This window comes from Virgibacillus sp. AGTR (assembly GCF_016919725.2).
GTDB classification, from domain to species: Bacteria; Bacillota; Bacilli; order Bacillales; family Amphibacillaceae; genus Virgibacillus; species Virgibacillus salarius.
The window spans coordinates 1-56047 of record NZ_JAJERH010000012.1; the positions used below are offsets into that span (position 1 = coordinate 1).

70 protein-coding genes and 2 other annotated features (1 of these 72 cut by a window edge) are annotated in these 56047 nt (G+C 39.1%); of the genes, 66 read left to right on the forward strand and 4 right to left on the reverse strand.

Annotated elements, in window-relative coordinates:
- The first annotated feature begins 416 nt into the window (after positions 1-416).
- From JUJ52_RS07075 to JUJ52_RS07400, 66 genes are all read left to right on the forward strand, one after another.
- On the forward strand, positions 417-1064 hold the full coding sequence (locus JUJ52_RS07075; protein WP_371414009.1) for an MgtC/SapB family protein: 648 nt from the start codon (positions 417-419) through the stop codon (positions 1062-1064).
- A gap of 224 nt (positions 1065-1288) precedes the next feature.
- Complete coding sequence (locus JUJ52_RS07080; RefSeq protein WP_026680206.1) at positions 1289-1756, forward strand: CtsR family transcriptional regulator; 468 nt, start codon at positions 1289-1291, stop codon at positions 1754-1756.
- A gap of 12 nt (positions 1757-1768) precedes the next feature.
- Positions 1769-2317 carry a protein-arginine kinase activator protein McsA gene (gene mcsA, locus JUJ52_RS07085; RefSeq protein WP_026680207.1) on the forward strand — a complete coding sequence of 183 codons (549 nt, stop codon included), beginning with the start codon at positions 1769-1771 and terminating at the stop codon, positions 2315-2317.
- Complete coding sequence (gene mcsB / locus JUJ52_RS07090) at positions 2314-3378, forward strand: protein-arginine kinase McsB (RefSeq protein WP_121604285.1); 1065 nt, start codon at positions 2314-2316, stop codon at positions 3376-3378. The genes mcsA and mcsB overlap by 4 nt, the downstream gene beginning before the upstream one ends.
- Before the next feature lie 18 nt (positions 3379-3396).
- On the forward strand, positions 3397-5823 hold the full coding sequence (gene clpC, locus JUJ52_RS07095) for an ATP-dependent protease ATP-binding subunit ClpC (protein ID WP_026680209.1): 2427 nt from the start codon (positions 3397-3399) through the stop codon (positions 5821-5823).
- Positions 5824-6291: 468 nt separating this feature from the next.
- The gene (radA, locus tag JUJ52_RS07100) at positions 6292-7668 is read left to right on the forward strand and encodes a DNA repair protein RadA (RefSeq protein WP_205389406.1); all 1377 of its coding nucleotides are present in this window, start codon (positions 6292-6294) and stop codon (positions 7666-7668) included.
- A gap of 386 nt (positions 7669-8054) precedes the next feature.
- Positions 8055-9152 (forward strand): PIN/TRAM domain-containing protein, encoded by a 1098-nt coding sequence (locus JUJ52_RS07105; RefSeq protein ID WP_026680211.1) that lies wholly within the window; start codon positions 8055-8057, stop codon positions 9150-9152.
- Positions 9153-9296: 144 nt separating this feature from the next.
- Positions 9297-10766, forward strand: a complete 1470-nt coding sequence (gene gltX / locus JUJ52_RS07110; protein ID WP_121604286.1) for a glutamate--tRNA ligase — start codon at positions 9297-9299, stop codon at positions 10764-10766.
- A 42-nt stretch (positions 10767-10808) separates the two neighbouring features.
- Positions 10809-11023, forward strand: a binding site (T-box leader).
- Positions 11024-11328: 305 nt separating this feature from the next.
- The gene (gene cysE / locus JUJ52_RS07115) at positions 11329-11970 is read left to right on the forward strand and encodes a serine O-acetyltransferase (RefSeq protein WP_034678611.1); all 642 of its coding nucleotides are present in this window, start codon (positions 11329-11331) and stop codon (positions 11968-11970) included.
- Between the two features lies 1 nt (position 11971).
- Positions 11972-13372: a cysteine--tRNA ligase gene (gene cysS / locus JUJ52_RS07120; RefSeq protein ID WP_026680214.1), complete on the forward strand. Its 1401-nt coding sequence runs from the start codon at positions 11972-11974 to the stop codon at positions 13370-13372.
- Positions 13373-13374: 2 nt separating this feature from the next.
- A complete protein-coding gene (locus JUJ52_RS07125; RefSeq protein WP_026680215.1) occupies positions 13375-13788 on the forward strand; it encodes a Mini-ribonuclease 3 in 414 nt (137 codons plus the stop codon).
- Complete coding sequence (gene rlmB, locus JUJ52_RS07130) at positions 13773-14516, forward strand: 23S rRNA (guanosine(2251)-2'-O)-methyltransferase RlmB (protein WP_166530053.1); 744 nt, start codon at positions 13773-13775, stop codon at positions 14514-14516. The genes JUJ52_RS07125 and rlmB overlap by 16 nt, the downstream gene beginning before the upstream one ends.
- A gap of 2 nt (positions 14517-14518) precedes the next feature.
- The gene (locus tag JUJ52_RS07135; RefSeq protein WP_026680217.1) at positions 14519-15028 is read left to right on the forward strand and encodes an NYN domain-containing protein; all 510 of its coding nucleotides are present in this window, start codon (positions 14519-14521) and stop codon (positions 15026-15028) included.
- A gap of 111 nt (positions 15029-15139) precedes the next feature.
- Positions 15140-15790, forward strand: a complete 651-nt coding sequence (gene sigH / locus JUJ52_RS07140) for an RNA polymerase sporulation sigma factor SigH (RefSeq protein WP_318279744.1) — start codon at positions 15140-15142, stop codon at positions 15788-15790.
- 69 nt (positions 15791-15859) lie between these two features.
- On the forward strand, positions 15860-16009 hold the full coding sequence (gene rpmG, locus JUJ52_RS07145) for a 50S ribosomal protein L33 (RefSeq protein WP_080668626.1): 150 nt from the start codon (positions 15860-15862) through the stop codon (positions 16007-16009).
- 104 nt (positions 16010-16113) lie between these two features.
- Complete coding sequence (gene secE / locus JUJ52_RS07150; RefSeq protein WP_026680219.1) at positions 16114-16281, forward strand: preprotein translocase subunit SecE; 168 nt, start codon at positions 16114-16116, stop codon at positions 16279-16281.
- 227 nt (positions 16282-16508) lie between these two features.
- Positions 16509-17045, forward strand: a complete 537-nt coding sequence (gene nusG, locus JUJ52_RS07155) for a transcription termination/antitermination protein NusG (protein ID WP_026680220.1) — start codon at positions 16509-16511, stop codon at positions 17043-17045.
- Positions 17046-17208: 163 nt separating this feature from the next.
- Complete coding sequence (gene rplK / locus JUJ52_RS07160) at positions 17209-17634, forward strand: 50S ribosomal protein L11 (protein WP_026680221.1); 426 nt, start codon at positions 17209-17211, stop codon at positions 17632-17634.
- Positions 17635-17902: 268 nt separating this feature from the next.
- The gene (rplA, locus tag JUJ52_RS07165; protein WP_026680222.1) at positions 17903-18601 is read left to right on the forward strand and encodes a 50S ribosomal protein L1; all 699 of its coding nucleotides are present in this window, start codon (positions 17903-17905) and stop codon (positions 18599-18601) included.
- A gap of 47 nt (positions 18602-18648) precedes the next feature.
- Positions 18649-18796, forward strand: a sequence feature (ribosomal protein L10 leader region).
- 51 nt (positions 18797-18847) lie between these two features.
- Entirely contained in the window at positions 18848-19348 is a 501-nt protein-coding gene (gene rplJ, locus JUJ52_RS07170; RefSeq protein ID WP_026680223.1) for a 50S ribosomal protein L10, read from the forward strand.
- 56 nt (positions 19349-19404) lie between these two features.
- Entirely contained in the window at positions 19405-19770 is a 366-nt protein-coding gene (gene rplL / locus JUJ52_RS07175) for a 50S ribosomal protein L7/L12 (RefSeq protein ID WP_026680224.1), read from the forward strand.
- 144 nt (positions 19771-19914) lie between these two features.
- Positions 19915-20517, forward strand: coding sequence for a class I SAM-dependent methyltransferase (locus tag JUJ52_RS07180; RefSeq protein WP_026680225.1), 603 nt, complete (start codon positions 19915-19917; stop codon positions 20515-20517).
- A gap of 402 nt (positions 20518-20919) precedes the next feature.
- Positions 20920-24456, forward strand: a complete 3537-nt coding sequence (gene rpoB, locus JUJ52_RS07185) for a DNA-directed RNA polymerase subunit beta (protein WP_026680226.1) — start codon at positions 20920-20922, stop codon at positions 24454-24456.
- Positions 24457-24561: 105 nt separating this feature from the next.
- Positions 24562-28170 (forward strand): DNA-directed RNA polymerase subunit beta', encoded by a 3609-nt coding sequence (gene rpoC / locus JUJ52_RS07190; protein WP_026680227.1) that lies wholly within the window; start codon positions 24562-24564, stop codon positions 28168-28170.
- Positions 28171-28360: 190 nt separating this feature from the next.
- Complete coding sequence (locus tag JUJ52_RS07195; protein ID WP_026680228.1) at positions 28361-28615, forward strand: 50S ribosomal protein L7ae-like protein; 255 nt, start codon at positions 28361-28363, stop codon at positions 28613-28615.
- Positions 28616-28744: 129 nt separating this feature from the next.
- A complete protein-coding gene (gene rpsL / locus JUJ52_RS07200) occupies positions 28745-29158 on the forward strand; it encodes a 30S ribosomal protein S12 (RefSeq protein WP_026680229.1) in 414 nt (137 codons plus the stop codon).
- A gap of 44 nt (positions 29159-29202) precedes the next feature.
- Positions 29203-29673 carry a 30S ribosomal protein S7 gene (gene rpsG, locus JUJ52_RS07205; RefSeq protein ID WP_026680230.1) on the forward strand — a complete coding sequence of 157 codons (471 nt, stop codon included), beginning with the start codon at positions 29203-29205 and terminating at the stop codon, positions 29671-29673.
- Between the two features lie 36 nt (positions 29674-29709).
- Positions 29710-31788 carry an elongation factor G gene (fusA, locus tag JUJ52_RS07210; protein ID WP_026680231.1) on the forward strand — a complete coding sequence of 693 codons (2079 nt, stop codon included), beginning with the start codon at positions 29710-29712 and terminating at the stop codon, positions 31786-31788.
- A gap of 125 nt (positions 31789-31913) precedes the next feature.
- On the forward strand, positions 31914-33104 hold the full coding sequence (gene tuf / locus JUJ52_RS07215) for an elongation factor Tu (protein ID WP_026680232.1): 1191 nt from the start codon (positions 31914-31916) through the stop codon (positions 33102-33104).
- A 405-nt stretch (positions 33105-33509) separates the two neighbouring features.
- Positions 33510-33818, forward strand: coding sequence for a 30S ribosomal protein S10 (gene rpsJ / locus JUJ52_RS07220; RefSeq protein ID WP_021292712.1), 309 nt, complete (start codon positions 33510-33512; stop codon positions 33816-33818).
- A gap of 28 nt (positions 33819-33846) precedes the next feature.
- Positions 33847-34476 (forward strand): 50S ribosomal protein L3, encoded by a 630-nt coding sequence (rplC, locus tag JUJ52_RS07225; RefSeq protein ID WP_026680233.1) that lies wholly within the window; start codon positions 33847-33849, stop codon positions 34474-34476.
- 26 nt (positions 34477-34502) lie between these two features.
- A complete protein-coding gene (gene rplD, locus JUJ52_RS07230; RefSeq protein ID WP_026680234.1) occupies positions 34503-35126 on the forward strand; it encodes a 50S ribosomal protein L4 in 624 nt (207 codons plus the stop codon).
- The gene (rplW, locus tag JUJ52_RS07235; RefSeq protein ID WP_026680235.1) at positions 35126-35413 is read left to right on the forward strand and encodes a 50S ribosomal protein L23; all 288 of its coding nucleotides are present in this window, start codon (positions 35126-35128) and stop codon (positions 35411-35413) included. The genes rplD and rplW overlap by 1 nt, the downstream gene beginning before the upstream one ends.
- Before the next feature lie 31 nt (positions 35414-35444).
- Positions 35445-36275 (forward strand): 50S ribosomal protein L2, encoded by an 831-nt coding sequence (gene rplB, locus JUJ52_RS07240; protein ID WP_026680236.1) that lies wholly within the window; start codon positions 35445-35447, stop codon positions 36273-36275.
- A gap of 57 nt (positions 36276-36332) precedes the next feature.
- On the forward strand, positions 36333-36611 hold the full coding sequence (gene rpsS / locus JUJ52_RS07245) for a 30S ribosomal protein S19 (protein ID WP_026680237.1): 279 nt from the start codon (positions 36333-36335) through the stop codon (positions 36609-36611).
- A gap of 18 nt (positions 36612-36629) precedes the next feature.
- Positions 36630-36971 carry a 50S ribosomal protein L22 gene (gene rplV / locus JUJ52_RS07250; protein ID WP_026680238.1) on the forward strand — a complete coding sequence of 114 codons (342 nt, stop codon included), beginning with the start codon at positions 36630-36632 and terminating at the stop codon, positions 36969-36971.
- A 3-nt stretch (positions 36972-36974) separates the two neighbouring features.
- Positions 36975-37616, forward strand: a complete 642-nt coding sequence (gene rpsC, locus JUJ52_RS07255) for a 30S ribosomal protein S3 (protein ID WP_026680239.1) — start codon at positions 36975-36977, stop codon at positions 37614-37616.
- Between the two features lie 18 nt (positions 37617-37634).
- Complete coding sequence (gene rplP / locus JUJ52_RS07260) at positions 37635-38069, forward strand: 50S ribosomal protein L16 (protein ID WP_026680240.1); 435 nt, start codon at positions 37635-37637, stop codon at positions 38067-38069.
- Positions 38059-38259, forward strand: a complete 201-nt coding sequence (rpmC, locus tag JUJ52_RS07265) for a 50S ribosomal protein L29 (RefSeq protein ID WP_026680241.1) — start codon at positions 38059-38061, stop codon at positions 38257-38259. The genes rplP and rpmC overlap by 11 nt, the downstream gene beginning before the upstream one ends.
- 27 nt (positions 38260-38286) lie before the next feature.
- Complete coding sequence (gene rpsQ, locus JUJ52_RS07270) at positions 38287-38550, forward strand: 30S ribosomal protein S17 (protein ID WP_121604289.1); 264 nt, start codon at positions 38287-38289, stop codon at positions 38548-38550.
- A 41-nt stretch (positions 38551-38591) separates the two neighbouring features.
- A complete protein-coding gene (gene rplN, locus JUJ52_RS07275) occupies positions 38592-38960 on the forward strand; it encodes a 50S ribosomal protein L14 (RefSeq protein ID WP_026680243.1) in 369 nt (122 codons plus the stop codon).
- A gap of 35 nt (positions 38961-38995) precedes the next feature.
- A complete protein-coding gene (gene rplX / locus JUJ52_RS07280; protein ID WP_026680244.1) occupies positions 38996-39307 on the forward strand; it encodes a 50S ribosomal protein L24 in 312 nt (103 codons plus the stop codon).
- 24 nt (positions 39308-39331) lie between these two features.
- Positions 39332-39871, forward strand: coding sequence for a 50S ribosomal protein L5 (gene rplE, locus JUJ52_RS07285; protein WP_026680245.1), 540 nt, complete (start codon positions 39332-39334; stop codon positions 39869-39871).
- A gap of 30 nt (positions 39872-39901) precedes the next feature.
- A complete protein-coding gene (locus JUJ52_RS07290) occupies positions 39902-40087 on the forward strand; it encodes a type Z 30S ribosomal protein S14 (RefSeq protein WP_019375521.1) in 186 nt (61 codons plus the stop codon).
- Between the two features lie 29 nt (positions 40088-40116).
- On the forward strand, positions 40117-40515 hold the full coding sequence (rpsH, locus tag JUJ52_RS07295) for a 30S ribosomal protein S8 (protein ID WP_026680246.1): 399 nt from the start codon (positions 40117-40119) through the stop codon (positions 40513-40515).
- A 31-nt stretch (positions 40516-40546) separates the two neighbouring features.
- The gene (gene rplF, locus JUJ52_RS07300; protein ID WP_026680247.1) at positions 40547-41083 is read left to right on the forward strand and encodes a 50S ribosomal protein L6; all 537 of its coding nucleotides are present in this window, start codon (positions 40547-40549) and stop codon (positions 41081-41083) included.
- A 32-nt stretch (positions 41084-41115) separates the two neighbouring features.
- A complete protein-coding gene (gene rplR / locus JUJ52_RS07305) occupies positions 41116-41478 on the forward strand; it encodes a 50S ribosomal protein L18 (RefSeq protein ID WP_026680248.1) in 363 nt (120 codons plus the stop codon).
- Between the two features lie 20 nt (positions 41479-41498).
- Positions 41499-42002 (forward strand): 30S ribosomal protein S5, encoded by a 504-nt coding sequence (gene rpsE, locus JUJ52_RS07310; protein ID WP_026680249.1) that lies wholly within the window; start codon positions 41499-41501, stop codon positions 42000-42002.
- 13 nt (positions 42003-42015) lie between these two features.
- Positions 42016-42198, forward strand: a complete 183-nt coding sequence (gene rpmD, locus JUJ52_RS07315; protein ID WP_026680250.1) for a 50S ribosomal protein L30 — start codon at positions 42016-42018, stop codon at positions 42196-42198.
- A 32-nt stretch (positions 42199-42230) separates the two neighbouring features.
- Positions 42231-42671, forward strand: coding sequence for a 50S ribosomal protein L15 (gene rplO / locus JUJ52_RS07320; RefSeq protein WP_026680251.1), 441 nt, complete (start codon positions 42231-42233; stop codon positions 42669-42671).
- Positions 42671-43966, forward strand: coding sequence for a preprotein translocase subunit SecY (gene secY, locus JUJ52_RS07325; RefSeq protein ID WP_026680252.1), 1296 nt, complete (start codon positions 42671-42673; stop codon positions 43964-43966). The genes rplO and secY overlap by 1 nt, the downstream gene beginning before the upstream one ends.
- Positions 43967-43999: 33 nt before the next feature.
- Positions 44000-44644, forward strand: coding sequence for an adenylate kinase (locus JUJ52_RS07330; protein ID WP_026680253.1), 645 nt, complete (start codon positions 44000-44002; stop codon positions 44642-44644).
- 267 nt (positions 44645-44911) lie between these two features.
- Positions 44912-45247 (forward strand): KOW domain-containing RNA-binding protein, encoded by a 336-nt coding sequence (locus JUJ52_RS23835; RefSeq protein WP_026680254.1) that lies wholly within the window; start codon positions 44912-44914, stop codon positions 45245-45247.
- Complete coding sequence (infA, locus tag JUJ52_RS07340; RefSeq protein WP_010095735.1) at positions 45225-45443, forward strand: translation initiation factor IF-1; 219 nt, start codon at positions 45225-45227, stop codon at positions 45441-45443. The genes JUJ52_RS23835 and infA overlap by 23 nt, the downstream gene beginning before the upstream one ends.
- Positions 45444-45472: 29 nt before the next feature.
- A complete protein-coding gene (gene rpmJ, locus JUJ52_RS07345) occupies positions 45473-45586 on the forward strand; it encodes a 50S ribosomal protein L36 (RefSeq protein ID WP_005999442.1) in 114 nt (37 codons plus the stop codon).
- A gap of 23 nt (positions 45587-45609) precedes the next feature.
- Positions 45610-45975: a 30S ribosomal protein S13 gene (gene rpsM / locus JUJ52_RS07350; protein WP_026680255.1), complete on the forward strand. Its 366-nt coding sequence runs from the start codon at positions 45610-45612 to the stop codon at positions 45973-45975.
- A 19-nt stretch (positions 45976-45994) separates the two neighbouring features.
- Positions 45995-46384, forward strand: a complete 390-nt coding sequence (gene rpsK / locus JUJ52_RS07355) for a 30S ribosomal protein S11 (protein ID WP_026680256.1) — start codon at positions 45995-45997, stop codon at positions 46382-46384.
- Between the two features lie 213 nt (positions 46385-46597).
- Entirely contained in the window at positions 46598-47542 is a 945-nt protein-coding gene (locus JUJ52_RS07360; RefSeq protein WP_026680257.1) for a DNA-directed RNA polymerase subunit alpha, read from the forward strand.
- 95 nt (positions 47543-47637) lie between these two features.
- Entirely contained in the window at positions 47638-47991 is a 354-nt protein-coding gene (rplQ, locus tag JUJ52_RS07365; RefSeq protein ID WP_026680258.1) for a 50S ribosomal protein L17, read from the forward strand.
- 211 nt (positions 47992-48202) lie between these two features.
- Complete coding sequence (locus JUJ52_RS07370; RefSeq protein WP_026680259.1) at positions 48203-49042, forward strand: energy-coupling factor ABC transporter ATP-binding protein; 840 nt, start codon at positions 48203-48205, stop codon at positions 49040-49042.
- Positions 49018-49890 (forward strand): energy-coupling factor ABC transporter ATP-binding protein, encoded by an 873-nt coding sequence (locus tag JUJ52_RS07375; protein ID WP_205389407.1) that lies wholly within the window; start codon positions 49018-49020, stop codon positions 49888-49890. Before JUJ52_RS07370 ends, JUJ52_RS07375 begins: the two co-directional genes overlap by 25 nt.
- On the forward strand, positions 49883-50680 hold the full coding sequence (locus tag JUJ52_RS07380; RefSeq protein ID WP_026680261.1) for an energy-coupling factor transporter transmembrane component T family protein: 798 nt from the start codon (positions 49883-49885) through the stop codon (positions 50678-50680). The genes JUJ52_RS07375 and JUJ52_RS07380 overlap by 8 nt, the downstream gene beginning before the upstream one ends.
- A gap of 72 nt (positions 50681-50752) precedes the next feature.
- Positions 50753-51505: a tRNA pseudouridine(38-40) synthase TruA gene (gene truA / locus JUJ52_RS07385; RefSeq protein ID WP_026680262.1), complete on the forward strand. Its 753-nt coding sequence runs from the start codon at positions 50753-50755 to the stop codon at positions 51503-51505.
- Between the two features lie 180 nt (positions 51506-51685).
- The gene (gene rplM, locus JUJ52_RS07390; protein WP_026680263.1) at positions 51686-52123 is read left to right on the forward strand and encodes a 50S ribosomal protein L13; all 438 of its coding nucleotides are present in this window, start codon (positions 51686-51688) and stop codon (positions 52121-52123) included.
- A 19-nt stretch (positions 52124-52142) separates the two neighbouring features.
- The gene (rpsI, locus tag JUJ52_RS07395; RefSeq protein ID WP_026680264.1) at positions 52143-52535 is read left to right on the forward strand and encodes a 30S ribosomal protein S9; all 393 of its coding nucleotides are present in this window, start codon (positions 52143-52145) and stop codon (positions 52533-52535) included.
- 235 nt (positions 52536-52770) lie between these two features.
- Positions 52771-53199, forward strand: coding sequence for a hypothetical protein (locus JUJ52_RS07400; protein ID WP_205389408.1), 429 nt, complete (start codon positions 52771-52773; stop codon positions 53197-53199).
- Positions 53200-53381: 182 nt separating this feature from the next.
- On the opposite strand, the gene JUJ52_RS07405 is transcribed toward JUJ52_RS07400, so the two are convergent.
- The 4 genes from JUJ52_RS07405 to JUJ52_RS07420 all read right to left on the reverse strand — a co-directional run.
- A complete protein-coding gene (locus JUJ52_RS07405; protein ID WP_051388262.1) occupies positions 53382-53678 on the reverse strand; it encodes a hypothetical protein in 297 nt (98 codons plus the stop codon).
- Positions 53679-53739: 61 nt separating this feature from the next.
- On the reverse strand, positions 53740-54012 hold the full coding sequence (locus JUJ52_RS07410; RefSeq protein WP_026680287.1) for a hypothetical protein: 273 nt from the start codon (positions 54010-54012) through the stop codon (positions 53740-53742).
- 518 nt (positions 54013-54530) lie between these two features.
- A complete protein-coding gene (locus tag JUJ52_RS07415) occupies positions 54531-55223 on the reverse strand; it encodes an ABC transporter permease (RefSeq protein WP_166530048.1) in 693 nt (230 codons plus the stop codon).
- Positions 55220-56047 carry the 3' portion of an ATP-binding cassette domain-containing protein gene (locus JUJ52_RS07420; RefSeq protein WP_205389410.1) on the reverse strand. The gene runs 96 nt beyond the window's last position, so 828 of the gene's 924 nt are visible here — the last part of the coding sequence; its start codon lies off the right edge, out of view; it ends in the stop codon at positions 55220-55222. Before JUJ52_RS07420 ends, JUJ52_RS07415 begins: the two co-directional genes overlap by 4 nt.

Consider the following 56047-nt stretch of genomic DNA (forward strand, 5'->3'; position numbering starts at 1 on the left):
GAACAAGAAGGAAGACTGAGTGAATTTTTTTACTCAGTCTTTTTTGTAGTCTAGGAATTAATTAAATTTGATCCTGTGTATAAATATGGGCGTGTTGAGCCGCGTCCACCCGGCTCTAGCACCCAGAAACAAGGTAACTTCACGAATAACCCTAATCTAAGTCATCATCGGCTCGCAAGCTCACCGTGATTTCTTTACCTCCGTTGACTCGCTCCATTTGTTCTTATGTAAAATATTTGGCCAGTAGTATTATGATAAATAGCAAGGTTTAATCATATATATAAGAGAAAAATATAAAAAGATGCCACTATACCTTTTATTTAGATTCATGTAAAATGAAGGGAAAAATGGACAGGGGGGTGCGAAAATTGCAAGCTTTTTTAGACGAATTATTGGGTGATCATTTTTATCTTATTATGTTACGTGTATTAATTGCGTTAGTTCTTTCTGGGTTAATTGGATTTGAAAGAGAAGTAAAGAATCATTCAGCCGGTTTTCGCACACATATCTTAGTTGGGGTCGGAGCCTGTTTAATGATGCTACTTTCCTTATTTGGATTTGAGTCATTTATGGAGTATGATAACGTTCGATTCGATCCTGCGAGAATACCATCCTATGTAATAAGCGGGATAGGTTTTCTGGGAGCAGGAACAATTATTGTTTATGGTGGCGCAATTCGCGGTTTAACAACTGCTGCTTCCATATGGACAGTTGCTGGTATAGGGCTTGTGGTTGGTGCCGGCATGTACGCAGCTGCTGTTTTTACGACATTTATCATTTTACTAAGTTTAATTTTTCTTAATAATTTTGAGCGACTATTTACAAAGGGGGGGACTTCCCACTTAATTGAGATTGTCACCTTACCCGATCTAAAGGTGAATGAGCTTGTTTCAGCGTTGGAAAAATTCGATTTAACCATAAAAAAAGTAGAGATTATTAAAATAGAAAACGACTTGCGAAATATTTTTATTAAAATAGAAAGAAAGCCAGATCTAGATCGAATTTCTTTATTTGAGGAAATTTCTAAAGTAGATCATGTGAAAAATATATCTGAGCTTAAGTAAATGGGGCTGCTAGAAGAACTTTACAACATATAATATGGTGTAAGGTTCTTTTTTTAATAGAAGAAATGATAGAGATCTCGTTCATTCATAGGTTTCGTAATGGTGATTTTTGTCTAGAATAAACATAGAACAAGGTATTTGCATCTTCTCGATTTTGACGTATAATAAAGGTAAAGTCAAAGATAGTCAAAGTCAAAGGATGCAGCTAAAAAGGGGGTGGGCATATGAGTAATATTTCAGATGTGATAGAAAATTATTTAAAACAGATACTTCAGGCTAAAGGAAAAAATGTGATTGAAATTAAACGAAGCGAGATCGCTGATCAATTTCAATGTGTCCCCTCACAGATAAATTATGTGATTAATACGCGCTTTACTGTGGAAAAAGGATATATAGTGGAGAGTAAACGTGGTGGTGGTGGATATATTCGTATTATGCGAGTAATTCATCAAGATAAATCAGAATTAATCAATGAAATAATTGAAATGATTAATCCAACAGTTTCTCAACAAAAATCTGTCGATGTGTTAGAAAGGCTATTGGAAGAAAATCTTATTACAGAACGCGAAGCAAAAATTATGCTGAGTGCTATTGATAGAAATACACTCGCATTTCAATTGCCTTTACGAGATGAAATTCGTGCGCGCATACTTACAACGATGCTGAATACGCTAAAGTATTTGAATAAGTAGGGGGGAATGCAAATGGAATGCCAGGAATGTCATGAACGACCTGCTACACTGCACTTTACACAATTGATTCAGGGACAAAAGATGGAAGTGCATGTATGTAAAGTTTGTGCAAAAGAAAAAGGATATTTGACATATCCAGAAGATGGATATTCATTGCATAATTTACTTTCTGGGCTCTTTAACTTTGATACATCAAATATGGCGGGACCTCAAGGGTCAGCCTATCAGCAAGTAAAAGAGCTACAGTGTCCTAAATGTGAAATGACCTTCTCGGAATTCAAACAAATAGGGAAATTTGGATGTGCGCTTTGCTACGAAACGTTTAATCATCGTCTGGACCCTATTTTCCGACGAGTACATGCTGGTAATACAAAGCATAGCGGAAAAATCCCTAAACGCCAAGGTGGGGATTTGCATAAGAAGAAGCAAGCAGAAGAATTAAAAGTAAAACTAAAAACGCTGGTGGAGAATGAGGAATTTGAAGAGGCTGCTAAAATAAGAGATAAAATTAAAGCGTTAAATCATGCGCAAGATGATTCGGGAGCAGGTGATCATACATGACACTACAGCAATTTATGAATAAGGCTATTAGCCCTTGGATGAGGGAGGAAGGACCAGATAGCGATATTGTACTAAGTAGTCGTATTCGCCTTGCAAGGAACTTTGCAAATATTGCTTATCCAATTCTTGCTGAGCCAAATCAATTAGAAGAAATAAGGAATTTCTTTAAAGAGAAATATGAAAATCAGTCATTTAGCGAGTATAAGAATATTTCCTTTATTTCTATCCGGGACTTATCAGCAGTTGAGAAACGCGTATTAGTAGAAAAACATTTAATCAGCCCATTATTGGCAAAGCACTCAGAGTCAGCTGCAACACTTATTTCTGAGAATGAACAGGTGTCCTTGATGATCAACGAGGAAGATCATATTCGTTTGCAACTGTACTTTCCAGGATTTCAATTATCTAAGGCGTTGCAAAAGGCATTTGAATTTGATGATTGGTTAGAAGAAAAAATTAATTATGCCTTTGATGAAACAAGAGGATACCTTACGAGCTGCCCTACTAATGTAGGTACTGGGATGCGTGCATCTGTCATGATGCATCTACCAGCTCTTGTTTTAACAAAACAAATAAATCGTATGATACCTGCCATTAATCAGTTAGGGCTTGTAGTCCGCGGTATTTATGGAGAAGGTAGTGAAGCGCAAGGTAATATTTTTCAAATATCTAATCAAATTACACTTGGAAAATCAGAAGAAGATATTGTGGAGGATTTACAAAGTGTCGTAAAACAGCTCATAGAGCATGAAAGATATGCTAGAAAACAATTAATGGAGCAATCAAGTGACAAAATGGAGGATAGAATTTATCGTTCCTTTGGTGTTTTGGAATATGCTAGGATCATGGAGTCGAAAGAAGCTGCTAAATGCTTATCTAATGTACGCCTAGGAATTGATTTAGGCCTTGTGAAAAATGTTTCACGAAATATCCTCAATGAATTAATGATACTTACTCAGCCAGGATTCCTACAACAATATGCCAAAAAGACATTGACAGCGAATGAACGTGATATATTACGAGCATCACTTATTCGCCAACGTTTACAATTAGAGAAATAGATAGGAGGAATTTTTTATATGATGTTTGGACGTTTTACAGAAAGAGCACAAAAGGTGTTAGCTTTATCTCAAGAAGAAGCCGTACGATTAGGCCATAATAATATTGGTACAGAACATATCCTCCTTGGACTTGTACGTGAAGGAGAGGGGATTGCGGCAAAAGCATTGCAATCTTTAGGGCTGGAAATTTCAAAAATACAAGAAGAGGTTGAAAAGCTAATTGGTGTTGGCAAACAACCGATGCAGTCAATACATTATACACCCCGTGCCAAAAAGGTTGTGGAGCTATCTCAGGATGAAGCAAGAAAGCTTGGCCACTCCTATGTAGGTACAGAGCATATATTGCTTGGTCTTATTCGTGAAGGAGAAGGTGTTGCTGCTCGTGTATTAAATAATTTAGGTGTTAGCCTAAATAAAGCTAGACAACAAGTGCTACAATTGCTTGGAAGTAATGAATCCCAGGCTAACAGACAGGGGCGCGGTCAACAATCTAATGCAAACACGCCGACGCTTGATTCACTTGCTCGTGATTTAACGGTAAGTGCGAAAGAAGGTAATATTGACCCCGTTATTGGCCGTAGCAAAGAAATTGAGCGCGTTATTCAAGTGTTAAGTCGTAGAACTAAGAATAATCCAGTTTTAATTGGTGAACCAGGTGTAGGTAAGACTGCCGTAGCCGAAGGGCTTGCACAGCAAATTATTAATAACGAAGTGCCAGAGACATTACGAGACAAACGAGTGATGACACTGGATATGGGTACAGTTGTAGCGGGAACAAAATATCGTGGAGAATTTGAAGATCGATTAAAGAAGGTTATGGAAGAGATTCGCCAGGCTGGAAATATTATACTGTTTATTGATGAGTTGCATACATTAATTGGCGCAGGAGGGGCTGAAGGTGCGATTGATGCATCAAATATTCTAAAACCCTCATTAGCCCGTGGGGAGCTTCAGTGTATTGGAGCTACAACGCTTGACGAGTACCGTAAATATATTGAAAAAGATGCAGCGCTAGAACGTAGATTTCAACCTATACAGGTAGATGAACCGACGTTAGAGGAAACCGTCCAAATTTTAAATGGTTTACGTGATCGTTATGAAGCACATCATCGCGTGACGATAACCGATGAAGCGATTGAAGCAGCTGCAAGTCTATCTGATCGTTATATTACAGACCGCTTTTTACCAGATAAAGCTATCGACTTGATTGACGAGGCTGGATCGAAGGTACGCTTACGCTCCTACACGGTACCACCTAATTTAAAGGAACTAGAACAAAAGCTGGAAGAAGTAAGAAAAGAAAAGGATGCGGCTGTACAAAGTCAGGAATTTGAAAAAGCAGCATCGCTTCGTGATTCTGAACAACGACTTCGTGAAGAATTAGAAGAAACAAAGAATGAGTGGAAAGAAAAGCAGGGACAAACCGATTCGGAAGTAACTATAGAAGATATTGCTAGTGTCGTTTCTACATGGACTGGTGTACCGGTTTCTAAATTGACAAAGGATGAAAGCGAACGATTGCTGAATATGGAAGATACGCTTCATAATCGTGTGATTGGTCAAGAAGAAGCTGTGAATGCAATTTCGAAAGCTATCAGAAGAGCTCGTGCAGGCTTAAAAGATCCAAAACGTCCGATAGGTTCTTTTATCTTCTTAGGACCAACAGGTGTAGGGAAAACGGAACTTGCTCGAGCACTAGCCGAAGCAATGTTTGCTGATGAGGATGCTATGATTCGTATTGACATGTCAGAGTATATGGAAAAACATGCTACGTCTCGTTTGGTAGGTTCACCTCCTGGTTATGTTGGCTATGATGAAGGTGGTCAGCTTACAGAAAAGGTTCGTAGAAAGCCATATTCTGTTGTATTACTTGATGAAGTGGAGAAGGCACACCCAGAAGTATTTAATATTCTATTACAAGTACTAGAGGATGGCCGTTTAACTGACTCGAAAGGTCGCGTAGTTGATTTCCGCAACACGGTATTAATTATGACATCTAATGTTGGTGCAAATGAGTTAAAACGTAATAAATATGTCGGCTTTAATTTGGAGGAAAATGGTCAAGATTATAAAGATATGAAATCTAAGGTTACAGAAGAATTGAAAAAGGCATTTCGTCCAGAATTCTTGAACCGTATTGATGAGACCATCGTATTCCATTCATTAGAGAAAAAACATATGAAGAATATTGTAACGTTAATGATTGAACAGTTACAGCAACGGCTTAAAGAACAGGATATTGATTTTTCGTTAACAGATAAAGCGTTAGATAAAATTGCTAATGAAGGTTTTGATCCCGAATACGGAGCACGACCGTTACGCCGTTCGATTCAAAAAAATATCGAAGATCTCTTATCAGAAGAATTACTTAAGGAGACAATCCAAAAAGGTCAAAAAGTGAAAATTGGCCTGAATAATAAAGGTGAATTTATTATTCTTCCATAGACGATGATAAGCAAAAAAGTAGGGAAAGGGGCTATCCAAAAAGTAGCCTGTACCTACATAACTGGAATATACTCGCTTCTTGCATGAAATGGTTCAGCCTCCTATTGTGGGTACAACACTCATGTTAGGTCTGCAAACTGTTTCTCTTTCTGCAGGAGTCTTGTATATTCCAGTTTTCTTTATATAAATAAGTGTGAGACTAATCCTTTTCTTAAACGATTAGATAACATAAATACTGTATAGGTACTCGAGGCCATGCATATTCTTTTGTTTGTGGGGAAAAAGTCACTTAGGAGTATAGCGTAAATGAATAAGGTATTCATGTTTTTTAGTAATAAGGAACGATTCTTATAAGGGAAGCAGGAATTTGTGGCAAGACTATGGAAATTATTGATTAAATTGATAGGAACCTGTAACTTTATCATTGCAATAATCGTATATAATAGATAAGTGAAGGGGTAGAGAAAATTGGCAAAGCGAAAAACGAAATATGTTTGTCAGGAATGTGGCTATGAATCCCCTAAATGGATGGGAAAATGTCCTGGATGTCACAATTGGAATACCTTTGTAGAGGAAGTAGAGATAACTGGAGGTCGACATAAGCAGGCTTTTCAAACAGGTGCTAGATCTACCGTCGGCAAGCCAGAGAAAATCACTTCTATCGAATCAGAAGAGGAACCACGTGTAACAACCTCTATGAAGGAATTTAACCGCGTATTAGGAGGCGGAATCGTACCAGGGTCATTGGTGTTGATTGGTGGCGATCCGGGTATTGGAAAGTCTACATTACTTTTACAGATCTCAGCGCAATTAGCGGATAAGCAATTACCTGTCCTTTATATATCTGGAGAGGAATCTACAAGACAAACGAAGCTACGAGCAGACCGTTTAGGTGTTAAAGCGGATTTACTTTATGTATTAGCGGAAACAAATTTATTAGATATATCCAATCAAGTAGAAGCCATTAAGCCTTCTTTTGTTGTTATTGATTCTATCCAGACGATTTTTCGGGAAGAGGTTTCAAGTGCACCGGGAAGTGTTTCACAGGTTCGCGAATGCACGGCAGAGCTGATGAAGCTGGCAAAATCAAATGGCATTCCTATTTTTATTGTGGGACATGTAACAAAGGAAGGGGCTATAGCTGGTCCCAGGCTGTTAGAGCACATGGTTGATGCGGTTCTTTATTTTGAAGGAGAGCGGCATCATACGTATCGTATTTTACGTGGGGTGAAAAATCGTTTCGGTAGTACGAATGAGATGGGGATATTTGAAATGAAAGAAGAAGGACTAAGGGAAGTAATGAATCCTTCTGAAATCTTCCTAGAAGAGCGCTCACAAGGAGCTGCTGGGTCAACTGTTGTTGCTTCTATGGAAGGAACAAGGCCTGTGCTTGTTGAAATTCAAGCGTTGATTTCACCTTCAGCCTTTGGGAACCCACGGAGGATGGCAACAGGGATTGATCATAATCGTGTTCCGCTGCTTATGGCAGTGCTGGAGAAGCGTGTTGGACTTATGTTACAGAATCAGGACGCCTATATAAAAGTAGCAGGTGGCGTAAAATTGGATGAACCCGCGATTGATTTAGCAATAGCAGTAAGTATTGCATCGAGTTTTCGTGATCAACCAACAAAGCCTGATGATATTTTTGTTGGAGAAGTTGGATTAACGGGAGAGATTAGACGTGTATCTCGTATCGAACAACGAGTTCAAGAAGCGGCAAAGCTAGGTTTTAAGCGCGTTATTTGTCCAAAAAATAATTTGGACGGTTGGACAGTTCCAGATAGTATTGAGGTTATCGGTGTAGAATCCGTTGAACAAGCATTAAATATTGGAGTCAGCAGGTAGTAGATTGTTTTTTAAGTCTTGGAAATAATAAAATTTTCCCTTATGGATAAATAGGCGCATGTTGAGCCGCGTCCAGCTCCAGCGCCCAGAAACGAAGCGACTTCACGAATGACCCTAGGATAAGTCATTATTGGCTCGCAAGCTCACCGTGCTTCCTTTATCTCCGTTGACTCGCTCCAGTCGGTACGTTTCAAATCGGGCGCTTGCACTTTTGCTCCTAAATTCATTGCTATTGGATTACTTATATGATATAATTTTATTTTTATATATTTGAATGTTAATTTTAGCTGTGCTATGATTTAGTTGATATAATAGCTTATTTTATTACTTTTGAAGGATTATTTTTTTCTATCGTAGGCAATAATATAAGGTAGGAGGTGGCAGTGGTGCTGAAAAAAATAGTTCATTTATTTTTTGTTATCATGGGTGGTACCGTTGGGTATTTATATATCCCGGATATTGTAAACTTATTGGATATTACTAATGCAAACTGGGTATCATCACCATATGCAGGAACAATAATCGGTGCAATTATTTTCTTTCTCATTTCATATTGGCTTGGGGATTATATTGTAGGGTTTTTAAAGTGGGTAGAAGAAGCACTTATAAAATTGCCTGTTGGTGATTTGTTTTTTGGAAGTTTAGGGTTAATGGTAGGATTAGTTATTGCTTTTCTAATAAATATACCGTTAACAGATATCAATATTGAACTAGTATCTCAAGTTTTACCGCTATTTATCACAATATTATTGGGGTATTTTGGTTTTCAAGTCGGGTTTAGACGTAGAGATGAATTTGTAAATTTATTAAACATTAATAAAAAAGAACGAGAGAAACGCAAACCGTCTGATACGGAGTATACACAAACGATTCAACCTAAAGCTAAAATACTGGATACAAGTGTCATTATTGATGGTCGTGTAGCGGATATTTGTCAAACGAGTTTTCTTGAAGGGACAATTGTTATTCCGCAATTTGTACTTGGTGAGTTGCAACATATTGCAGACTCTTCTGATGTGTTAAAAAGGAACAGAGGTCGAAGAGGGCTCGATGTATTAAATCGAATTCAAAAAGAATTACCTGTAAAAGTGGAAATTTATGAAGGTGATTTTGAGGATATCCATGAAGTGGATAGCAAGCTTATTAAATTAGCAAAGGTAATTGATGGAATTGTTGTTACCAATGATTTTAATTTAAATAAGGTCTGTGATCTACAAGGTGTTCCTGTCTTAAATATTAATGATCTGGCAAATGCTGTGAAGCCAGTTGTACTACCTGGCGAAGAGCTTGTTGTTCAAGTTATTAAAGATGGTAAAGAACATAACCAAGGAATTGCCTACCTTGACGACGGAACGATGATTGTTGTGGAAGAAGGTAGAGATTATATTGGAAAAACAATTGAAGTTTTAATTACCAGTGTGTTGCAAACATCTGCCGGTAGAATGATATTTGCCAAGCCAAAATTACTTGAAAAAGCACTATAAAAAGGGTATAACTTATAGAGGATAGAAAAAAGTGATAACATGTCATTGTTATCACTTTTGTTATACTATATATATACTATTTTGGTTCAAAAAGATTAGTGATTCAATTTACATTATGTTTGAAGAATAGAAAGGGGCAGAACCATGACAAACCAGGTTCGTGTACGTTATGCACCAAGCCCAACAGGTCATTTGCATATCGGAAACGCACGTACAGCATTATTTAACTATTTATATGCGAAACATTTTAACGGGAAAATGGTTATTCGTATTGAAGACACAGATGATAAACGAAATGTGGCTGGTGGTGAAGAGAGTCAGCTGAAGTTTCTTCAATGGCTAGGTGTCGAATGGGATGAAGGAGCAGATATAGGCGGCGAATACGGTCCCTACCGTCAAATGGAGCGTCTTGATTTATATCAAAAATATGTGGACGAGCTATTAGAAAGAGGCTTGGCTTATAAATGCTATATGACGGAAGAAGAGCTTGAGGCAGAAAGAGAACAGCAACGTGCGAGTGGGCAAGTACCTAAGTATTCGGGTGCGCATCGTGATTTAAGCGAAGAACAAATCACAGCATTTGAAAAAGAAGGACGTCAACCAAGTATTCGTATGAGAGTTCCGGAAAATGAAACATATACATTTAATGACATCGTTAGAGGCGAAATTACGTTTGAATCCAGTGATTTTGGTGATTGGGTTATTGTGAAGAAAAATGGTATACCTACGTATAATTTTGCTGTTGCTATTGATGATCACTTAATGGAAATAACGCATGTACTTCGAGGAGAGGAACATATTTCCAATACGCCGAAGCAAATGATGGTTTACAATGCGTTTGATTGGGACGCACCGCAATTTGGACATATGACGCTTATTTTAAATGAAGAACGGAAAAAGCTGAGCAAGCGAGACCAGCACATTTTGCAATTTATTGAGCAGTACTATAACCTTGGTTATTTACCAGAGGCGCTTTTTAACTTCATTGCTTTATTAGGATGGTCGCCTGTTGGAGAGGAAGAAATTTTTGATAAAGATACATTAATTGATATCTTTGATCCTGAACGATTGTCTACTTCAGCTGCGATTTTTGATCGTCATAAATTAAAATGGATGAATAATGAATATATTAAAGCGGCAGATTTAAAGGATGTCATTGAGCTTGCAATGCCGCATTTGGTGGAAGCTGGGAAATTACCACAGCAAATAAGTGATGAAAAGAAACAGTGGGCTGAACAGGTGATTGCTCTATACAAAGAACAATTAAGATATGGAGCAGAGATTGTAGAGTTAACAGATCTTTTCTTTAATGAGGAATTGTCGCTTGATGAAGGTGCAATGGATGTGCTTCAAGAGGAGCAGGTTCCAGAAGTACTACAAGTATTTACAGATAAGTTAATTCATTTGGATGACTTTACGAAAGATTCTATTAAGGCTCAAATCAAAGCCACGCAAAAGGAAACTGGACATCGTGGCAAAAAGTTGTTTATGCCAATTAGAGTAGCTACAACCGGTCAGACACATGGCCCTGAGCTTCCTATGGCGATTGAATTACTAGGGAAAGCGGCTGTTCTGTCGCGCTTAGATAAGGTGTTAAACAAATTAGAAGCTTAATAATTCACATTCTGCATAAAATGTAATATAGTATTACTACAATATTGAACGATGACAAGGAAAAGTAGGAAACGTGAGGCTTATTCAGAGAGATCCACCTTGGCTGTGAGTGGTTCTAAGATCCGTTTTTGAAGTGCCCCTTTGAGTCCGTTATGGAAATGAGTACATAACGGCGGAACTCTACCGTTATAAGGGTGAAGTTGGAAGGATAATTTTAGCCTTCAAACAGAGTGGAACCGCGCAAAAGCGTCTCTGAGTAATCATACACAGAGGCGTTTTTTTATAGTCTAAGGAAATGATAAAATTTGCCCATGTAGATAAATATGGGCGTGTTTGAGCCACGTCCAGTTCCAGCGCCCAGAAGCTAGGCGACTACAAGAATCACCCTAATCTAAGTCAACATCGGCTCGCAAGCTTACCGTGATTCCTTTATCTCTGTTGACTCGCTGTAGTCGCTACGTTTCTAATTGAGCGTTTGCGCTTTTGTTCTATTATAAAAGCGGTGGATTTGAATATAATCATGGCATATTTTTCTTGGGGTGAGGAGGTTAATGAAGTGGGGATATGGAGACGATTGAAGGAAGATATGGATGTTGTGTTTGAACAAGATCCAGCAGCTCGAACATATATTGAGGTATTTTTAACGTATTCAGGGCTGCATGCTGTTTGGTCTCACCGCATTGCACATGCATTTTATAAGCGAAGAATGTTTTTCATTGCACGTTGCATATCACAAGTGAGCCGATTCTTTACAGGGATTGAAATTCATCCAGGTGCTCGAATTGGCCGTCGTTTATTCATTGATCACGGTATGGGAGTCGTTATTGGGGAAACTTGTGAAATAGGTGATAATGTAACCATTTTTCAAGGTGTAACATTAGGGGGGACTGGTAAAGAAAAAGGAAAACGTCACCCGACTGTAAAAAATAATGCATTAATTGCGACAGGAGCCAAGGTACTTGGCTCAATTACAATAGGAGAGAATGCAAAAGTTGGTGGTGGATCTGTCGTACTTCGTGATGTACCCGATCATTCCACGGTCGTTGGAGTTCCTGGGAAAGTAGTAAAGCAAAATGGTGAAAAAATGAGAAGGGATCTCGATCATCACAAGATGCCTGATCCAGTTGCTAGTCGTTGTGAGCATTTACAAAATGAAATAGATGCATTAAAGGACGAAATTGCTAAATTGAAGGAAGGGAAGTAGAATGACGATTCAGATTTTTAATACACTTACTCGACAGAAAGAAACCTTTATCCCGTTAAAAGAGGGTGCCGTAAGTATCTATGTTTGCGGTCCTACTGTATATAACTACATTCATATCGGAAATGCTAGACCAGCGATTGTTTTTGATACGGTTCGTCGATACTTTGAATACAAAGGGTATAAAGTAGATTATGTTTTAAACTTTACAGACGTTGATGACAAGTTAATTAAGGCTGCGAATGAGTTAGGCCAGGAAGTGCCAGATGTGGCCAGTAAGTTTATTACCGCATATTTAGAAGATGTTGATGCTCTAGGTGTGAAAGAAGCAACCCATAATCCGCGTGTAACAGAAACAATGGATGATATTATCGCGTTTATACAAGTGCTTATAGATAAAGGATTCGCTTATGAGGCGGCGGGAGACGTCTATTTTAAACCGCGTACGTTTGATGGATACGGCAAACTATCTCATCAATCCATTGATGAGTTACGCTCAGGTGCGCGTATTCAAGTGGGAGAGAAGAAACAGGATCCTTTAGATTTTGCGCTATGGAAACATGTGAAGGATGGGGAAATATCTTGGGATTCACCATGGGGTAGAGGTCGTCCGGGGTGGCATATAGAATGCTCTGCAATGGTCAAAAAATATTTAGGTGATACCATTGATATTCATGCTGGCGGGCAGGATCTAGCTTTCCCTCACCATGAGAACGAAATCGCTCAATCAGAGGCTAGGAATGGAAAAACCTTTGCGAACTATTGGATGCACAATGGGTATATTAATATAGACAATGAGAAGATGTCTAAATCATTAGGGAATTTTGTGTTAACAAGAGATTTAATTAATAAGCATGATCCGCAGGTACTTCGTTTCTTTATGTTAAGTGTACATTATCGTCATCCGATTAATTTCACTGAGGAGTTATTGGAAAGTGCCAAGAATAGCCTAGACCGAATTAAAACGGCTTATTTTAATCTGGAACACCGGAAATCATCGAGTGTGAATTTAGTGGACCACCAGGACGAATGGATGCAGAAAATTACGGTGTGGAAACAACAATTTGAGGCTGACATGGATGATGATTTTAATACAGCAAATGCTATTTCTGTATTGTTTGATGTGGCCAAGGATGCTAATGTTTACTTGCAAGCTAAACAAACGTCTAGTGATGTTATTGAAGAATTTCAGGAAACAATCCGATCATTCCTTTATGTATTGGGAATAGAGCTGAAAGTAGAAGAGGATTTACTCGATGAGGACATTGAATCATTGATTGAAGAAAGAAACGAAGCAAGGAAGCATCGTGATTTTGCTCGAGCGGATGAAATTAGAGATATGCTAAAGGATAAAAATATTATTTTAGAAGATACGCCTCAAGGGGTTCGTTGGAAAAGAGGCTAGTTATGAATTTGGATGTTAAACAAATGAAGAGTCTTGCCCTTGCCTATATGGGGGATGCTGTCTACGAAGTGTATATAAGGGAGCATCTCCTGCAGCTTGGGCAGGTGAAACCACAGCAATTACATCAAAAAGCAGTTAATTTTGTGTCAGGAAAGGCTCAAGCAAATGTTGTATTATATTGGCTGGAACAAGATTATTTAACGGAAGAGGAAGTAAAAATTGTCTCCAGAGGTCGTAATGCTAAGTCAGGGTCTATTCCTAAAAATATTAGTGTCCAAACCTATCGATATAGCACAGCTTTTGAGGCATTGATAGGATACCATTATTTACAAAAAAACGACGAGCGGTTGAAGCACCTCATGAGGGAAGCGGTTGAATTTACAGAAAGGAGTGAAAAGCCTTGGAACAAGAAATAATTATTGGGAAAAATCCAGTGATAGAGGCATTGAAGTCCGGACGTTCTGTTAATAAAGTACTTATTTCAGAGCATTTAAACGCTTCTGCACAAGGAAAATTATTTCAACTTGGCAAGTCCGCTGGGACAATCGTACAAAAGGTCCCAAAGGCTAAACTAGATCAATTATCGAATGGAAATCATCAAGGAATAATAGCTTACGTTGCCTCTTATCCTTATGCTACGGTGGACGATTTATTTCTACGTGCAGACCAAAAAGCGGAGGCTGCCTTTTTTATTATCTTAGATGAATTAGAAGATCCGCATAACCTAGGCTCGATATTACGTACTGCTGATGCGGTGGGAGCTCATGGAGTAATTATACCGAAACGGCGTTCTGTAGGTTTAACTGCTACGGTGGCGAAAACGGCTGCGGGAGCAATAGAGCATGTGCCAGTAGCTAGAGTTACCAATATCGCCAGTACCATCGATGAACTAAAGGAGCGTAATGTTTGGGTGGTTGGCACAGAAGCGAATGCTACAGAAGATTATCGTAAGCTTGAGGGTGCATTACCTATCGCCCTTGTAATTGGTAATGAAGGGAAAGGGATGAGCCGTCTTGTGCGAAAAAAATGTGATTGGACGGTAGGTCTTCCCATGATAGGGCAGGTTTCTTCGTTGAATGCTTCTGTGGCTTGTAGTTTATTGCTATATGAGGTTTATCGCAAAAGGTACCCTGTTGGTGAATAGCGATGATTGTTGTGGTAGTTGATGGTTATAATATAATTGGCGCTTGGGAAGAATTGCAAAAATTGAAAGAACATGATATTGGACAAGCACGTGATCGACTTATTGAATTATTGGCTGAATACCAGGCTTATTCGGGATATAGAGTCATTATTGTGTTTGATGCTTATTATGTTCGAGGTATTGCTAATAAAACAAATTTATATAATATAGAGATTATATTTACAAAGGAAAAAGAAACGGCCGACGAATGTATTGAAAAGCTAGTTAAAGAATTAATGAATATCCAGACACAGGTTTATGTTGCAACATCTGATTATGCAGAACAAAGGACGATATTTGGCAGCGGAGCTTTACGTAAATCGGCACGAGAATTATTAATTGAGTCTCAAAATATAGAAAGAGAAATTGAAGAAACAATAGAAACGCACCATAAAAAACAAGCATCGTCTAAAATAAAACTTAATCGAGATGTTCTGGAAAAATTTGAAAGATGGCGCAGGGGAGAAATGTAAAACTCAGATTAAACCGCGCCTGTCTGGGTCTATGCTCTGTTGACTATTGTAAAGCGCTTCCTGTATAATAAGCTTTAAAGTGACTGCGGTGTAGTCAGGGGGTCATACTTGGTGAGTGCCAACCAATTAGATTTTGACAATAAGAGCTTAAGTATGCTGGATGATGAGGGGATTGTAGAGCTTATTCATCGAGGAAATAGCCAAGCGCTTGATTACTTAATACATAAGTACAGAAATTTCGTCCGAGCTAAGGCTCGCACGTATTTCTTAATTGGTGCGGATAAAGAAGATATTATCCAAGAGGGGATGATTGGCCTTTATAAAGCTGTTCGCGATTATGATGGGGACAAGCTATCATCGTTTAAAGCCTTTGCAGAATTGTGTGTGACAAGGCAAATTATAACCGCAATCAAAACTGCTACTCGACAAAAGCATATTCCACTCAACTCCTATGTATCTTTGGACAAGCCAATTTATGATGAAGAAACTGACCGTACATTATTAGATGTCATTGCAGGTTCAAAAGCCATAGATCCACAAGAACTTTTGGTTAATAGAGAGAAATATGGTGATATGGAAATAAAATTATCTGAATTATTGAGCGAATTAGAAAAGAAGGTTCTACATCTGTATTTAGATGGGAGGACATATCAGGAGATATCTGTCGAGCTTAAGCGGCATGTCAAATCTATTGATAATGCACTCCAACGTGTCAAGCGGAAGTTGGAGCAGCTCATGGAAGGTAGCGAGGTATCACAATAGGATGCATTGACACATTTTTGTAACCATGCTAGAGTTAATATAGAAAAATCCCTCAATAGAGGTGATATAATGAATAAAAAAATAACTTTGGCATGTGCAGAATGTTCAAGCAGAAACTATACAACGCATAAAAATGTATCCACTCAGCCTGCGCGGCTAGAAGTGAAAAAATATTGTAAAACTTGTGGCAGACACACGTTGCACCGTGAGACGAAATAGACTCCGATGGAACGATATAGTAAATGGGGTTTTATATAAATTTATGGCTTTACTAATAAATAAACACGAAAAAGCCAAGATTTTCAGGTCTAGGGGGTACGAACATGTTTCGTTTTTTTAAAAACGTTTCAAGAGAAATGAAAAAAGTTAGCTGGCCAAAAGGCAAAGAGTTAACTAGTTATACCATTACTGTAATTACTACAGTAGCGTTTGTAGCGTTGTTTTTCTTTTTAATTGATCTTGGAATCACACAAATTTTGAATTTGCTATAATATACTTGAATATTTATTTTACAAATATGCTATAATGATAAATAATATGAGTCATTTGAAAACCCGGTCAACGTCGGGTTTTTTAAATTGGAAAAGAATTGGTACCTGTTTGTTAGAAAAATTCAACTCAGAGTTGTATTAATAGGGGTGCCCATGCTCCTGTGTCCATATATAAACCTAATTACAAATAAAGGGAGGGAAGGACAAATAAAGTTGTCCTGATAAACATGGAGAAAAATTGGTATGTGGTACATACGTATTCTGGCTATGAGAATAAAGTCAAAATGAACTTAGAGAAGCGAGTTCAATCAATGGGAATGGAAGATAAAATTTTCCGCGTAATTGTACCAGAAGATGAAGAGACGGAAATAAAGAATGGGAAGAAAAAAGTATCCAAAAAGAAGTTTTTCCCTGGTTATGTATTAACTGAAATGATCATGACGGATGATTCGTGGTACGTTGTTAGAAACACACCGGGTGTTACTGGTTTCATAGGATCTAGTGGTGGGGGGACAAAGCCTACCCCGCTTTTACCTGAAGAAGTGGAAAGTGTATTAAAGCGTATGGGTGTTACAGAGGCAGTTGTACAGTTTGAATTCGAATTAAAAGAAAATGTTCGTGTAACGGATGGACCGTTTACAGATTTCACAGGATCTATTGAGCATATCGATATGGATAAGCAGAAGGTGAAGGTTCATGTAAATATGTTTGGTAGGGAGACTCCGGTAGAATTAGATTTCTCTCAAATTGAAAAACTATCGTAGTTCATAGAGAATATTAGACAATACCTTGCATTTTTTTGTTATTCATGCTAAAATTCTTTTGTTATTCATGCATCTATCCTACTGATGGATAGAGCAAATTGGAGTGGGAGGGGACCGACTGGAACCCTATTACCACATCACGGACTTTAAGGAGGTGTGTCTCGTGGCTAAAAAAGTAATTAAGCTTGTAAAATTACAAATCCCAGCTGGTAAAGCAAATCCAGCACCGCCGGTTGGACCAGCATTAGGTCAAGCAGGTGTTAATATCATGGGGTTCTGTAAAGAATTCAACGCACGTACGCAAGATCAAGCGGGTATGATTATCCCTGTTGAAATTACGGTGTTTGAAGACCGTTCATTTACATTTATTACAAAAACTCCACCGGCAGCTGTGCTGTTGAAAAAAGCAGCTGGTATTGAAACTGCGTCAGGTGAGCCTAATCGTAATAAAGTCGCAACATTAAAACGCGACAAAGTAAAAGAAATCGCAGAAACAAAAATGCCTGATTTAAATGCTGCTAATGTAGAAGCAGCGATGCGCATGGTTGAAGGAACTGCGCGCAGCATGGGTATCACAATCGAGGACTAGTAATCGATTCCTTAGACATAGCGTTGCTATGTGCGGGGTATATCGTTTGCGGTGAAGTGTCTTTTGGTTGTGAAGCCAATCGATGCAGATTGGGTTGTTTTACTTGATACGGTATAGGTTGCGGTTGGATTACCTCTCGCAACCTTTTTCGTGAAGATGATAATTCGGTATTTCGAACCAAATTATCCTCTTGAGCTTTATAAAAGCCGACCGTGCTTTTATAAGTGGGAGGTATTACCGTTATAACCACATTTGAGGAGGAAATAAAATGGCTAAAAAAGGAAAAAAACATCAAGAAGCTTTGAAGCTTGTTGATCGTACGAAATCATATGAAGTAGCCGAAGCGATTGCATTAGTTAAAGAAACAGCTAAAGCAAACTTCGACGAAACAGTAGAGGCTGCTTTTCGTTTAGGTGTAGATCCTAAAAAAGCAGATCAACAAATTCGTGGAGCGATGGTGCTTCCACATGGAACTGGTAAAACACAGCGTGTTTTAGTTTTTGCTAAAGGTGACAAAGCTAAAGAAGCAGAAGCTGCTGGCGCTGATTATGTTGGAGAAAGTGATTACATTAACAAAATCAACCAAGGTTGGTTTGAGTTTGATGTCATTGTTGCAACTCCAGATATGATGGCTGAAGTTGGTAAACTTGGACGTGTGTTAGGACCAAAAGGCTTAATGCCGAATCCTAAAACGGGAACAGTTACGTTTGAAGTTGAGAAAGCAGTTCAAGATATTAAAGCTGGTAAAGTAGAATACCGCGTTGATAAATCTGCTAACATTCATGTTCCGATTGGTAAGATTTCTTTCGATAATGAAAAGTTAATTGAAAACTTCAAAGCAATTACAGACACTTTAGTTAAAGCTAAGCCTCAGGCTTCAAAAGGAACGTATATGAAGAATGCTTCTGTGGCCTCTACAATGGGACCTGGAATCCGCGTTGACGTTTCTGGCTTTGTCCGTCGATAATTAATAGTTGACGTTTTTGTCGACATTAGTTATAATGATTCACGTTGATAAAAGAATACGTTGTACCGTAGACAGCAGGGGCATGCATTTGCTTAATCATCCTGCCGAGGTGTTTATAAAAATTGGTAATTAGCGATTGAATTCCAATGTAATAATAAGCTCCCATGTCTACGTGGGAGCTTTTTTTAATGGCTCCGAACAGAGTGGGGTATACGGTATAATGATCATTTTTTAGGAGGTGGAAGAATGTCTAATATTATCGAGCAAAAGAAACAACTTGTTGAAGAAATTAAAGATAAATTTCTAGCGAGCGAAACAGCTGTTGTAGTTGACTATCGTGGGCTTGATGTAGCAGAGGTTACTGAATTACGTAAACAATTACGTGAAGCAGGAATTGAATTCAAGGTTTACAAAAACACGATGACTCGTCGTGCGGTAGAAGCTGCTGAGTTGAATGATCTTAGTGAGACGCTTGTTGGTCCGTCTGCGATCGCATTCAGTAATGATGATGTAGTAGCGCCAGCAAGAATTATCAATGATTTTGCTAAACAACATGAAGCGCTTGAAATCAAAGGTGGAGTAATTCAAGGAAGCGTTGCTTCTCTTGAGCAAATTAAGGAACTTGCAGATCTTCCAAACTACGAAGGTATGGTTTCTATGCTTCTTAGCGTACTTCAAGCACCAATTCGCAACCTTGCATATGCTACAAAAGCAATTGCGGATCAAAAAGAAGAACAAGGCGCATAATCTGTGCTTTAACGGTATAAAAACAAAATTTAATTTTAATTAGGAGGAAATTAATCATGACTAAAGAACAAATCATTGAAGCGGTTAAAGAAATGTCAGTATTAGAACTTAATGATTTAGTTAAAGCAATTGAAGAAGAATTTGGAGTAACAGCTGCAGCACCTGTGGCAGTAGCAGGTGGAGCTGGCGGCGGAGATGCTGCTGAAGAGAAAACTGAATTTGATGTAGTGCTTACAGATGCTGGTGCTTCTAAGATCAAAGTTGTTAAAGCTGTACGCGAAATCACAGGTCTTGGACTAAAAGATGCAAAAGACTTAGTTGATAACGCTCCGAAAGCAGTTAAAGAAGCAGTATCTAAAGAAGATGCTGAAGAAGTTAAAGGTAAGCTAGAAGAAGCAGGCGCAAGTGTAGAGGTTAAGTAATTAATTTCATCAACGGAGCTCGTCGTAACCATTACGGCGGGCTCTCTATATATCATATCATTTAAGCTAAGACTTGAGCAGATGCTTCTACTTCAAGCACCTTGCTATAACTACCTTCAATATTTTAATAAAAGTAGGTGCCATATGACAGAGCATTACTTTTCACCAAAACCCCAAACTAAAAGTTCACCAAAGACATGGAATTATCAATTGAATGGAAAATCCTATACATTTACAAGTGACGTAGGTGTATTTTCTAAAAATGAAGTTGATTTTGGAAGTCGGCTATTAATTGAACAATTTAATGAACCGGTAATTGCGGGGGATTTTTTGGATCTGGGTTGTGGCTATGGACCAATTGGGATCGCAATAGCAGATCGATATAAGGATCGAAAAATTGTAATGGCTGATATAAATGAAAGAGCTGTTGCATTAGCGAAGGAAAATGCTTTAAAAAATGAGGTTACTAATATCGAGTGTGTACAGAGTGATCGGATGTCTGCATTCACAAGTCGTCAATTTGCCGGGATTCTTACTAATCCGCCGATTCGTGCGGGAAAAAAGATTGTACACCAAATGTTTGAAGAAGCACAGCGAGCGCTGTTAAAGCAAGGAGAACTATGGGTGGTTATTCAAAAGAAACAAGGGGCTCCTTCCGCTAAAGAAAAATTAGAAGCTTTATTCCGTGAAGTGGAAGTGGTAGCTAAAAATAAAGGGTACTATATTATGCGGGCAATTAATGTTTGACCCGTATCTTCACTTATGATAAGATAGGAAAATGCTAACATGGCGATTCTTATGTCAAGAGGATATTTCATAACATAATAAGGTATATTTCATAAAAGTTCGGAAACACTGGTAAAATCGGAAAGATTTGGTATATACAATGTGCTTTTCGTTTATTTTTGAAATATGCTTCATGTGGTTTGTTTTGGAATTCTATTGCTGAGAGGATCCAAATAATATACTTGTAATTATCTGTTACAAGTTTGTTAGGCATGTTTTGTACGCTATTCGCACAATCACAGTTAGCCAATATTCGAAAAGCCGAAAAGAAGTAATTGCTTCTGTATTGGTTTTTCTAATTATATTAAATTTGGAGTAGAATTACAATCTACGAAAAAATGTATGATTTAAGGGGTGAAGCAGTTGACAGGACAACTAGTTCAGTATGGACGGCACCGCCAGCGCAGAAGCTATGCACGTATCAGCGAAGTATTAGAGTTGCCGAATTTAATCGAGATCCAAACCGCTTCTTATGATTGGTTTTTAGAAGAGGGTCTCCGAGAAATGTTTCAAGACATTTCGCCGATCGAGGACTTTACAGGCAATCTATCACTGGAATTTGTTGACTACAGTTTAGGCGAGCCTAAATATCCTGTAGGAGAATCAAAGGAAAGAGATGTTACGTATAATGCTCCACTTCGTGTGAAGGTTCGATTAATTAATAATGAAACCGGAGAAGTGAAAGAGCAGGAAGTATTTATGGGTGATTTTCCATTAATGACTGACACTGGAACATTTGTTATTAATGGCGCAGAACGTGTAATCGTTTCTCAGCTTGTGCGATCACCTAGTGTTTACTACAATGAAAAGATTGATAAAAACGGAAAGCGTGGCGTAGCTGCAACTGTCATTCCGAACCGTGGTGCATGGTTGGAGTTTGAAACAGATGCAAAAGATGTTGTCCATGTTCGTATTGATCGTACGCGTAAATTACCGATAACTGTATTGCTACGAGCACTTGGTTTTGGTACAGATCAGGAGATTATCGACTTATTGGGAGACAATGAGTACCTGAAAAATACGCTTGAAAAGGATAACACAGAAACAACGGAAAAGGCGTTGCTAGAAATCTATGAGCGGTTACGTCCTGGAGAACCACCTACTGTTGAAAATGCAAAAAGTTTATTAATCTCTCGCTTTTTTGATCCAAAACGTTACGATCTTGCTCATGTAGGTCGTTACAAGATGAACAAAAAGCTGCATATAAAAAATCGTTTATTTAATCAAGTACTAGCCGAAACAATTGTTGATCAGGAGACTGGCGAAGTACTAGCAGAGAAAGGCGATAAGCTAGAGAGAAAACTACTAAATAAATTAATTCCATACTTGGAACGTGAAGAAGAGAAGCTTGGTGAAAAAACACTTGAGCCTAAAGACGGTGTGCTTGACGACCAAATTTTGCTTCAATCGATTAAAATAGTTGATCCTACTGACCCAAGTGGTGAGAAAGAGCTTAACGTAATTGGAAATGCTGGAATTGAAACAAGTGTTAAAAATATTACGCCTGCGGATATTTTATCAGCAATTAGCTATTTCTTTAACTTGCTTCATCAAGTAGGCGATACAGATGATATTGACCATTTAGGTAACCGTCGTCTTCGTTCTGTTGGAGAGTTATTACAGAATCAGTTCCGAATCGGGTTATCTCGGATGGAGCGTGTTGTGCGTGAACGAATGTCTATTCAAGACACATCAAGTATTACGCCGCAACAGCTGATTAATATTCGTCCTGTGATCGCTTCGATTAAAGAATTTTTTGGAAGCTCACAGTTGTCTCAATTTATGGATCAAACAAACCCATTAGCAGAACTAACACATAAACGTCGTTTATCTGCGTTAGGACCTGGTGGTTTAACTCGTGAACGAGCTGGTTTCGAAGTACGAGACGTTCACTATTCACACTACGGTCGAATGTGCCCGATTGAGACGCCTGAGGGTCCGAATATCGGCTTAATTAACTCATTATCGAGTTTCGCTAAAGTAAATAAATTTGGATTTATTGAAACGCCGTACCGTCGTGTGGATCCAGATACGGGTAGAGTCACAGCTCATATTGATTATCTAACAGCAGATGAAGAGGATAACTATGTTGTTGCCCAAGCAAATGCAAAGTTAACAGATGAGGGGCATTTTGTGGATGAGGAAGTTATTGCTCGTTTCCGTGGTGAAAACACAATCGTACCTCGTGATCAAATTGATTACATGGACGTTTCTCCGAAACAGGTGGTTTCAGCTGCAACAGCTTGTATTCCATTCTTAGAAAATGATGACTCGAACCGAGCGTTAATGGGTGCGAACATGCAACGTCAAGCTGTACCATTAATGCAGCCTGAAGCGCCAATTGTTGGTACTGGTATGGAATATGTAAACGGAAAAGATTCTGGAGCCGCTATTATCTGCCGCCATGAAGGAATTGTAGAACGTGTTGAAGCGAAGGAAGTTCATGTTCGTCGAATTTCTATTGTGGACGGAAAAGAAGTAGAAGGCGATTTAGATCGTTACAAACTACAAAAATATATTCGCTCTAACCAAGGTACATGTTATAACCAACGCCCAATCGTAAGTGAAGGAAATCGCGTAACTAAAGGTGAAATTCTTGCTGACGGTCCTTCCATGGAAGACGGAGAGCTTGCGCTTGGCCGTAATGTTCTAGTTGGATTTATGACTTGGGAAGGTTATAACTATGAAGATGCGATTATCATGAGCGAAAGACTCGTAAAAGATGACGTGTATACATCTATTCATATTGAAGAGTATGAATCGGAAGCACGTGATACGAAGCTCGGACCGGAAGAAATTACACGTGATATTCCTAATGTAGGGGAAGAAGCGTTAAAGAACCTTAACGAATATGGAATTATTCGTATCGGTGCAGAAGTTTCTGACGGTGATATACTTGTGGGTAAAGTGACGCCTAAAGGGGTTACTGAATTATCCGCTGAAGAGCGTTTACTTCACGCTATTTTTGGTGAAAAAGCTCGTGAAGTTCGTGATACATCCTTACGAGTTCCACATGGAGCTGGCGGAATTGTGTTGGATGTTAAAATCTTTAATCGGGAAGATGGCGATGAGTTACCTCCTGGGGTGAACGAATTAGTTCGTGTATATATCGTTCAAAAACGTAAAATACACGAAGGAGATAAAATGGCCGGGCGTCACGGTAACAAAGGTGTTATATCCAAAATTTTACCTGAAGAAGATATGCCATTCTTGCCAGACGGTACACCAATTGATATCATGCTTAACCCACTAGGGGTACCATCACGAATGAATATCGGACAGGTTTTTGAATTACATTTAGGTATGGCTGCAAGACAGCTAGGAATTCATGTTGCTTCTCCGGTATTTGATGGTGCGACAGAAGAAGATGTGTGGGAAACGCTTGAAGAAGCAGGTATGCCAAGAGATGCTAAGACTATCCTTTATGATGGAAGATCAGGAGAACCATTTGACAACCGTGTATCTGTAGGTGTTATGTACATGATTAAGCTTGCGCACATGGTTGATGATAAGCTGCATGCTCGTTCTACAGGCCCTTATTCACTTGTTACACAGCAACCACTTGGTGGTAAAGCACAATTTGGTGGTCAGCGCTTTGGTGAGATGGAGGTTTGGGCATTGGAAGCTTATGGTGCGGCATACACCTTGCAGGAGATTTTAACAGTGAAATCAGATGATATTGTCGGTCGTGTTAAAACATATGAAGCGATTGTAAAAGGTGATAATGTACCAGAACCTGGTGTACCAGAATCCTTCAAGGTATTGATTAAAGAATTGCAAAGTCTTGGTATGGATGTCAAAATGCTTTCAAGTGACGAAGAAGAAATCGACATGCGTGAATTGGAAGAAGAAGAAACACAGCAAGCAAGTAAGCTCAATATAGAAGTAGAAGAGAACTAAAGCAAAAGGTAAGGTTGGCTCTCAATAGAGCCAGCCCCTAGCTTTAGATTAAATATATTCATAGGTAGCTTGGTAAAATCGGACACTAAAAGGGAGGTTGGCCCCTTGCTAGATGTAAATAATTTTGAGTATATGAAAATTGGTTTAGCTTCACCAGAAAAAATTCGTTCATGGTCATATGGTGAAGTGAAGAAGCCGGAAACGATTAATTACCGTACACTAAAGCCTGAAAAAGATGGATTGTTTTGTGAACGTATTTTCGGGCCACAAAAAGATTGGGAATGTCATTGCGGAAAGTATAAACGTGTTCGCTATAAGGGCGTAGTTTGTGACCGCTGTGGAGTAGAAGTTACAAAAGCTAAGGTTCGTCGTGAGCGCATGGGTCACATCGAACTCGCAGCACCTGTATCCCATATTTGGTATTTTAAAGGAATTCCAAGTAGAATGGGTCTTGTTTTAGATATGTCACCACGTGCGTTAGAAGAAGTTATTTACTTTGCTGCATATATTGTGACAGAAACAGGTAATACACCTTTAGAAAAGAAACAATTACTGTCTGAGAAAGAATACCGGGCTTATTACGATAAATACGGAAAGTCATTCAAAGCTCAGATGGGCGCCGAAGCAATCCGTAAATTATTGCAGGATATTGATTTAGAGAAAGAAGTAGATGCGTTAAAAGAAGAGCTTAAGACAGCACAGGGACAACGTAGAACTCGTGCTATTAAACGATTAGAGGTACTAGAGTCTTTCCGTCATTCTGGCAATGAAGCATCTTGGATGATTTTAGATGTTTTACCAGTCATTCCACCGGAAATTCGCCCGATGGTTCAGTTAGATGGTGGACGTTTTGCGACATCAGATTTAAACGATCTTTATCGACGCGTTATTAATCGAAACAATCGTCTTAAACGCTTGCTGGATCTTGGCGCTCCAAGTATCATTGTGCAAAATGAAAAGCGCATGTTGCAGGAAGCAGTTGATGCATTGATCGATAATGGTCGACGCGGTCGTCCTGTTACAGGACCAGGTAACAGACCACTAAAATCTCTTTCTCATATGTTGAAAGGGAAGCAAGGTCGTTTCCGTCAAAATCTATTAGGAAAACGTGTGGACTATTCCGGACGTTCTGTAATCGTTGTTGGACCACATTTGAAAATGTATCAATGTGGACTTCCGAAAGAAATGGCATTGGAATTGTTCAAGCCATTTATTATGAAAGAGCTTGTAGCAAAAGGAATTGCGCATAATATTAAATCTGCAAAACGCAAAATTGAGCGTGTACACCCTGAAGTTTGGGATGTCTTAGAAGAAGTAATCAAGGAACACCCTGTACTTCTAAACCGTGCACCTACGCTCCACAGATTAGGTATTCAAGCATTTGAACCAACACTGGTTGAAGGTCGTGCGATCCGATTACATCCATTAGTATGTACAGCTTATAACGCCGACTTTGATGGGGACCAAATGGCTGTTCACGTACCATTATCTGCTGAAGCGCAAGCAGAGGCTCGTATTTTGATGCTTGCAGCGCAAAATATTTTAAACCCTAAAGATGGAAAACCGGTAGTTACACCATCACAAGATATGGTATTAGGAAACTATTATCTTACGCTGGAACGTGAAAATGCAGTCGGAGAAGGTACGATATTTAATGATCTGAATGAAGCTTTATTATCTTACCAAAACGGGTATGTACATTTGCATACAAGAGTTGCGGTACACGCATCCAATTTAAATAACGTAACATTCTCTGAAGAACAGAAGTCACAGTTATTAATTACAACCGTTGGTAAATTAATCTTTAATGAAATTTTACCTGATTCGTTCCCGTATATTAATGAACCTACAAAGGTGAATCTAGAGGATCGCACCCCAGAAATGTACTTTGTAGAACGTGGAACTAATGTAAAGGAAGTAATTCAATCTCGAGATATCATTAAGCCATTTAAGAAAGGCTTCCTTGGCGATATTATCGCAGAAGTCTTTAAACGGTTTAAGATTAGTGAAACTTCAAAGATGTTAGATCGAATGAAGGATCTTGGTTTTAGTTATTCAACGAAAGCTGGTATGACAGTTGGTATTTCAGATATTGTTGTACTTCCAGAAAAAGAGGAAATCTTAGATGAGGCACAGAAAAAAGTTGATAATGTCTTGAAACAATTCCGCAGAGGTCTTATTACGGAAGATGAAAGATATGATCGCGTCATTGCCGTTTGGTCACAAGCAAAAGACACCATTCAGGATAAGCTGATGCACTCACTAAGTAACAGAAACCCTATCTTTATGATGAGTGATTCTGGTGCAAGGGGTAATGCTTCTAACTTTACGCAGCTGGCGGGTATGCGTGGACTAATGGCCAACCCAGCTGGTAAGATTATTGAATTACCGATCAAGTCAAGCTTCCGTGAAGGCTTAACCGTTCTAGAATACTTTATTTCTACACACGGTGCACGTAAAGGTCTAGCGGATACAGCGCTGAAAACAGCTGACTCTGGTTACCTAACTCGTCGTCTTGTGGATGTGGCGCAGGATGTTATTGTACGTGAGGCAGACTGTGGTACAGATCGCGGCTTAAAAGTAGCTGCTTTAACAGATGGAACCGAAATGATCGAGCCATTAATTGATCGATTAATCGGACGTACAGCTTTCTATTCAGTAAAACATCCTGAAACCAACGAAGTAATTGTTGAAGCTGATCATTTAATTTCAGAGGATCAAGCAAAACAAATAACGGAAGCTGGAATCGAAGAAGTAACGATTCGCAGTGCGTTTACATGTAACACGAAACATGGTGTCTGTCAAAAATGTTATGGACGTAACCTAGCAACAGGTGCCGATGTAGAAGTCGGAGAAGCTGTTGGAATTATTGCTGCCCAGTCTATTGGTGAGCCAGGAACCCAGTTAACGATGCGTACATTCCATACGGGTGGGGTTGCCGGAGACGATATTACACAAGGTTTACCACGTATTCAAGAATTATTTGAAGCGCGTAATCCGAAAGGGCAAGCGGTCATCAGTGAGATATTCGGAACCGTTCTAGAAGTTAAAGAAGTGAAAGATAAGCAAGAGATCGTTATTCAAGGTGATGTAGAACAACGTTCCTACGCTGTTCCTTATAATGCTCGAATGAAGGTAACGGTTGGGGACGAAATTGCCGCTGGTCAAGAGCTTACAGAGGGTTCTATTGATCCGAAAGATTTATTGCGCATTCGAGGAGTGGAAGGCGTACAAGATTACTTGCTACGTGAAGTTCAACGAGTATACCGAATGCAAGGGGTAGAAATCGGTGACAAGCACGTGGAAGTTATGGTACGTCAAATGCTTCGCAAAATCCGAGTGGTGGATTCCGGAGACACCGATGTGTTACCAGGTTCTTTATTAGAAATCCATCAGTTCAGAGACGCCAACCATACAGTGCTTAAAGAGGGCTACCAGCCAGCTATTGGTAAACCTGTATTACTTGGTATTACAAAAGCCTCTCTTGAAACAGATTCGTTCTTATCTGCAGCATCTTTCCAAGAAACCACTAGGGTACTTACAGATGCAGCAATCAAAGGTAAGCGTGATGAGTTATTGGGTCTGAAAGAGAATGTCATTATCGGTAAGCTTGTTCCTGCTGGTACAGGAATGCAACGCTACCGAAGAGTAAAGCCTGGCTTAGATGAGCCAATTGAAGTGGAAGAAGTAGAAGAAACAGAAACTGTACAATAAATAAACAGGCTTTCACATTTTAACTGAACTGTTGTTTTGATGTGAAAGCCAAGCTTATACAGTATTCAATAGGACAAGTGATCTTAAATCGGAAGTGCAAAAATATCTATTTGATATTGACATTAAAAAATGTGAGTGATAGAATATTCAAGGTGCTTCCGATTATACTTGTTACTTTGGAGGATATGAAATGTCTTATGAAAAAGTAATGCAAGTTCAATCACGAATAATTATCGGAACAAAGCAGACACTTAAAGCCATGAAAAATGGTGAAATAAGTGAAGTGTTTATTGCTGATGATGCTGATCAACATATGACACAAAAAGTCGTAAGTTTGGCTAAGGAGCTTGGCATCCCTTGTCAGTATGTAGATTCCAAGAAAAAACTTGGGGTTGCATGTGGCATAGAGGTAGGTGCATCAACCGCAGCAGTAAAGCATGAATAGTTTTAGCGAATCTTTCGTTGAAGCTTTGTTTTTTGCCAAAAGATGAACCACCTGGATGTGTGGGATTACAAACCCCGCGCAAAACATTAGCTAAACAGATGATATAGATTATGAAGGGAGGAAAATACAATGCCTACTATTAACCAGCTTGTACGCAAAGGACGCGTAAGCAAACCAAAGAAGTCTGACTCTCCAGCACTTAACAAAGGGTACAATAGTTTTAAGAAGAAACTAACGGACCAAAACTCACCACAAAAACGTGGGGTATGTACTCGTGTTGGTACACTAACACCTAAGAAGCCGAATTCAGCACTTCGTAAATATGCTCGTGTACGTCTATCTAACAATATGGAAGTAACTGCATATATCCCTGGAATTGGTCACAACCTTCAGGAGCACAGTGTTGTACTTCTACGTGGAGGTCGTGTTAAAGACTTACCTGGTGTTCGCTATCACATTGTTCGTGGTGCGCTAGACACTGCGGGTGTTGAAGGACGTCAACAAGGTCGTTCTAAATACGGTACCAAAAAACCGAAGCAATAAGTAACTGATTAACTCATTCAAATAGAAGAAAGGAGGAAGGACATATGCCACGTAAAGGACCAGTACCTAAACGCGATGTCTTGCCAGATCCACTTTATAAATCCAAACTAGTGACTCGTTTAATCAACCAGATCATGATTGACGGAAAAAGAGGTAAAGCGCAAAAAATACTTTACAATGCATTTGAATTAGTTTCTGAAAGAAGCGGACAAAATGCAATGGAAGTTTTTGAACAGGCAATGAAGAATGTAATGCCGGTGCTAGAAGTACGTGCTCGTCGTGTTGGTGGTTCAAACTACCAAGTACCGATGGAAGTACGCCCAGAACGTCGTCAAGCATTAGGACTTCGTTATATTGTAAACTACTCTCGTCTACGCGGAGAGAAAACAATGGAAGAACGACTAGCAAATGAAATCTTAGATGCTTCTAATAATACAGGTGCTTCCGTTAAAAAACGCGAAGAAATGCACAAAATGGCAGAAGCGAACAAAGCATTCGCTCACTATCGCTGGTAAGATAAAACAAACCCAAGCTAGGAAGGAGAAGAATACATGGCTAGAGAGTTCTCCTTGGAAAAGACGCGTAATATTGGTATTATGGCACACATTGATGCAGGTAAGACCACTACTACTGAGCGTATTCTTTTCTATACAGGACGTATTCATAAAATTGGTGAAACACACGAAGGTGCTTCGCAAATGGACTGGATGGAGCAGGAGCAAGAGCGTGGAATTACAATTACTTCCGCTGCAACAACTGCTGCATGGAAAGAACATCGTATCAATATTATTGATACACCGGGTCACGTAGACTTCACTGTAGAGGTTGAACGTTCCCTACGCGTGCTTGACGGAGCAGTAACAGTACTTGATGCTCAATCTGGTGTTGAGCCACAAACTGAAACAGTATGGCGTCAAGCAACAACCTATGGTGTACCAAGAATCGTATTCATTAATAAAATGGATAAAATTGGTGCAGATTTCCTTTACTCAACAGGTACGCTAAAAGAGCGTTTAGGTGCAAATGCACATCCTGTTCAGTTACCAATCGGTGCTGAAGATAACTTTGAAGGAATCATTGACCTAATCACGATGGAAGCATTCTTTTATGAGGATGATTTGGGAACTCGTGCTGAGGCTCGTGACATTCCTGATGAGTATAAAGAAAAAGCAGAAGAGCTACGCGGCAGCTTGATCGAAGCTGTATCTGAGCTTGATGAAGAATTGATGATGAAGTATCTAGAAGGAGAAGAAATCTCTAACGATGAACTGAAAGCAGCAATTCGTCAAGCTACATTGAATGTAGAATTTTACCCAGTATATGCTGGTTCAGCTTTCAAAAACAAAGGTGTTCAGTTAATGCTTGATGGTGTACTTGATTATCTACCTGCTCCAACAGACGTTGCTGCAATTGAGGGTATCGTTCCTCGAACAGAAGAGAAGGTAACTCGTCCTTCTGATGATAATGCACCGTTCTCTGCTTTAGCATTTAAAGTAATGACAGACCCTTATGTTGGTAAGCTTACTTTCTTCCGCGTATATTCTGGAACATTAGATTCAGGTTCCTATGTGAAAAACTCTGTAAAGGATAAGCGTGAACGTGTAGGACGTATCCTGCAAATGCACGCAAATTCCCGTGAAGAGATTTCTCGCGTATACTCTGGTGAGATCGCAGCAGCTGTTGGTTTGAAAGACACAACTACTGGTGACACTCTATGTGATGAAAAGGATTTAGTCATTCTTGAGTCAATGGACTTCCCAACACCAGTAATTGGCGTAGCTATTGAACCGAAGACAAAAGCAGACCAAGATAAAATGGGTATTGCTTTAGCTAAGCTTGCTGAAGAGGATCCAACGTTTAAAACGGAAACAAACGAAGAAACCGGCCAAACAATTATTTCAGGTATGGGTGAGCTTCACCTAGATATCATTGTTGACCGATTAAAGCGTGAGTTTAAAGTAGAAGCAAATGTTGGTGCCCCTCAAGTTGCTTACCGTGAAACGTTCCGTGCATCTGCTGAAGTCGAAGGTAAATTCGTACGTCAGTCTGGTGGACGCGGTCAATATGGTCACGTATGGGTTAAATTCGAACCAAACGAAGAAGGCGCTGGATTCGAATTTGAAAACAAAATTGTTGGTGGTGTTGTACCACGTGAATACATCCCTTCTGTTGAAGCTGGAATTGAAGAATCAATGGAAAATGGTGTATTAGCCGGTTACCCACTAATTGATATAAAAGCTACATTATATGATGGAAGCTACCATGACGTTGACTCTAACGAAATGGCATTTAAGATTGCGGCATCCATGGCTTTGAAAGCAGCTAAGAACAAATGTAACCCTGTTTTACTAGAGCCAATTGCTAAGGTTGAAATTGTTATCCCAGAAGAATACATGGGAGATATTATGGGAGATGTTACCTCTCGTCGTGGTCGTGTGGAAGGAATGGAAGCACGTGGACCTCTTCAAGTTGTGAGAGGATTTGTGCCTCTATCTGAAATGTTCGGTTACGCAACTGCGTTACGTTCGAACACACAAGGACGCGGAACATTCACTATGCATTTTGACCATTATGAAGAAGTACCGAAGAGTATTTCTGAAGAAATTATTAAGAAAAATGCTGGTGAATAATTGATTTTTTGATAAATCTAAAGTATAACTTGTATTGAAGGCAAAGAAATGATGTCTATCATTGTTTCTTTGCACATCATAAAATTACAAAAAACACTTTTACTTATTTAAAGGAGGAACTATAAATGGCTAAAGAAAAGTTCGATCGCTCTAAAAGTCACGTAAACGTTGGTACAATTGGACACGTTGACCATGGTAAAACTACATTAACTGCTGCAATTACAATTGTAATGCATAAAAAATCTGGTAAAGGTACGGAAATGGCTTATGACCAAATCGATAACGCACCAGAAGAAAAAGAACGTGGAATCACAATTGCAACTTCCCACGTAGAATATGAAACAGATACTCGTCACTACGCACACGTTGACTGCCCAGGTCACGCTGACTATGTTAAAAACATGATCACTGGTGCTGCTCAAATGGACGGAGCTATCCTAGTAGTATCTGCTGCAGATGGTCCAATGCCACAAACTCGTGAGCATATCTTACTTTCTAAAAACGTTGGAGTACCTTCAATCGTTGTATTCCTTAACAAAACAGATATGGTAGACGATGAAGAATTACTAGAACTTGTAGAAATGGAAGTTCGTGATCTATTAACAGAATACGATTTCCCTGGTGATGATGTACCAGTAATCAAAGGTTCTGCTCTTAAAGCAATTGAAGGAGATGCAGAATACGAAGAAAAAATCGTTGAACTAATGAATGCTGTTGACGAGTATATCCCAACTCCAGATCGTGACAAAGACAAACCATTCATGATGCCTGTTGAGGACGTATTCTCTATCACTGGACGCGGTACAGTTGCCACTGGTCGTGTTGAACGTGGTGAAGTACGTGTTGGTGATGAGGTTGAAATCATCGGTCTAAACGAAAAAGCTGAGAAAACTACTGTAACTGGTGTGGAAATGTTCCGTAAGCTTCTTGACTATGCTGAAGCTGGAGACAACATTGGTGCACTTCTACGTGGTGTTGCTCGTGAAGAAATCAATCGTGGACAGGTGCTTGCTAAACCAGGCTCTATTACTCCACACACTAAATTTAAATCAGAAGTTTATGTTCTATCTAAAGAAGAAGGTGGACGTCATACGCCATTCTTCGCAAACTATCGTCCACAATTCTATTTCCGTACTACTGACGTAACAGGTGTTATTACACTTCCAGAGGGTACTGAAATGGTTATGCCTGGAGATAACATCGAAATGAGTGTTGAGCTTATTTCACCAATCGCTATTGAAGATGGTACTCGCTTCTCTATCCGTGAAGGCGGACGTACTGTTGGATCTGGTGTTGTAACTTCAATTGAAAAATAATTAATGCTATAATATAAAGCACAGCTGGCGTGACGACGCTATCTGTGCTTTGTTTTTTTATATGATGAACCGTTAAATAGTAAATCTAATAATAATGAAATAGATGAATCTTATAATATTTTAAACTGTAATAGCTAGAATTTCTGCGATTTTCCAGTTTTATTTTAGTATAATCCCTTGAAATCACTAGCTAGAACACGTATAATACATAGATGTGCAATTCCCTAGAATTTATGTATAAAGGGTTGCATTGACCAGTTTTTTTCTATATAATAATAATGTTGGTCATCAGAGGCGATGAAACGGAAGGTTGTTGGCACACCCGGCCCCTTTGCCATGGCTGGTTGTTAAGAAATTTCCGTGGAGTATGTCTATACAAATATGGGCGAAAAAGGAGGGAAAATAATGGCAAAAGAAAAAATCAGAATCCGTTTAAAAGCTTATGATCACCGTATTCTAGATCAATCAGCTGAGAAAATTGTAGATACTGCGAAGCGTTCAGGTGCAAATGTGTCTGGTCCAATTCCGCTACCTACAGAAAAATCAGTTTACACTGTACTACGTGCGGTTCATAAATATAAGGATTCACGTGAACAATTCGAAATGCGTACACATAAGCGTCTAATCGACATTGTTAATCCTACACCACAAACAGTTGATTCACTAATGCGTCTTGACTTACCATCTGGTGTAGATATCGAAATCAAACTATAATTTTTGTTTTAAATAGGAGGTGTAACGGATGACGAAAGGAATCTTAGGTCGTAAAATCGGCATGACTCAGCTATTTTCTGAAACTGGAGAGTTAATCCCTGTTACAGTTATTCAAGCTGAGCCAAATGTGGTATTGCAAAAAAGAACGTTAGAGAATGATGGTTACGAAGCGCTACAACTCGGTTTTGCTGATGCGAAGGAATCACGTACTAACAAAGCGGAAAAAGGTCATGCTGAAAAAGCAAACACAACCCCTAAGCGCTACGTTCGTGAAATCCGTAACGCAAATCTTGATGAATATGAAGTAGGTCAAGAAATCAGCGTTAATGTTTTTGAAGCTGGAGATAAAATCGATGTAACTGGTACAACAAAAGGGAAAGGATTCCAAGGTTCCATTAAGCGTCACAACCAACAACGTGGCCCAATGTCCCATGGATCTCATTACCACAGAAGCCCGGGTTCTCTTGGTGCTGTTGACCCAATGCGTGTATTTAAAGGAAGACCACTTCCAGGGCGTATGGGTGGCGATCAAGTAACGATTCAAAACCTAGAAATTGTCAATGTAGATGAAGAACGCAATCTACTTTTAGTCAAAGGTAATGTTCCAGGTGCAAAAAAATCATTCGTAAAAATCACGAGTGCAATTAAGGCTAACTAATCATACACACGAAGGGAGGATATGTCATGCCTAAAGTAGCACTATTAAAACAAGACGGTACAAAAGCTGGCGATATGGAATTAAATGATTCTGTATTCGGCATTGAACCAAACACACATGTTTTACATGAAGCAGTAGTAATGCAACGTGCGTCTTTACGTCAAGGTACGCATGCGGTAAAAAACCGTTCTGAAGTACGTGGTGGTGGTCGTAAACCATGGCGTCAAAAAGGAACTGGTCGTGCACGTCAAGGTTCTATTCGTTCTCCACAATGGGTTGGCGGTGGAACTGTATTCGGACCAACACCGCGCAGTTACAGCTACAAATTACCAAAGAAAGTCCGTCGTCTAGCGCTAAAATCTGCACTATCTTCAAAGGTAAACGAAGATAACCTTGTAGTTTTGGAAAGTATCGTAATGGATACTCCAAAAACGAAAGAAATAGTTAAGATGCTAGATGCATTGAATGTTGATACAAAAGCATTGATTGTAGTTTCTGAAAAAGATGAGTCAGTTATCCGCTCAGCAAACAACTTGCAATCTGTTAATGTTCTAACTGTAGAAGAGCTAAATATTCTAGACTTGCTTGGACATGACAAGCTGATCCTAACGAAGGATGCAGCTGAAAAAGCAGGGGAGGTGCTTGCATAATGAAAGATCCACGTGATATTATTAAGCGCCCTGTCATCACTGAGAACTCAGCTGATTTAATGGCAGAAAAGAAATACACGTTTGAAGTAAGCCCTAAAGCTAACAAAACAGAAATTAAAAACGCTGTTGAACTAGTTTTTGGAGTAAAAGTAGAAAAAGTAAACACAATGAACTTAAAAGGTAAATTCAAGCGAATGGGACGTTACGGTGGGTATCGTTCAGACCGCAAAAAAGCTATCGTACAGCTTTCAGAAGATAGTAAAGAACTAGACTTCTTTGAAGCATAACAAAAGAATTTTGTGAAGGAGGGAAAACAAGATGGCGATTAAAAAGTTCAAACCGACGTCAAATGGTAGACGTAATATGTCCGTATCTGATTTTGCAGAAATCACCACAGATACGCCAGAAAAATCCCTTTTAAGCCCGCTTTACAAACGTGGTGGTCGTAATAATCAAGGGAAATTAACTGTTCGTCATCAAGGTGGCGGCCATAAGCGTCAATACCGTATCATCGATTTCAAACGTGATAAAGATGGTATACCAGGACGCGTTGCTACTGTTGAATATGATCCGAACCGTTCAGCTAATATTGCATTAATTCATTATGCTGATGGTGAAAAACGTTATATTCTAGCACCAAAAGGAATCAAAGTAGGTCAGGAAATTGAATCTGGCGAAGGTGCTGATATTAAATTAGGAAATGCTCTACCACTAGCAAATATTCCAGTTGGTACGATCATTCACAATGTTGAATTAAAGCCAGGACGCGGCGGACAGCTTGCTCGTTCAGCTGGTGCTGAAGCTCAAATCCTTGGACGTGAAGAGAAGTACACATTGGTTCGTTTAGCATCAGGGGAAGTTCGTTTAGTATTATCTACTTGTCGTGCTACTGTAGGTCAAGTTGGTAACATCGAACATGAGCTTGTTCGTGTTGGTAAAGCAGGACGTTCTCGTTGGTTAGGCAAGCGCCCAACTGTACGTGGATCTGTTATGAACCCGAATGATCACCCACACGGTGGTGGTGAAGGACGTGCGCCAATCGGACGTAAATCACCAATGTCACCTTGGGGTAAACCAACCCTTGGATATAAAACACGTAAACGCAACAAGCCGTCTGATAAATATATCGTTCGTAAGCGTAAAAAATAAACGAAAACTGTGGCGGGAAAAATTACCCGTCTCTCAAGTGCGAAAGGAGGTTTATCCATGGGTCGCAGTTTGAAAAAAGGACCTTTTGCAGATGACCATCTGATGAAAAAGATTGAAGTTTTAAATGAAGGCGATAAAAAACAAGTAGTAAAGACTTGGTCTCGTCGCTCTACTATATTCCCTACTTTTGTCGGACATACGATTGCTGTTTATGACGGACGTAAACATGTTCCAGTATATATTACAGAAGACATGGTCGGACACAAATTAGGAGAATTCGCGCCAACACGCACTTACAAAGGGCATGCCGGCGATGATAAGAAAACAAAACGCTAATGAGAGGAGGCACACAACATGCAAGCTAAAGCCGTTGCGAAATCGGTTCGTATTGCTCCTCGTAAAGTACGTTTAGTCGTTGATCTTATTCGAGGAAAAAATGTTGGTGAAGCAATTGCGATTTTACGCCATACACAGCGCGGTGCTTCTCCAGTCGTAGAAAAAGTTTTAAACTCTGCGATCGCTAATGCAGAGCATAACTACGAAATGGATACAGACAATCTAGTAGTTTCGGAAGCATTCGTAAACGAAGGTGCTACGTTGAAACGTTTCCGTCCACGTGCACAAGGACGTGCAAGCAGAATTAACAAGCGCACAAGCCACATCACAGTTGTGGTAACAGAAAAGAAGGAGGGATAGTCAGTGGGTCAAAAAGTAAATCCAACAGGTCTTCGCGTCGGTATTATTAAAGACTGGGAGTCTAAATGGTACGCAGGCAAGGACTATGCAGACTTACTACACGAAGATATTAAAATTAGAGAATATCTTGAAAACCGCTTAAAAATTGCTGCTGTTTCTTCGATCGAAATAGAACGTGCAGCAAACCGCGTGAACATTACGATTCATACTGGTAAACCAGGTATGGTAATTGGTAAAGGCGGATCAGAAGTAGAAGCACTACGTAAATCATTGAACAGCCTTACAGGCAAACGAGTTCATATCAATATCGTAGAAATCAAAAAAGTCGATATCGATGCAACATTAGTTGCTGAAAATATTGCTCGTCAATTAGAAAACCGTATTTCATTCCGTCGTGCTCAAAAACAAACCATTCAACGTGCAATGCGCGCTGGAGCAAAAGGGATTAAAACACAAGTATCTGGACGTCTTGGCGGAGCAGATATCGCTCGTGCGGAACATTATAGTGAAGGAACAGTACCACTACACACTTTACGTGCTGATATAGACTATGGTACAGCAGAAGCTGATACAACCTATGGTAAATTAGGTGTAAAAGTGTGGATTTACCGTGGAGAAGTCCTTCCAACTAAATCAGAAAAATAAGGAAGGGGGCAATGCATTATGTTAATGCCTAAACGTGTGAAATATCGTAGACAACATCGTGGTAAAATGAGAGGCCAAGCTAAAGGCGGCACAACAGTAGCTTTCGGTGAATTTGGTCTGCAAGCAACAGAAGCTTCATGGATTACTAGCCGTCAAATCGAGGCTGCTCGTATTGCAATGACTCGTTACATGAAACGTGGCGGTAAGGTTTGGATTAAAATCTTCCCAGACAAACCATACACTGCAAAACCCCTAGAGGTTCGAATGGGTTCCGGTAAAGGTGCTCCTGAAGGATGGGTAGCAGTAGTTAAGCCAGGGAAAATTATGTTTGAAATCGCAGGTGTATCAGAAGAGGTTGCTCGCGAAGCGTTGCGTCTTGCTTCTCATAAACTTCCGATCAAAACTAAGTTTGTAAAACGTGAAGAAATTGGTGGTGAAAGCAATGAAGGCTAATGAAATTAGAGAACTAACCACTGCCGAAATTGAACAAAAAGTTAAATCGTTAAAAGAAGAACTATTTAATTTACGCTTCCAACTTGCAACAGGCCAATTGGAAAACACTGCACGCATTCGTGAAGTTAGAAAGTCAATTGCACGTATGAAAACTGTAGTACGTCAACGTGAATTAAGCGTAAATAACTAGAAAATTGAAGAGGAGGTTAGCCTCGATATGACTGAACGTAATAATCGTAAAGTATACACAGGCCGTGTTGTTTCCGATAAAATGGATAAAACAATTACTGTTTTAGTTGAAACGTATAAGTTCCACAAGCTATACGGCAAACGTGTAAAATACTCTAAAAAGTTAAAAGCACATGATGAAAATAACCAGGCTAAAACTGGTGACATTGTAAGTATCATGGAAACTCGTCCGCTATCAGCTACTAAGCGTTTTCGTCTAGTTGAAGTTGTTGAAGAAGCGGTAATTATATAATATAGTTCGCTAAGGAAGATCCGAAGGGAGGTCACAGCGATATGATTCAACAAGAAACTCGTTTGAAAGTCGCAGATAACTCTGGTGCTCGTGAATTGCTAACCATTAAAGTATTGGGTGGATCAGGACGTAAAACAGCTAATATCGGTGATGTTATTGTATGTACTGTAAAAGAAGCAACACCAGGAGGCGTTGTCAAAAAAGGTGACGTTGTTAAAGCTGTTATTGTTCGTTCGAAGTCTGGTGCACGCCGTAAAGATGGGTCATATATTCGTTTTGATGAAAATGCAGCGGTAATCATCCGTGATGATAAAAGTCCAAGAGGAACTCGTATCTTCGGACCAGTCGCACGTGAATTACGTGATGCAAAATTCATGAAAATCGTATCTCTTGCTCCAGAAGTATTATAAGCTAAAAATTAGCCTTGTTAGGAGGTGCGTTAAGCATGCATGTAAAAAAAGGTGATAAAGTTAAAGTAATTTCCGGCAAAGACCGTGGAAAAGAAGGTACTATCTTAGAAGCATACCCGAAAAAGGATCGTGTGCTAGTTGAAGGAATTAATATGATTAAAAAACATGCCAAACCTTCTCAAGAAAACCCGCAGGGCGGTATTCTTAATCAAGAAGCACCAATCCATGTTTCTAACGTAATGCCGATAGATCCTAAATCCGGTGAACCAACTCGTGTTGGGCATGAAGTACGTGATGGAAAGAAAGTCCGCATCGCTAAAAAATCCGGTGAAGCATTAGATAAATAGGTTCAGCGAAAGGAGGGCGACATGATGAATCAACTTAAAAATAAATACCAAGATGAAATAGTACCATCTTTGATGAATAAATTTAACTATGAATCTGTGATGCAAGTACCAGCAATCGAGAAGATTGTCATCAACATGGGTGTTGGTGATGCAGTACAGAACTCAAAAGCTTTGGATAACGCTGTCGAAGAGCTTTCATTAATTTCTGGTCAAAAGCCAATGATAACTCGTGCAAAGAAATCTATCGCTGGTTTCCGTCTCCGTGAAGGAATGCCAATCGGTGCTAAAGTAACCCTTCGCGGTGAGCGTATGTACGAATTTCTTCAAAAGCTAATTGCAGTATCACTTCCACGTGTACGTGACTTCCGTGGTATTTCTAAAAAAGCTTTTGATGGTCGTGGAAACTACACATTAGGTGTTAAAGAACAACTAATTTTCCCAGAAATTAACTATGATAAAGTTAACAAAGTACGTGGTATGGATATTGTTATCGTAACAAGCTCCAATACTGACGAAGAAGCTCGTGAACTTCTGGCTCAGCTAGGCATGCCTTTCCAAAAGTAAACGAAAGAGCTAATACAAGGAGGGAAAATAGTGGCTAAAAAATCAATGATTGCAAAACAAAAACGTCCACAAAAGTACCAAGTACGTGAATATACACGTTGTGAACGTTGTGGCCGTCCACATTCTGTAATCCGTAAATTTAAACTTTGCCGTATTTGTTTCCGTGAACTTGCCTATAAAGGTCAAATTCCTGGTGTCAAAAAAGCAAGCTGGTAAACCCCGATTCGGGAAGGAGGTAATGATTAATGGTTATGACAGATCCAATCGCAGATATGCTAACTCGTATTCGTAATGCTAACATGGTAAAACATGAAAAGTTAGAGCTTCCGGCTTCTACAATCAAAAAAGAGATCGCTGATATCTTGAAACGTGAAGGTTTTGTTTCTGACTATGAGCTTGTTGAAGATAACAAGCAAGGCGTTCTGCGTATTTTCCTTAAATACGGTACAAACGAAGAGCGAGTTATTACAGGTATAAAACGAATTAGTAAACCAGGTCTACGTGTTTACGCAAAAGCTAATGAGGTACCACGTGTACTTAACGGATTAGGTATTGCTATCGTTTCAACTTCTAAAGGAGTGCTTTCAGACAAAGAAGCGCGTTCTCAAGCAGTTGGTGGCGAAGTACTTGCATATGTCTGGTAATTGATTATTTAATGATGAGGAGGTGCATGGAATGTCTCGTATAGGACTTAAGCCGATTGAAATTCCCCAAGGTGTAGAAGTTAAACTGGAAGGTAATGTTGTTTCAGTTAAAGGACCTAAAGGTGAGTTAACACGAAATCTACATCCAGATATTAAAGTTAATATGGAGGATAATGTGATTACGCTAGAGCGTCCAAGTGATCACAAAGACCACCGCGCATTACACGGTACTACTCGAAGCCTTATCAACAACATGGTTGAAGGAGTAAGTAAAGGATTTGAGAAGTCTCTTGAAATTATCGGGGTTGGTTACCGTGCGCAAAAACAAGGTAACAAAGTAGTGATTAACGCTGGTTACTCACATCCTGTTGAATTAGACCCTGTTGACGGTATCGAAATTGATGTACCAAAAAACACACAAGTTATTGTTAAAGGTATTGATAAAGAGTTGGTTGGAGCGGTTGCTTCTAATATTAGAGCAATTCGTCCGCCAGAACCGTATAAAGGTAAAGGTATTCGTTACGAAGGTGAATACGTACGTCGTAAAGAAGGTAAAACTGCTAAGTAAGAATAGTTAGGGAGCAGAAAGGAGTGACCTAAATGATTACAAAACCTGACAAAAATGTTATACGTAAAAGAAGACATGCACGTGTACGTAAGAGTCTTTTTGGTACACAGGAGCGTCCTCGTTTAAACGTATATCGTTCAAATAAACACATCTATGTACAATTAATTGATGATCTCAATGGATCTACTGTTGCAAGTGCTTCAACGAAAGATAACGAAATTAATGTTGAATCTACAAGTAATGTAGAAGCAGCAAAGCAGGTCGGAGAAATGATCGCTAAACGTGCTCAGGATAAAGGTTACAAATCGGTTGTATTTGATCGCGGAGGCTACCTTTATCATGGTCGTGTGAAGGCTTTAGCAGACGCTGCAAGAGAAGCAGGTCTTGAATTTTAATCGATAAAGGAGGGACATACATGAGTAAAAACATTGATCCGAACAAATTAGATCTAGAAGAACGCGTTGTTACGGTCAACCGTGTTGCAAAAGTTGTAAAGGGTGGACGTCGTTTCCGTTTCGCAGCTCTAGTTGTAGTCGGAGATAAGAATGGTCATGTAGGTTTTGGTACAGGAAAAGCGCAAGAGGTACCAGAAGCAATTAAAAAAGCAGTTGACGATGCTAAGAAAAATTTAATTACAGTACCGATCGTTGGAACCACAATTCCGCATGAAATTCATGGTCAATTTGGTTCTGGTAATGTATTATTAAAACCAGCTGCAGAAGGTACAGGAGTTATCTCTGGTGGCCCAGTTCGTGCCATCTTGGAACTTGCTGGTGTAGGTGATATACTAACTAAATCACTAGGTTCAAATACACCAATTAATATGATTCGTGCAACATTGAATGGACTAACAAACTTGAAGCGTGCAGAAGACGTAGCAAAACTACGCGGGAAGTCTGTAGAAGAACTGTTAGGATAAGGAGGGAACTGTTATGTCTAAAAAACTAGAAATCACCCTCACGCGCAGTGTTATTGGTGGAACAGAAGGTCAAAAGAAAACTGTTCAAGCACTAGGACTTAAAAAAATTCGTCAATCTGTTGTTCATGAAGATACGCCAGCTCTTCGTGGTATGGTTAATAAAGTATCTCATTTAATAGCGGTTAAAGAAGTTTAAATACGAAATTAGCGTAAAGAGGAGGTGCTCGCATGAAACTTCATGAATTGAAGGCTGCAGAAGGTACACGTAAAAATCGTAATCGTGTAGGTCGTGGTATGTCATCAGGTAACGGTAAAACATCCGGTCGTGGACATAAAGGTCAAAAAGCACGTTCTGGCGGTGGAACTCGTCCGGGCTTTGAAGGTGGTCAAATGCCACTATTTCAACGTCTGCCAAAACGAGGATTTACAAACATTCACCGTAAAGAATTTGCAATTGTAAACCTGGATACTTTAAATCGTTTTGAAGACGGCACAGAAATTACACCTGAGCTATTACTGGAAGAAGGTGTCGTAAGCAAACTTAAAGCCGGTATTAAAGTACTTGGCAATGGTGCTATCGAAAAGAAACTAACAGTAAAAGCTCACAAGTTCTCTGCTTCAGCGAAAGAAGCAATAGAGGCAGCGGGCGGTAAAACAGAGGTGATTTAATGTTCCGTACAATCTCCAATTTTATGCGCGTAGGTGACATTAGGCGGAAAATAATTTTCACATTATTGATGTTGGTTGTCTTCCGTCTAGGCACATTTATTCCTGTGCCATTTACAGATAAGCTAGCAATCGATCAATTGATGAACCAGCAAAACGTATTTGGATTTCTGAATACATTTGGTGGGGGAGCCTTACAAAACTTCTCCATTTTTGCCATGGGAATTATGCCTTATATTACGGCATCAATTATTATGCAATTATTACAGATGGATGTTGTACCCAAATTTGCTGAATGGAAAAAGCAAGGGGATGCAGGCCGAAAGAAATTAGCGCAGGTTACGCGTTACGGTACGATTGTACTTGCGTTTATCCAAGCAATTGCAATGTCTATTGGCTTTAATGCGATGGCAGGTGGTTTGCTAATTGCTGACCCTGGAATAATGAAGTTTCTTGTTATTGCTATTGTGTTAACAAGTGGAACTGCATTCCTGATGTGGTTAGGTGAACAAATCACTGCGAATGGAGTAGGTAACGGAATTTCCATCATTATTTTTGCAGGTATCGTAGCAGCAGTACCGAATGGAATTAAACAATTATACAGCCAGTATTTTATAAATCCTGGTGATGATTTGTTTATTAACATTGTTATTGTTGCCTTAATTGCTTTGGTAGTTGTAGCAGTGACAGTTGGAGTAATTTTCATTCAACAGGCATTGCGAAAAATACCTATACAATATGCCAAAAAACTTGTAAATCGCTCTCCAGTTGGCGGGCACTCTACACATTTACCGTTAAAAGTAAATGCTGCTGGGGTAATTCCAGTCATTTTCGCGATTGCATTTATCATGGCACCTAGTACGGTTGCCAGTTTCTTTGAAGGTAATCAGATTGCAGCAACAATTCAACGTATATTCGATTATACGCAGCCAACAGGTATGGTTATTTATGTAGCATTAATTATTGCTTTCACTTATTTCTATACATTTGTTCAAGTGAATCCTGAACAAATGGCTGAGAATTTACAAAAACAAGGTGGCTACATTCCGGGCATTCGTCCTGGTAAGAATACGGAAACGTATTTGACAAGAGTCTTATATCGTTTAACATTCGTAGGCGCGCTGTTTTTAGCAGCTGTATCTGTACTACCAATCGCCCTAGGTGGAATAGCCGATCTACCTGCGTCTATACAAATTGGCGGCACAAGCTTACTTATCGTTGTAGGTGTTGCCCTGCAAACGATGAAACAATTGGAAAGTCAGTTGGTAAAGCGTCACTACAAAGGGTTTATAAAGTAATTTTTGCTGACAATGAGAGCGAGGGGAAAATTGTTGAACTTGATTTTAATGGGTCTGCCAGGTGCTGGTAAAGGTACGCAGGCTGAGAAAATAAATGAAAAATATAACATCCCTCATATTTCAACAGGAGATATGTTCCGTTTAGCTATTAAAGAGGGAACAGACCTAGGAAAGAAAGCAAAAGAATATATGGATCAAGGCGAACTTGTTCCAGATGAAGTTACGATTGGGATTGTCAGAGAACGCTTGGGTAAGGATGATTGTAAGAATGGCTTCCTATTAGATGGTTTTCCAAGGACAATCGCTCAAGCAGAAGCCTTACAGGACTTATTGCAAGATATGGATCAATCCATTGATTACGTACTTCATGTAGATGTACCGGAAGAAAAATTAGTGGAGCGTCTAACTGGTCGTAGAATTTGTCCGACATGCGGAGCAACTTATCATGTAGTTTATAACCCGCCTAAGGAAGATGGGGTCTGTGATAAGGATGGTTCACAATTAATCCAACGTGATGATGATAAAGCCGATACGGTGAAAACTCGTTTATCTGTAAATATGGAGCAAACCAAACCGTTATTGGATTTTTACGAGGATAGAGGATATCTTGTAACTGTCAATGGAGATAAGGATATTGATGAAGTATTTCAAGATATTCAGTCAAAAATTGAAAAATAAGCATCTTAACTGTAATTAAGCGCACGAGGGATGCAATTCTAATTGTTAAAAGTTATAATTAGTCGAGAGTAACATACGCATAAACGTGTATTACTTCATAATAAAGTGACACAGGATGAAAAGTGAGTAAACCTTTTTCCTATTTTTAGTTGTTCTAAGGGTGGATAAAGAGTACGAAGAAGTTCGATAATACGTCTTTACCGGACCTTTGGGACATCATCTAAAAGGTAGCCATATAAACTATAGCCTAAGTGAAGGTGATCGTTGTTGAACGAAGATGATTCGATTCCGCTAATAGGTCAAGTTGTTCGTATTATGCAAGGACGTGAAGCGGGTCAATACGCATTAGTAATTAAAATTATCGATGAAAAGTATGTCTTGCTTGCAGATGGGGAAAAACGTAAATATGATCGACCAAAGAAAAAGAATCTGCATCATATTGAAAGAATGGATTATATTTCTCCAGAAGTCCAAAACAGCCTTCTAGAAACTGGTCGTGTCACAAATGGTAAATTACGATTTGCCATAGCTAAATTTGTCAATGAAGTTGTGACTGATTTGAAGAAGGGAGATCAACACGATGGCGAAAGACGATGTAATTGAAGTGGAAGGAACCGTAACAGAAACGTTGCCAAATGCGATGTTTAATGTAGAATTGGAAAATGGTCATACAGTATTAGCCCATGTTTCTGGTAAAATTCGTATGCATTTTATTCGCATTCTTCCTGGCGATAAAGTAACGGTTGAACTTTCTCCGTATGATTTAACTAGAGGACGAATTACGTACCGTTATAAATAAGCTCTGCTCCATTAAAGGAGGTAAAGATGATGAAAGTAAGAGCATCAGTAAAACCCATTTGTGAAAAATGTAAAGTTATTAAACGAAATGGTAAAGTAATGGTAATTTGTGAAAATCCGAAGCATAAGCAAAAACAAGGTTAAGAAATTGGAGGTGTTTGAAAGCTATGGCACGTATTGCAGGTATTGATATTCCACGTGATAAACGTGTAGTTATTTCACTAACCTATATTTATGGTATTGGAAAAAACACTGCACAAAATATCCTTAAAGAAGCAGGCGTTTCCGAAGACACACGCGTACGCGACCTTACAGAGGATGAATTAGGAAGAATCCGTAAAGCAACGGACGAATATACAATTGAAGGTGACCTTCGTCGTGAAGTATCCCTTAATATTAAACGCCTAATCGAAATCGGCTCTTATCGCGGTATCCGTCATCGTCGTGGGCTTCCTGTTCGTGGACAGAAAACAAAAAATAATTCACGTACACGTAAAGGACCACGTCGTACGATCGCTAATAAGAAGAAATAACGAAAAGGAGGTATAATCTATGGCACGTAAAACTAATACACGTAAACGTCGTGTGAAAAAGAATATTGAGTCAGGTATTGCACATATCCGTTCAACGTTCAACAACACAATTGTAACGATTACGGACACACAAGGTAACTCTCTTGGATGGAGTTCAGCTGGTGCACTTGGCTTTAAAGGCTCACGTAAATCTACACCTTTTGCTGCACAAATGGCAGCTGAAACTGCTGCTAAGTCTGCAATTGACAATGGCATGAAAACACTTGAAGTAACGGTTAAAGGACCTGGAGCTGGCCGTGAAGCAGCTATCCGTTCACTTCAAGCAGCAGGATTGGAAGTTACTGCAATTAAGGACGTAACTCCAGTTCCTCACAACGGTTGTCGCCCACCAAAACGTCGTCGTGTATAATTATACCGTATATAATTTGTCACCCTGTCTATAATGGGTTATGATAGCTAAAAGTGTAAAGGAGTATATCTCCTTTAGCGAACAGCATCCGAGAGACAAGAACGTACGAAAGAACTACAGGTAGTGCAGAAACGCCAACTGCCTATTTGAGGAATTTCGGTTAGACAGCTGGTCTAACCGGGGTTTCGACGTTTTAAAGGAGGGTTTTATTGAATGATCGAAATTGAAAAACCAAAAATTGAAACGGTAGAAATCAGCGATGATGCTACATTTGGAAAATTCGTAGTCGAACCGCTCGAACGTGGATATGGTACCACTCTAGGAAACTCCTTGCGTCGTATCCTACTATCCTCACTTCCAGGTGCTGCTGTTACATCAGTTCAAATTGATGGAGCGCTACATGAATTTTCAACAATCGAAGGTGTTGTTGAAGATGTGACAACGATTATTTTGAATCTGAAGAAACTAGCTCTAAAGATTTACTCTGATGAAGAGAAAACATTAGAGATTGATGTGCAGGGAGAAGGAAAAGTTACGGCTGCAGACCTAACATTCGATAGTGATGTAGAAGTATTAAATCCGGATTTGCCAATTGCAACGTTAAATAGCAAAGGCAGCTTGCATATGAAGATTACAGCAGAACGTGGACGTGGCTATCGTCCCGCTGATGCTAACAAAAGAGATGACCAACCAATTGGTATCATACCAATTGATTCAATTTTTACTCCAGTGTCACGTGTTACGTATCAAGTAGAGAATACACGTGTAGGGCAAGTAGCTAATTTTGATAAATTAACAATGGATGTATGGACTGACGGAAGTATTCGACCTGAAGAAGCTGTTTCTTTAGGCGCGAAAGTCTTTACGGAGCATCTAAACATTTTTGTAGGCTTAACAGATGAAGCGCAGAACGCAGAGATTATGGTCGAAAAAGAAGAAGATCAAAAAGAAAAAGTGATGGAAATGACCATCGAAGAACTTGATCTATCTGTTCGATCTTATAACTGCTTAAAACGTGCTGGTATCAATACAGTTCAAGAGCTTTCAAATAAATCTGAAGAAGATATGATGAAAGTACGTAATCTTGGTCGCAAGTCATTAGAAGAGGTAAAAGTAAAACTTAATGACCTTGGCCTAGGCTTACGAGATGATGACTGATAAAATCAAAAGTGCAGTATGATCTGGACGTAGCTTTTTTCAGTTGATCGTATTTTAAATAAGTCATTAGTCATCATGAAAGGGAGGGATAGTCCATGGCTAGAAAATTAGGTCGTACAACCGATCATCGTATGGCGTTGCTTCGTAACCTTGCTTCTGACTTAATTATTCATGAACGGATTGAAACAACAGAAGCAAAAGCGAAGGAGCTAAGATCCATCGTAGAAAAAATGATTACTTTAGGTAAGCGTGGGGATCTTCATGCTCGCCGTCAAGCAGCATCATTTCTATATAACAAGGAAGCTAACGAAAACGAAAATGTGATTCAAAAACTTTTCGATGATGTGGCTCCACGTTACGAAGACCGTCAAGGTGGATACACTCGTGTTCTTAAATTGGGTGCTCGTCAAGGTGACGGAGCAGAAATGGCAATTATTGAACTAGTTTAATGTAACCACATCCGACAAGGGCAGGACTGAATCTCTTCTACGAGGTGCATCCAAGCCCTTTTTTTGTAGAAGGAAAAAGGAAAGGAAAGATCATTCGTCTAACATACGAATTGCATCGTAAAGCCTTAATCAATCAGCTAAAGAACGAAGCTGAGACATGTTCATTAGAGGAAAGAATACACCCCGGGTGAGTTTAGATGGAGGAACAATGATGAGTAAGAAGTTAATCGAGTTTAGAAATGTATCTTTTCGATATGGAGATGAGCAGCCTTGGGTACTAAAGAATTGTTCGTTTACAATCTATGAAAATGAGTGGGTTGCCATAATTGGTCATAATGGTTCAGGTAAATCCACGATCGCTAAATTAATGAATGGTTTATTGTTTCCGCAAGAGGGTGAAATTTTCATAGATGACAAGCAGGTAAATTCGGAATCTGTATGGGATGTACGGAAAGATGTTGGAATGGTTTTTCAAAATCCAGATAACCAGTTTGTGGGAACGACGGTTCAGGACGATGTAGCCTTTGGCATGGAAAATAGAGGATTACCTCGAGAAGAAATGCTTAAGCGCTTGGATGATGTCTTAAGCGCTGTAGGTATGGAGGATTATCGAATTACAGAACCACATCGATTATCTGGTGGACAAAAACAGCGTGTAGCGATTGCAAGTGTTCTAGCCATTTCCCCAAAGGTTATAATTTTAGATGAAGCGACAGCAATGCTTGATCCAAAAGGGCGAAACGAAATTATGAAGACAATAGCTGGCGTACAGAAGGTAAAAGAGGTCACATTACTTACGATCACCCATGACTTACAAGAAGTCATTCAAGCTGATCGTGCCATTGTAATGAATGATGGACAGATTTGGGCGGAGGGTGTGCCGAGAGAAATTTTTTCAAAGAAGGAAGCATTGCGTAAGATTGGATTGGATGTTCCGTTTGTATCTAGGTTAGCTGATGTATTAAAAGCAGAGGCCATTCCCGTTACACAGGAGCCACTAAATCATGAAGAACTGCTGGAGGACTTATGGATATTACATTCAAGAACGTAAGCTACGTATATCAACAGCATACACCGTTCGCACATAAAGCAATTGACCATTTAGATTTTCATATCCCTTCTGGTTCTTTTGTAGCAATTATCGGACATACTGGTTCTGGAAAATCAACATTAATCCAACATTTAAATGGACTAATCAGACCAACTGAAGGTGACGTATGGATAGGAGATTATCATTTAAGCGCAGAAGAAAAACCTAAATTAATGAAAGAGCTTAGAAGTCGTGTAGGTGTTGTATTTCAATATCCGGAGCATCAACTATTTGAGGAAACGGTAGCGAAGGATATTGGCTTTGGTCCGCGAAATTTTGGTGTTGGGGATAGAGAAATACAAGACAGAATTCCAGAAGTTCTATCAGCTGTTGGCTTAACGGAAGATTTCTTGAACCGTTCTCCGTTTGACTTAAGCGGTGGCCAAATGAGGCGGGTGGCAATAGCTGGTGTATTAGCAACAAAGCCTGAAGTACTTGTATTGGACGAGCCTACTGCTGGATTAGATCCACGTGGACAGAAGGAAATCATGGAAATGTTCTATACCAGGCATCAGGAGCAAGCACTTACGACAATTTTAGTAACACATAGTATGGAGGATGCAGTAAAATACGCTGATCATGTCATTATTCTTAATAAGGGAACCAAATATATGGAAGGGAAGCCTGAGGAAGTATTTGTCCAAAAAGAGGCATTACAGAATGTACAGTTAGACGTTCCAGAAATGGTACAATTTCTTGATAACTATGAAAAGAAATTTGGTAACCATATCCCCTATACTAGGCAAACTGTGCAACAACTTGGTTTGCAAATGAAGCGTTCGTTAAAAGGGGGAACCCTACATGAATAATGCTTTGGTTATTGGTCAGTATGTCCCGGGAAATTCTATCATTCATAAGTTAGATCCACGAACAAAGATTTCGATAATATTTATTTATGTTTTCATTGTGTTTTTTGCCAATAATGTTTGGAGTTATGGGATATTAACAGCTTTTGCCTTAGCTAGTTTAATTTCATCCAAAGTCCCGATTAAGTTTATATTAAAAGGGTTAACGCCCGTATGGTTTCTTATTATCTTTACGTTTATTCTCCATATGATTGTCACGAAAGAGGGCAAGCCTGTATTGGAAATATTTACGCTTACCATTTATACTGGTGGGTTAATTCAAGGATTTGCGATATCGATGAGGTTCTTTTTACTTATTTTAGTAACCTCTCTATTAACCCTAACCACGACACCAATTGAGATCACGGACGCGATTGAGGATATGCTACGTCCTTTAAAGAAAGTGAAGTTTCCTGTGCATGAATTAGCATTAATGATGTCTATTTCACTACGATTCATCCCCACTCTACTACAGGAGACAGAAAAGATATCGAAGGCGCAGGCTTCAAGAGGTGTTGATTTTAAAACAGGACCTGTAAAAGAAAGGATAAAAGCTGTCGTACCTTTGCTTGTTCCATTATTTGTCAGTGCTTTCAAGCGCGCAGAAGAACTGGCAATGGCTATGGAAGCAAGAGGATATCAAGGTGGAGAGGGGCGCACAAAGCTTCGTGAATTAAAAATTGCGAAACGTGATGTATTCATCTATATCTTATTTCTTTGTATTATAATCGGATTATTTATTACACGAAATTAATTATTATAATTGGAAGGATAGAATTTCCGTTACTACGATAATATCTATCTTTCAAAGGAAGGCTGCTACAGTATGGTAAGACTTAAGTGCATTATTAATTATGACGGATCACAGTTTTCAGGCTTTCAGATACAGCCTAAGAAACGAACCGTACAAGGGGCGTTAGAGACAGCTTTAACTAAAATGCATAAAGGGGAGTACATTCGTATTCAAGCTTCTGGAAGAACAGATACAGGTGTTCATGCGAAGGGTCAAACCATTCATTTTGACTCAGCTTATGATATTCCTCTATATAACTGGAAGCAGGCCTTAAATACCTTACTTCCGAATGATCTATATGTTAAAGAAGTCGAATATGCAGATGATTCATTTCATGCACGCTATGATGTAATTGAAAAAGAATATCGATATTATGTTTGGCATGAAAGTGAACCGGATGTATTTAAACGGAATTATGCATATTATTTTCCTTATGAATTAGATATTAGGTCCATTCAAGCGGCTTGTGATTATCTAGAGGGGACCCATGATTTTACAACTTTTTCCTCTGCTAAAGCTACTACCAAAGGAACAAAAGAGCGGACGCTTTATCAGGTGAGTTGTGAAAAGAAAGGCTCGGAAATTGAGTTTATCTTTCGCGGGAGTGGTTTTTTATATAATATGGTCCGAATTATCGTAGGTGTCCTTTTAGATATAGGTCAAGGAAGGCGTCAGCCGGCTGATATCATGGATTTATTGGCGAAGAGGGATAGAAGGCTTGTTGGAGAAACCGTGCCCTCAGAAGGCCTCTATTTATGGAATGTTAGGTATGATGAAAAAAGGTAAGCGGATTGTCGGAGAAAATGCAAATCATATGCATCAGCTCTTGACAAAATCCTATCATTTGGTGTATTATGATCTATGGCATTTTATTTCTAAACCATGATTAGCCCCGGAAACTAATTATGTTGAAATAGACGAATGAATATTGAAATTGATTTTTTTTAAATATGGAGGGAAACACTCATGCGCACAACTTTCATGGCAAATGAAAATAATATTGAACGCAAATGGCTAGTTGTTGATGCAGAAGGCAAGCGTTTAGGACGCTTAGCGAGTGAAGTTGCTGCGATCCTTCGTGGAAAGCATAAGCCAACTTACACACCACATGCAGACACTGGTGACCATGTGATTATCATTAACGCAGAAAAAGTAGAATTAAGTGGTAAGAAAATTACAGATAAAATTTACTATCGCCATACAAACCACCCTGGTGGACTTAAAGAGCGTACTGCATACGAAATGCGTACGAAATATCCTGAGCAAATGCTAGAGCTTGCTGTTAAAGGAATGCTTCCTAAAGGCTCTCTAGGACGTAAAATGGGTAAAAAATTACACGTATTCAGAGGATCTGAACACACTCATCAAGCACAAAAACCGGAAGTTTACGAGCTTCGTGGGTAACTAAAAGGAGGTAAACATTTTGGCACAAGTACAATACTATGGCACAGGTCGTCGTAAAAAATCAACTGCACGCGTACGTTTAGTACCTGGTACAGGTAATGTTACAATTAACGGACGTAACGCATCAGATTATTTCCCATACGAAACACAAATTTTAATTTTAAATCAGCCGCTAGTGGCTACTGAAACTCAAGGTACTTATGACGTTATTGTTAACGTTCATGGTGGAGGTTTTACTGGTCAAGCTGGTGCTATCCGTCACGGAATCGCACGTGCGCTTCTTGAAGCTGATCCAGAATATCGTGGATCTCTTAAAACAGAAGGCTACCTAACTCGTGATGCTCGTATGAAAGAGCGTAAGAAATACGGTCTTAAAAAAGCACGTCGTGCACCTCAGTTCTCAAAACGTTAAAATATCAACGTTTCAAAGACTCTTATCCAACTTGGATAAGGGTCTTTTTTATAATCATTTTCAGCTTGTGACTATATTTTGACTATATTTATTCAGATTCCATGAATGGTTCCATTTTTTATTAAGGTAATTACTATTATGATTATAAAATGAATTTAATGGAAAATTTACAAAAAAATGAAGGAAGATGTGAATATTTGTAGAAATAGTTAAATGTAGTTAAAGGAGGTGAGATATGTTGAAAAAGATTCTTGCACTAATAATTTTTCCCGTCATGATTATTTTAGCTTCTCAGACCTTCCCCTCAGAATCAATCGCAGCTGAAACTACTGGAAATGAAAGTCCTAAAAATGAAATTAATGCAGTAAAGTATTTCGGTCCATTTCCTTTTACAACAAGAGATGGTAAATGGGACGGTCAATTTTCTGTTCCTTCGCTAGGCGATGTTACAATTAGACTCTCGGGAGAGGATTTATATTGGGAGTCAGGGCGAGTGCGGATATGTAATAGGGACTCTGGTAGATGTACACTATGGGGACCCCTTTCAGTAGGTACTCAACCTTCCAGAACAATTACTGACGTTTTACCAGGTGTATATTATGTAGATGTAGATTACGCGATGAATGTATTCTCTGGTACAAGCACAATTGAAGTAAGATATTAAATAAATAGGTGATTTAGAGCTGATATAAGACGTTAGGTAGTATTCGGCTCCTATCGTCTTATATGCAGCCCTGAAAATATATTTGTTCGTGAACTGGATGAATTAGTAAAGTTAGTGATACGTTTGGTTCAGGTAATGATGACAATCCAATTTTATTGAGTGAATTATGTACAGAAAGAAGGCTAATTGTACCTTCTTAACCGTTTTTTATTTAATTTTACTTGTGATAAATCGTTCAATTCTCTTGTAGAGTGATGTTTGTTTCTATGGGTTAAATCCTCTAATTTTCTAACTGCAGCGCTAAATTCATTGTCGGAGATTTGTTTTGTAGCTAAAAGAGTACATAACATTGCATATGCAATTGGAGTTGTATCAACTATAACCTCTACATCCACATCTGAATTACCGCTGTATCCAATTGTAGATAGACTTTCATTATTGAAGTCTATTGAGCGACCATTTTTTAATGAATTTTGCAAATTTATTCCCCACTTTCATAGAAAAAGAGTGGGATAAATTATATTACCCCACTAGTACTTATTAATAGTATTTCTTACGTTTCCTGTCATCGTCGTCTTCATCATCGGAAATAACATTAACATAAGAGTTGCCACTTTTAGTGATCTTCGCAATGTTAAAATTGCGGTTTTTGTTTTTTAAGTCATTGTCGTTATCATTATCGTTATCGTTATCAACATGAATATCACTGTCGAAATCTACATCGGCTTTAGCTTTTGCATCTGCATCTGCTTTTGCGGTAGAGAAAAACTCTTGATTACCATCTTTATCAAATTTTCTCTTTGGCCTCCACATACAATTTCCCTCCTTTATTTTCGATTTAATATAATATATTCAATGTTACCCTTAATTGAGTTGGCAGTTATCTTAAGTCAAATGCTTGTTTTATTTTTAAATAAAAATAACCACTAACAATATCATAAATTGAGCCCTCCATATGAAATGAAGGGCCAGGAAATAACATGTGGAAAGACCCTTAACAGGTCTATAATAAAGTATTCAATTAGCCGTAATTTGTGTAGGCTACTTTATTAAATCAATCATGATAGCAATTAATCAAGATATAAATTTAAAGCTACAAATAGAAAGTACTATTTATGTGTGGATTGATTAAAAAAGCCCCTCATAAGAGGAGCTTTTTAGGTTGTGTTGGTGTGACACTGTGGGTAACTACATTATATAGTGCGCAATAACTAAGGATCAGCATTTATATAGCTAGTTCCTATTTCAAAAAGTTAGATTTTAAATCTAAATTTTTAGGGGTACCTCACCTTTAATTTACTAGTAAATATCCTTTGAGAATTCTACCTCCATTACAATATATCTTCTCTCTCGGCTTTGTAGATCATCCAGTATGCACCCACAGCTCCAATCACTGCCAGCGTCATTTCGACAGCAGGAGTTACAGTATATGTAGGCCCGTTATTCATGGAAATGGAGGTAAACTCGATAATGAAAACAGAAACAATTGTCGTCGTTGGTGATTTCCGAAGCATTCCCAAAACAAGTGGAATCCAGCTACTCATCGTCTTTAAAACGGCATGAATAAGAATTTCCACCACTTGATTGGATATGATTGGGGAAGTAAGAGGTTCCTTGACGAAATCATATTTGACGTTTAACCCGATTAAGACAAGATTAATGAACAGATTGGAGATGATAATAATAACAAAGGTAACAAGCGAGATTAATGCCAGCTTGGATATAAGCAGCTTCTGTCTCCTAATTGGATAGGTGAATAGCACGGAGGTTGTCTTATTCACGTACTCACCGACAATTATTCGAGCCATTAGTATTGCAGCAAATATTACGAACGTAAAATTCACCATGGAACGAGTTAAATCAAATGCAACGTTGTAGGTTGGATGTATGTAGGTGTTTTCCACTGACCACTGTAACATCATCATCCAGACCAAAACCGTCATCACCAAGTTCGACACTATAACACACAAAAAATATCCATTCAGTTTGAATTTTTTTAATTCCAACTTTATTAGCGAAATCATGTATTCCCACTGCCTTGCAGAAGATTTAAAAAATAGTCCTCCAGCGTTTGATTCTTGCGTCTGATTTCTCCAATGTCAACTCCATTCAGAATTAGCGTTCGTACAATTTTTTCAGGTTGAGGTAAACTTAAATCGTAGATACGAATTGTCGATTCATTTATCAATTTAAAATTGCACATTTCTAGCTTATTAGACAATATGCTAACTGCCTTCACGACATCTTTTGTCACCAATTCAATATACTCCGTCCAGTCCCTTTGGATGTTCTCCATTGCCACTTCTCGGATAAGCTTGCCTTCACGAATGACACCAATCGTATTTGCGATTAGCTCTAACTCCCGCAGTAAGTGGCTAGTTAGAAACACCGTCATTCCATATTCTTTACTCAATGCGGAAATCAGGTTTCGCATGTTCTTCAATCCAACCGGATCAAGACCATTGATTGGCTCATCTAGAAGTAACAGCTCCGGTCGGGTCAATATTGCCCGGGCTAATCCAAGGCGTTGCTTCATGCCAAGTGAATAGCTTTTTACAGTTTTGGCTCCTTCAACGGTTAAGCCGACCAATGCAAGTGCTTCATCGATAGACCGGTGATCGTGATAACCCATGTATGCACAGTGTAGCTCCAGATTTTCCCGAGCAGTTAGCTTTTCATAAAATATTGGATAATCAATCAAGCTACCTATTCGCTTCTTAGATTTGCAGTCACCAGTTATAAGTCTCTCTCCGAAAAGTTCAATCACTCCTTCAGTTGGCTTCCATAAGCCCGTAAGCAGCTTCATGACCGATGTTTTGCCAGCTCCATTCAGACCTAAGAGTCCGTA

What these genes read in the sequence shown, in the direction of transcription:
- rplC (WP_026680233.1), top strand. Translation starts at nt 33,847, where the DNA reads ATGACGAAAGGAATCTTAGGTCGTAAAATCGGCATGACTCAGCTATTT.
- rplP (WP_026680240.1), top strand. Translation starts at nt 37,635, where the DNA reads ATGTTAATGCCTAAACGTGTGAAATATCGTAGACAACATCGTGGTAAA.
- JUJ52_RS07195 (WP_026680228.1), top strand. Translation starts at nt 28,361, where the DNA reads ATGTCTTATGAAAAAGTAATGCAAGTTCAATCACGAATAATTATCGGA.
- secE (WP_026680219.1), top strand. Translation starts at nt 16,114, where the DNA reads ATGTTTCGTTTTTTTAAAAACGTTTCAAGAGAAATGAAAAAAGTTAGC.
- JUJ52_RS07080 (WP_026680206.1), top strand. Translation starts at nt 1,289, where the DNA reads ATGAGTAATATTTCAGATGTGATAGAAAATTATTTAAAACAGATACTT.
- rplR (WP_026680248.1), top strand. Translation starts at nt 41,116, where the DNA reads ATGATTACAAAACCTGACAAAAATGTTATACGTAAAAGAAGACATGCA.
- rplX (WP_026680244.1), top strand. Translation starts at nt 38,996, where the DNA reads ATGCATGTAAAAAAAGGTGATAAAGTTAAAGTAATTTCCGGCAAAGAC.
- rpsM (WP_026680255.1), top strand. Translation starts at nt 45,610, where the DNA reads ATGGCACGTATTGCAGGTATTGATATTCCACGTGATAAACGTGTAGTT.
- rpsK (WP_026680256.1), top strand. Translation starts at nt 45,995, where the DNA reads ATGGCACGTAAAACTAATACACGTAAACGTCGTGTGAAAAAGAATATT.
- rpmC (WP_026680241.1), top strand. Translation starts at nt 38,059, where the DNA reads ATGAAGGCTAATGAAATTAGAGAACTAACCACTGCCGAAATTGAACAA.
- nusG (WP_026680220.1), top strand. Translation starts at nt 16,509, where the DNA reads ATGGAGAAAAATTGGTATGTGGTACATACGTATTCTGGCTATGAGAAT.
- JUJ52_RS07075 (WP_371414009.1), top strand. Translation starts at nt 417, where the DNA reads ATGTTACGTGTATTAATTGCGTTAGTTCTTTCTGGGTTAATTGGATTT.
- JUJ52_RS07375 (WP_205389407.1), top strand. Translation starts at nt 49,018, where the DNA reads ATGGATATTACATTCAAGAACGTAAGCTACGTATATCAACAGCATACA.
- gltX (WP_121604286.1), top strand. Translation starts at nt 9,297, where the DNA reads ATGACAAACCAGGTTCGTGTACGTTATGCACCAAGCCCAACAGGTCAT.
- rpsH (WP_026680246.1), top strand. Translation starts at nt 40,117, where the DNA reads ATGGTTATGACAGATCCAATCGCAGATATGCTAACTCGTATTCGTAAT.
- rpsG (WP_026680230.1), top strand. Translation starts at nt 29,203, where the DNA reads ATGCCACGTAAAGGACCAGTACCTAAACGCGATGTCTTGCCAGATCCA.
- JUJ52_RS07125 (WP_026680215.1), top strand. Translation starts at nt 13,375, where the DNA reads ATGAATTTGGATGTTAAACAAATGAAGAGTCTTGCCCTTGCCTATATG.
- rplW (WP_026680235.1), top strand. Translation starts at nt 35,126, where the DNA reads ATGAAAGATCCACGTGATATTATTAAGCGCCCTGTCATCACTGAGAAC.
- rplV (WP_026680238.1), top strand. Translation starts at nt 36,630, where the DNA reads ATGCAAGCTAAAGCCGTTGCGAAATCGGTTCGTATTGCTCCTCGTAAA.
- rpsE (WP_026680249.1), top strand. Translation starts at nt 41,499, where the DNA reads ATGAGTAAAAACATTGATCCGAACAAATTAGATCTAGAAGAACGCGTT.
- JUJ52_RS07135 (WP_026680217.1), top strand. Translation starts at nt 14,519, where the DNA reads ATGATTGTTGTGGTAGTTGATGGTTATAATATAATTGGCGCTTGGGAA.
- clpC (WP_026680209.1), top strand. Translation starts at nt 3,397, where the DNA reads ATGATGTTTGGACGTTTTACAGAAAGAGCACAAAAGGTGTTAGCTTTA.
- rplM (WP_026680263.1), top strand. Translation starts at nt 51,686, where the DNA reads ATGCGCACAACTTTCATGGCAAATGAAAATAATATTGAACGCAAATGG.
- rplJ (WP_026680223.1), top strand. Translation starts at nt 18,848, where the DNA reads ATGTCTAATATTATCGAGCAAAAGAAACAACTTGTTGAAGAAATTAAA.
- mcsB (WP_121604285.1), top strand. Translation starts at nt 2,314, where the DNA reads ATGACACTACAGCAATTTATGAATAAGGCTATTAGCCCTTGGATGAGG.
- rplA (WP_026680222.1), top strand. Translation starts at nt 17,903, where the DNA reads ATGGCTAAAAAAGGAAAAAAACATCAAGAAGCTTTGAAGCTTGTTGAT.
- rpsJ (WP_021292712.1), top strand. Translation starts at nt 33,510, where the DNA reads ATGGCAAAAGAAAAAATCAGAATCCGTTTAAAAGCTTATGATCACCGT.
- JUJ52_RS07180 (WP_026680225.1), top strand. Translation starts at nt 19,915, where the DNA reads ATGACAGAGCATTACTTTTCACCAAAACCCCAAACTAAAAGTTCACCA.
- rpmD (WP_026680250.1), top strand. Translation starts at nt 42,016, where the DNA reads ATGTCTAAAAAACTAGAAATCACCCTCACGCGCAGTGTTATTGGTGGA.
- rpsQ (WP_121604289.1), top strand. Translation starts at nt 38,287, where the DNA reads ATGACTGAACGTAATAATCGTAAAGTATACACAGGCCGTGTTGTTTCC.
- JUJ52_RS07415 (WP_166530048.1), bottom strand. Translation starts at nt 55,223, where the DNA reads ATGATTTCGCTAATAAAGTTGGAATTAAAAAAATTCAAACTGAATGGA.
- rpsS (WP_026680237.1), top strand. Translation starts at nt 36,333, where the DNA reads ATGGGTCGCAGTTTGAAAAAAGGACCTTTTGCAGATGACCATCTGATG.
- rplB (WP_026680236.1), top strand. Translation starts at nt 35,445, where the DNA reads ATGGCGATTAAAAAGTTCAAACCGACGTCAAATGGTAGACGTAATATG.
- tuf (WP_026680232.1), top strand. Translation starts at nt 31,914, where the DNA reads ATGGCTAAAGAAAAGTTCGATCGCTCTAAAAGTCACGTAAACGTTGGT.
- rplD (WP_026680234.1), top strand. Translation starts at nt 34,503, where the DNA reads ATGCCTAAAGTAGCACTATTAAAACAAGACGGTACAAAAGCTGGCGAT.
- rpsL (WP_026680229.1), top strand. Translation starts at nt 28,745, where the DNA reads ATGCCTACTATTAACCAGCTTGTACGCAAAGGACGCGTAAGCAAACCA.
- infA (WP_010095735.1), top strand. Translation starts at nt 45,225, where the DNA reads ATGGCGAAAGACGATGTAATTGAAGTGGAAGGAACCGTAACAGAAACG.
- JUJ52_RS07400 (WP_205389408.1), top strand. Translation starts at nt 52,771, where the DNA reads ATGTTGAAAAAGATTCTTGCACTAATAATTTTTCCCGTCATGATTATT.
- rpmJ (WP_005999442.1), top strand. Translation starts at nt 45,473, where the DNA reads ATGAAAGTAAGAGCATCAGTAAAACCCATTTGTGAAAAATGTAAAGTT.
- rpmG (WP_080668626.1), top strand. Translation starts at nt 15,860, where the DNA reads ATGAATAAAAAAATAACTTTGGCATGTGCAGAATGTTCAAGCAGAAAC.
- JUJ52_RS07380 (WP_026680261.1), top strand. Translation starts at nt 49,883, where the DNA reads ATGAATAATGCTTTGGTTATTGGTCAGTATGTCCCGGGAAATTCTATC.
- rplO (WP_026680251.1), top strand. Translation starts at nt 42,231, where the DNA reads ATGAAACTTCATGAATTGAAGGCTGCAGAAGGTACACGTAAAAATCGT.
- rplF (WP_026680247.1), top strand. Translation starts at nt 40,547, where the DNA reads ATGTCTCGTATAGGACTTAAGCCGATTGAAATTCCCCAAGGTGTAGAA.
- secY (WP_026680252.1), top strand. Translation starts at nt 42,671, where the DNA reads ATGTTCCGTACAATCTCCAATTTTATGCGCGTAGGTGACATTAGGCGG.
- truA (WP_026680262.1), top strand. Translation starts at nt 50,753, where the DNA reads ATGGTAAGACTTAAGTGCATTATTAATTATGACGGATCACAGTTTTCA.
- JUJ52_RS07410 (WP_026680287.1), bottom strand. Translation starts at nt 54,012, where the DNA reads ATGTGGAGGCCAAAGAGAAAATTTGATAAAGATGGTAATCAAGAGTTT.
- rplE (WP_026680245.1), top strand. Translation starts at nt 39,332, where the DNA reads ATGAATCAACTTAAAAATAAATACCAAGATGAAATAGTACCATCTTTG.
- cysS (WP_026680214.1), top strand. Translation starts at nt 11,972, where the DNA reads ATGACGATTCAGATTTTTAATACACTTACTCGACAGAAAGAAACCTTT.
- JUJ52_RS07360 (WP_026680257.1), top strand. Translation starts at nt 46,598, where the DNA reads ATGATCGAAATTGAAAAACCAAAAATTGAAACGGTAGAAATCAGCGAT.
- JUJ52_RS07370 (WP_026680259.1), top strand. Translation starts at nt 48,203, where the DNA reads ATGAGTAAGAAGTTAATCGAGTTTAGAAATGTATCTTTTCGATATGGA.
- rplL (WP_026680224.1), top strand. Translation starts at nt 19,405, where the DNA reads ATGACTAAAGAACAAATCATTGAAGCGGTTAAAGAAATGTCAGTATTA.
- rplQ (WP_026680258.1), top strand. Translation starts at nt 47,638, where the DNA reads ATGGCTAGAAAATTAGGTCGTACAACCGATCATCGTATGGCGTTGCTT.
- fusA (WP_026680231.1), top strand. Translation starts at nt 29,710, where the DNA reads ATGGCTAGAGAGTTCTCCTTGGAAAAGACGCGTAATATTGGTATTATG.
- mcsA (WP_026680207.1), top strand. Translation starts at nt 1,769, where the DNA reads ATGGAATGCCAGGAATGTCATGAACGACCTGCTACACTGCACTTTACA.
- rplN (WP_026680243.1), top strand. Translation starts at nt 38,592, where the DNA reads ATGATTCAACAAGAAACTCGTTTGAAAGTCGCAGATAACTCTGGTGCT.